This window comes from Paeniglutamicibacter terrestris, from assembly GCF_012271785.1.
Classification (GTDB): Bacteria; Actinomycetota; Actinomycetes; order Actinomycetales; family Micrococcaceae; genus Paeniglutamicibacter; species Paeniglutamicibacter terrestris.
On record NZ_JAAWVT010000015.1, the window covers coordinates 1 to 56,365 of the forward strand.

Genomic DNA, 56,365 nt, shown 5'->3' on the forward strand with positions numbered 1-56,365 from the left:
GCCATTGTCCAAACGGCGAGTACCTGCACCACAGCACCAAAAACCCCCGAAAAACCCCGGATTAGCAGCATTCTGCGTCCGAGTTTTGTAGTATCTGGACAAAAGATCGCCTTTGAGCGCTGCGTCACACCCAGCTCGCGGGCGGGTCATAGACTGTAAATATGCCTGAACTTCCAGAAAAGCTCTCCGCCAGCACACACCGGACTGATTCACTGCAGGATGCGCTCGGTTTCACCGAGCCGATCTTTAACGCTTCCATGGCCGGAGCCGCCGGCGGAGCACTTGCTGCTGCTGTTTCGGCAGCTGGCGGGTTCGGCATGCTCGGCCTCGGCGGCAATGTCACCGCGGAGTGGATCGACCGGGAAGCTTCGCTAGCGGCCTCAGCCGGGCATAAATGGGGGGCTGGGCTGATGGCATGGGTTTTGGAAGACTCCTTGGATCCACTACGCCAGGTGCTAGCCCACAACCCCGCCTTTGTCTGCATCAGTTTTGGGGAGCCTGGCCCGGCCGCGGCACTGGCCCATGACTCCGGTGCACTGGTAGGCATGCAGGTCGGAAATGCGGCTGATCTGTCCCGCGCCTTAGAAGAGGACATCGATGTGGTGATCTGCCGTGGCAATGAGGGTGGCGGACACGGGCGCAACGAGGTCTCCACACTCCCCTTACTCCAGCTCGCTTTGGAGCAGACCAACAAGCCGGTCATAGCTGCCGGCGGACTGGCCACTTCCAGAGGAGTTGCGGCAGTGCTGGGCGCTGGCGCATCTGCCGCTTGGATCGGCACGCGCTTTGCTGCCGCCAACGAATCCATGAGTCAGCACAACATCAAGGAGGCAATCGGAGCGGCAGGAGTGGATGACACGGTATATACGCGGGCCTTTGATATTGCCCAACGCATCGCGTGGCCCTCGGAATTCGGCGGAAGGGCCCTTCGTAACAATTTCAGTGACGCATGGGCCGAGCGCCTCGAGGACCTCAGTGCCGCGGTTGCCGTTGATGAGACACTCACCACCTCCGTTAATGCCGCCCGCGACAAGGCTGACCCAACACTGGCTCCGGTATATGCAGGCCAATCGGCCGGGCTCTCAACGGTAGGGCAGAGCGCCGCGGAGATCATCGCGGACCTTTCGGCCTTCCGCGCGGTACTCCAAGAGGTGGCCCAACGGTGGGATCGCCCCCGCATCGCCTAATGTTCTAGCAGTTCAGTAGCCCAAGGTCATATTGTCGATGAGCCGTACCTCGCCGACCTTCGCCGCCACCAGCAGGAGGCCCTGACCGGTGAACGGGGTGTCTTGGCAATTGAAGGCCAGCTCCTGCAAGGTGCGCGGATCAACCAATTCAAAGTAATCCAGCTCAACCAACGGTTCCATGGCAAATAATCCCGCGACGTCCTCCAGATAGAGCGGTTCGTGCCTATCCGCCCGTTCCCTCACTAAGCTCAGCGCTCGGTGAATGACCAAGGCGGCTTGGGCCTGTTCAGCGGTCAGGAATTGGTTGCGACTGGAAAGGGCCAAACCCTCTGCGCTGCGGATGATCGGAACCGAGCAAATCTCAACGGGGTAGTTCAGATCAGCTACCATGCGTTTGATGAGCACCAGCTGCTGGGCGTCCTTTTGGCCAAAGTATGCGCGGTAGGCGGTGGGGACTCCCAGCGCGGCAGGTGGCATGACATAGTGGAGCAGCTTGGCCACCACCGCCAGCATCCCATCAAAGTGTCCCGGGCGCGCTGCACCCTCAAACTTCAGGCCCAGGTCCCCGGAATTAATCTTGATGAGCGGGCGGCCATCGGGGTAAACCTCCGTCGCCTCCGGAGCAAACACAATGTCGGCACCAGCGCGGGCCAGCAGCTCCACGTCTGCATCAAGGGTGCGTGGGTAGCGGTTGAAATCAGTCTGGTCATTAAACTGCAGCTCGTTGACGAAGATGCTGACCACCAGGACATCATTTTGCGCTCTGGCGGTGGACACCAATGACGCATGGCCCGAGTGCAGTGCGCCCATGGTGGGCACCAGCCCTAGTGTTGCCCGTCCTCCCGCCCGCGGTTCGCTTGCCTCGAGGGCTCGCTGAATGGCGGTGGAAAGTTCTGCTGCGCTCCGGACGATCAGGGGCGTTCGGCGGGCGGAATCTGCTGGTGTGATCACCAAGTCAGTTTATCGCTGGCTTCACAGCTTGCCGCTCACCGTCGAGCGCTTATTGGCCCAAGGCGGCCAGAATGTCATCAAGCCGCTGGCTGGTGATCAGCCCGCGGGCGTGAGCACGCAGGGCGGTGGCACGGCTCATGGCCAGATAGCCCTCGCGAGTGTCGGGAGAAATATCCCCGGACTCCAGCGCCGCGCGGTGGGCAGCCACCGTCCGAACGTCTCCGCGGACCACCGGTCCGGTTAACGCACCCTCCCCTGAGGCCAACGCATTCTCCAATGAGGCGCGCATGAGGGCGGAGAGCATCCGGGCCGGGGCCTCAACCCCGATCCCCTTCAGAATCCCCGCGGACTGTCCCGCTACCGTCACCAGATGATTGGAGGCATGGGCCAAGGCCAGGTGGTACTTGACCCGGTCGTCTTCCGCGATCACCACCGGCTCCCCACCCATTTCGACCACCAGTGCCTGAGCGATGGGCAGCACCATGTTCGCTGCAGTGATGCCAAAGACGCAATCGGTGAGCCTGTCTAGGTCCATGCTCATCCCGGTGAACGTCATGGCGGGGTGGATGGCCAGCCCGATTGCTCCGGCCGCCATGGCCGGTGCCAACACTTCGGTGCCGTAACGTCCGGCGGTATGCACCACCAGCTGCCCCACCTGCCAGTGCCCCGCATCGGCAAGGCCCTGAACCAGTTCGGCCAGCGCGTCGTCGGGCACCGCCAGGATCACCAGCTCGGCACGGCGTAGGATCTCCGGGATCTGTAGCACCGGCACACCGGGAAGCAGTAGTTCTGCGCGATCACGCGAGGTCTCGGAGACCGCATGGACTCCGACGATCTGATGCTCGGCGGCGCGCAGTGCCGCCCCGAGGACCGCACCGACCTTACCTGCACCGATGATGCCTACGCCTAGGCGTCCCGGCTTACCCATGTTCATACTCCTTTTTCCAGCCAATGATTTGAGTCCGAGGTCTTGCGCGCGGCGGCCGCCCGATCCGCTTGTTCGAGGAACAGCTCACGACCGTGCCCAATATCGAGCTGCCGCACCATCGGCGTCACGGGACCCGCAATGGTGGACAGGTATAGATCCGCCACCTCAAACCGACGAGCCAGCGGTCCCTGTTTCAGGCTCAATCCCTGGGTACGAGCGTGCGGGACGATGGCTAGGGTGCGGTGCAGTGCCCCATTGCGTGCCACCAGTGCGGTGGTGGTCAGCGCATAACCCTGTCGGGCGTGAGCCAAGGGAGCTAGGGGGCGAACTCGTGCCGGGGAGGTGATGAAACCAAATTCGGTGCCCGCGCCGTTGACCGCAGCGGCGAAGAATTCACGCGGATTTGTTGTTCCGGGGTCGGGCAGGACCACTGAAAGCACCGCCAAGACGTCTTCGAAGGTCCCCACCGGCAGCAGCACGCTGCGTGATCCTCCGTCGTTGGCATCGTCCCCGCCAATGCCAGCCACGTTCACCGACATCTTGTACCAACCCAGCTTCCGCCACAGTAGCGGAGCACTGATCTTAATGGCGGCCACCCGGCCCGGTGGCACACTCTGGTGACGGGTATCAAGCAATCCGTAGCTCAGGCGCAGGCCCTCGGCGCTGGTGGCAGCGGTGAAGTTGTAGCCGGTGTTCAGGTTGTTCCACAGCGCGGTGCCCATGCCCAGGAAAGCGGGAAGCAAGTAAAAGGGGGTGAACCCATCGATCAGTGACATCAGCACGGCCGCGGCGATGATGCCGAGAACTAGGGTGATGCTCACCGGGCGTAAGACCATGGAGATGATCAGCCGAGCGACGGGCACTCGGAGCACCACTCGCTCTTCGGTTCCGGCGGCGGGTGCCGTCGCGACGCCGGCTTCCGGGTTCGGCTCGGCCACCGGCCGCGCAGCGGAGCCACTCTCGGACTCCTGCACGGCGGGGACCGAGGGACGGCCTGCTGCCCGCGCCAGGATGGTAGTGCGCAAATCGCGGGCCACCGAAAGCTTCACAAAGGATAAGTGCATGGCTGAGGAGCCGGAATCTGCAACATCAAATCGGAGCTCGGCCAAGCCAAGGATCCGGGCCACCAAGGGTTGGGCAATATCGATGGACTGCACTCGATCGATGCGGGCCTGGCGTTGCTGCCTAAAAATCATCCCGGAGTTGACGTTCACGTGGCGATCGGTGATTTGGTACTTGGTGAACCACCAAGTGCCAAAGAATCCCAGCAGCACCAGCAATAAAATGCCTGCTCCAATGAGCAGCGGCACCAAGAGTGGTGTCTGGGAGACGACCTCGGGTGCCGGGTAGGGGTCTTCGCCCTCAACGAGGGAAGAAAGCATGTTTTGTCCGTACACGAAGGCCACGGCAATCACCGCCAGCCAGCCGCGCACCAGCGGAGAGGCCGGGTGAACCCGCTGCCACGGTTCGGTTGGATCCGGCGCCGATTCACTAATAAACCCGGACTCGGGGGTGGGGCCGGAACTCATAGTCCGGCCAATCGTGCTTCGCCGCGCGCTGTCAGTGCCTCGCGCAGACGCGTTCCCTCGGCCAGTGGCAGGCCGGGAATCTCGGCGGTGGCATCAGCGGCAGCGGTATGGAGTTTCACCTTGCACAGCCCCAGCATCCGATCGATCGGACCCACCGCGACGTCGATGAATTGCATCCGGCCGTAGGGAATTACCAGGACCTTTTGAAACATCAAGCCCTGGCGCACCAGCAGATCATCCTCGCGCTCGGCATAACCGATGGCCGCCACCTGGCGTGGGATCAGCATCAGCCGAATAAGATCGATCAGCAGTGTGAGCGCGGGGGCGACGATAGCCAGCCAGAGCGGGAAGCCTGCCCACACCCCGGTGAGGCGCAGCACCAACGGCACACAGAGCACAAGCAGCATCAGCAACGCACCAATACCCCAACCCACCAGGCGCACCTTCGTGTAGCTGGGGGACACTCGAGTCCAGGTCAGACCCTGAGGGTCAATTGGTTCCTGCTGCATATCCTTGATCGTCCTTGCCCTCGGTCTTGGCCTCCGGAGTCGAGGGATCTTCCGGGGGTAGTTTGCAGAACTGTTCCACAACCCATCCCACGATAACCATCACCAGGGCGCCACCGATCATCACCAAGGATGATTTCACGGCCATACTTCCCATCCCGGAGGCGGCGAACAGGCCCAAAAGGATTCCGCCATGCCATCCGGCGATGGTGGTGCCGGCATAAACACTGGCCTGGGCCAGCACCAGGGTGCGGGCGGCGGTGATCGGATTGACCCGTTTCGTGCTCTTCCCACTGGTGAAACGCTTAATACGGATGCCCATGATCAGGGTGAACAGGCTCGCTGCCCCCATGGTTACCAGTGAGGTCAGGTGCAGCAGCGGAACCGGGTAGCCAGCAGCGGTGGCGAGGATCTGGCTGGCGTAACCGGCAACCATCCCCAGAAGAAGCACCGTGAAAACCCACAGTGGCCGCAAGGAATTCATGGCTCTAGGCCCCCGCCCGAGCGCGACGGATCTCCGGAGTATCGGCCGCGGCCGCGGCAAGTTCGCTAACCCGTTGGCCATTAAGCTGTGCATCTGGTTCCATCCAGGCCCAGGGCACCAGCACAAAACCGCGGATTGCTGCGCGCGGGTGCGGCAGCGTGAGCACCGGATCGGTGCTTTGGCTCTGCCCGTAGGTGATCACGTCGATGTCCAGGGTGCGCGGTCCCCAACGCACCTCGCGGGTGCGGTGGTGTTCGGCTTCAATGCTCTGGCACGCGGCAAGAAGGTCCAGCGGCTCCAGGCTGGTATTGATGCGCACCACCAGATTCAGGAAGTCGGGCTGTCCTTCCGGACCGCCCACGGGCTTGGTCACGGCGGTGTCCGAGACGGCTACCAGCTCGATCCCGGTGGTGGCGCCCAGCTCGGCAACTGCCGCGGCCAAGGTACCTGCGCGTTCACCGAGGTTCGAACCGAGGGCCAGCAGGCACGAAACCATCGGACTCACTCCCGTTCGCGATAAATGTGGATGGTGACGTCACTGAACGTCACGGTGATCGGTGCCTTGGGCTTGTGCACGATGACCTCCACCCCCATCACGGTGGGGAAAGAGGCAAGAATCGCCGCGGCGGTCTTTTCCGCCAGGGTCTCAATCAGGTCCCAGGGGCCGTCCTGAATCTGGGTCACCACCAGCTCTCCGAGTTCGCCATAGTGCGCGGTGTCGGCGACGTTATCGCTGGCTGCCGCGCGGCGGATGTCGGTATGCAGCACCACGTCCAGCGTGAAGGGCTGACCGTCACGCTTTTCGTGCTCAAATACGCCGTGGTAGCCCACCGCGGTAATCCCGGAGAGGGTAATGGTATCGCTGCGCATGGTGTTGGAGATGCCCATGGTCTCGGGCCTAGAGCGCCGGGACGCGGGAATTCATCCACGCACCGGCGACCTTGATGGCGGCCAGGGAGGACGGCACATCGTGCACACGAACGCCCCAGGCGCCGTTGGCGGCTGCCAGTGCGCTGGTGGCTGCGGTGGCGGCGTCACGCTCGGCGGGAGCCGCCGGCTTGCCATCCTGGCGGAGCAATTCGCCCAAGAAGCGCTTGCGGCTGGTGCCCACCAAGACGCGGTGACCCAGCGCGGTGAAGCGGTCTAGGGCACGCAGCAAATCCCAGTTGTGTTCGTGATCTTTGGCGAAGCCGAGCCCCGGATCAAGGATGAGGGCTTCTGGCTTCACGCCGGCGGCGATAAAGCGTGAGCGCAGTTCTTCGAGTTCCGCCAAAACCTCGGAGACCACGTCGGTGTAGTTGGCCTCGGTGACCATGTTCCCGGCGTCCCCGCGGCGGTGCATCAGCACGTAGGGGGCACCCGTTTCGGCCATCAGCGCCGGCATATCGGGTTCGTGGGTCAGTCCCGAGACGTCGTTGATGATGTGCGCACCCGCGGCCAGGGCAGCCCGGGCGGTGGAGGTATGCATGGTATCAACCGAGATGATCGCCCCGGCCTTGGCCAGCGCGGTGATCACCGGAAGGATGCGAGCCTGTTCGACCGCCGGGTCCACCGGTACCGCACCGGGGCGGGTGGATTCCCCGCCAATGTCGATGATGTCCGCCCCGCCGTAGTACATGGCCAGACCGTGGGAGATGGCGTCATCAACCAACAGATATTTCCCACCATCGGAGAAGGAATCGTCGTTGATGTTCAGGATGCCCATGACAAGTGTGCGATCGCTTGGCAGATCTGCCATGGTGCGGGCGGTGGATTTGCGGATGATGGGCATCGGGCTGGTGGCCGGGCCGGTTCCGGGGATCGCTCCAAGTGACATGGGGGTGTTTCCTACTTTCCGAGGATGAGGCTCATGGCCTCTGCGCGGGTGGCCGGTTCGCGGAGTTGGCCACGGACGGCGCTGGTAACGGTCTTGGCGCCCGGTTTGCGGACGCCTCGCATGGACATGCACATGTGTTCACATTCGATCACGACGATGGCGCCGCGTGGGTTCAGGTGCTCGACCAAAGCGTTAACGATTTGGGTGGTCAGGCGTTCCTGAACCTGCGGTCGGCGGGCATAAACCTCCACCAAGCGGGCCAACTTGCTCAGCCCGGTCACCTTGCCCTCGGGGCCGGGAATGTATCCGACGTGCGCGCTGCCGTGGAAAGGCACCAGGTGATGCTCGCAGGTCGAATAGAACGAGATGTCCTTAACCAGCACCAACTCGTCATGTTCGATGTCAAAGGTGGTGCCCAGATGGTCGGCCGGGTCCTCGTGCAGGCCGGCAAAAAACTCCGAGTAGGCCTTGGCCACACGTTTAGGTGTGTCCAACAGCCCGTCGCGACTCGGATCCTCGCCGATGGCAAAAAGGATCTCGCGCACGGCGTTTTCAATCCGGACCAGGTCAACGCCACCGGCGCCCTGGATGGTCTCATCTTCAAACTGATCGATCTGAATCACGCTTCCGATCCTAGCCTGTGTGTGCTGTGGGTTACTCGCCGGTGACGTCGCTGGAAGTTCCGGCGACTGCTTCGGCGGCGATCTCCTTGGCGGAGAGCACCGGGCCAGCTGCGTGTACCGGACGGGTGTCCTTGCTCAGCCAGACCTCGCGCTCGGGGCGCTTGATGAGGTCGTGGAAGATCTCGGCGATTTCCTTCTGGTTCAGCGTCTCGTGCTCCAGCAGGGCCAAGGCCAGACGGTCAAGCACGTGCCGGTTTTCCGTCAACGCCGCGTAGGCGTCGTCGTGAGCCGCGTCGATGAGCGTGCGAACTTCCTCGTCAACCACGTTCGCCATGGTTTCGGAGTAGCTGCGGCTTGGCGCCTGTCCGTACATGGCATCCCCGGAGGAGGAGCCCAGCTTCACGGCGCCAATGCGTTCGCTCATGCCGTAGTCGGTGACCATGGCTCGTGCGGTGGCTGTCGCCTTTTCGATGTCGTTTGACGCACCGGTGGAGGGATCGTGGAAGACGATTTCCTCGGCGACGCGACCACCCATGGCGTAGGCCATCTGGTCCAGCAACTCGTTGCGAGTCACCGAGTACTTATCATCGTCGGGAACCACCATGGTGTAACCCAGCGCCCGGCCGCGCGGCAGGATGGTCACCTTGGTGACCGGTGCCGTCTGGCGCATGGCCGCAGCCACCAGGGCGTGTCCGCCCTCGTGGTAGGCGGTGATCTTACGTTCGTGTTCCTTCATCAATCGGCTGCGCTTCTGTGGGCCGGCCATGACGCGGTCAATGGCTTCATCCAGCGCGCGATCATCGATCAGCTGGGCGTTGGAGCGAGCGGTGAGCAGCGCTGCCTCGTTCAGGACGTTGGCCAAATCGGCACCGGTGTAACCCGGGGTCTTCTTGGCCACGGCCTTGAGGTCAACATTGGTAGCCATCGGTTTACCCTGCGCGTGGACCTTAAGGATCTGCTCGCGGCCGATCATATCCGGTGCCTCCACCGGGATCTGGCGGTCAAAGCGTCCCGGGCGCAGCAGTGCCGGGTCAAGCACGTCGGCACGGTTGGTTGCCGCGATCAGGATGACGTTGGTGGTGGCGTCGAAGCCGTCCATCTCCACCAAGAGCTGGTTCAGCGTCTGTTCGCGCTCGTCGTTGCCGCCGCCGATGCCAGCACCGCGGTGACGTCCCACGGCGTCGATCTCATCAACGAAGATGATGGCCGGGGAGTTGGTCTTGGCCTGCTCAAAGAGGTCACGCACGCGCGAGGCGCCCACGCCAACAAACATTTCGACGAAGTCCGAACCGGAAATCGAGTAGAAGGGCACGCCTGCCTCGCCGGCAACTGCCTTGGCGAGCAGGGTCTTACCGGTACCCGGAGGGCCGTAGAGCAAGACGCCCTTGGGGATCTTCGCGCCGACGGCCTGGAACTTACCCGGTTCGCGCAAGAATTCCTTGATTTCGTGGAGTTCTTCCACTGCCTCTTCGGCTCCTGCGACATCGGCAAACGTCACCTGGGGCATGTCTTTCGTGATCAGCTTGGCACGGGACTTGCCGAACTGCATGACCTTGGATCCGCCGCCCTGGGAGCGGGAGAGGATAAACCAGAACAGACCCACAATGAGGATCATCGGGATCAGGAAGCCGAGCATGGAGGTGAACCAGTTGGTCTGCACCGGCTGGTCGGTGTAGCCGGTGAGATTTGCGGCGTTCACCGCGTCTACCACCTGTGTGCCACGGGGCTGGGAGTAGTAGAACTCGACATTTTTGCCCTTGTCGGCACCGTCGATGGTGAGCGGTTCCTTCAGTGTGAGGTCAACTCGCTGCTCACCGTCGAAGATCTTCGCCTCGGCGACTTTGGAGTCCTTAAGCAGCGACATACCCACCGAAGTGTCAATGCGCCCGGAGTTACCGCCCAAAAGAGTCGGCAGGAAAATCAGCAATATCGCGGCACCGAGTAGCACCCAAACGATCCAGCTGTTGAAGATCTTTTTCGCGTTCATTGATATGGGGGTCCCGCCCCATCCCTCCTGCTTTCGGACGTTTATCGTCCGGGCGTCTGGGCGACGCCTGAATCTTGCTGCACGTTAATAAGTAAACGCCCTATCCGGTACCCACGGACAAGCAAGCCGATAAGTTCCCCTTTGGGCGTAAGTAGCGCAATGGCCGTCCCCGGGGTCCGGAAACGGCCATCACAACACCGACGCGCAGCGTCTGTACCAAGCGTTATTGATTACTCGTAGATGTGCGGTGCCAGGGTGCCGATGAAGTCCAGGTTGCGGTACTTTTCATCGAAGTCCAGGCCGTAACCGACAACAAATTCGTTGGGGATTTCCATGCCGACGTACTTAACGTCGATCTCCACCTTCGCGGCTTCCGGCTTGCGCAGCAGGGTGCAGATTTCCACCGATGCCGGGCCGCGGGAATGCAGGTTGGCCAGCAACCAGGACAGCGTCAGACCGGAGTCGATGATGTCCTCAACGATCAGCACATCCTTGCCCAGAAGGTCGGTGTCGAGGTCCTTGAGGATCCGCACGACGCCGGAGGACTGGGTGCCCGAACCGTAGGAGGAGACCGCCATCCAGTCCATGGTGACGTGGGAGTGCAGGGCACGGACCAGATCAGCCATGACCATGACGGCGCCCTTGAGCACACCGACAACCAGGATGTCCCGGCCTACGTAGTCGGCGTCAATCCGCGCGGCCAACTCTTCGATCTTGGCCTGGATTTCTTCCTTGGTGTAGAGGACATGCGCCAAATCTGCGCTGACGTCTTTCGAATCCACGAGGGCTCCTGGTTCTGGGGTCGGCATTAAAACCGGTCGAGGGGAGGGCGTTATACCCACGGTCTAGAGTGCCACAATCTGCGTGCTAGCGGGGAACGAGCCCACGCATTCTTGCCGCGACTTGGCGGTACGACCCGGGTGGGTGTGAGGCAATTCTCAAATATCGCTGCCCGCAGACGGCCTGCAGAGCCTCAGGAATGCGGATTCGCCGGCCGCTAATCGGGGCCCAGCAACGCGGGTGGCCAGCACCTGACCATCAAGCTGGATGGGACCCGCCGACTTCGAATCCCGCACCAAATGATCCAGCGCGCTCAAACGCTCAAAGTCCGGTGTCGGTGCGCCGAGCCCGGAAATTCCTTGACGTAACACTCGGCTGCGCAGCGGGCCGGGCAGTGCTCGTAAAGCGCTCAGATCGAGGCGGCGCTCGTGCTCAGTGCTCAGCCGGGTTGCTTCGAGCAGGGCTAAAGCGGCCTGCTCATCGAGGTAGGCCGCGTCCGCACGAGCCAGTGCCGCGGTCCGGGCCAGCGCCTGGGATACCTGCTCACCGAGCACCTCGCGCAGAACCGGCATCAGCCGATGCCTGATGTCATTGCGCAGGTAGGTGGGATCGGTGTTGGTTGGATCTTCCCAGTAGTGCAGCTGCTCGTGCGCGCAAATTTGTTCCATGGCACTGCGGTCCATTCCCAACAGCGGACGTAAGAAGGGACCGCGGACCGCTGGCATGCCGGCCAGTGACAGGGTCCCGGAACCGCGTGCCAGCCCCAGCATCACCTGTTCTGCCTGGTCATCTAGGGTATGTCCGAGCAAGATGTGGGTTGCCCCGGTTCGCTCAAGGGCAATTTTCAGGGCGCCGTAGCGGGCGATCCGGGCAGCTTGTTCGCTGGAATCGGCAACATCCACCTCCAGCACCAACACCGGGCTTAGCCCTAAGGCTCGACACTGCGCGGCAGCGGCGCTGGCCACCTCGGCACTGCCGGGCTGCATCCGGTGATCAACCACGACGGCACCGGCGCGAATTTCGCCCTTGCGGTTGAGGAATGCCGCGCTCGCGGCCAGGGCCAGCGAATCTGCTCCGCCACTACAGGCAACCAACACCGTGGATCCGGTTTCGACCATGGCCCGGATGGCATTCCGCGCATCGGCCAGCACGCGGGGTAGTTTCCCGCCCATCAGATTCCTTTCCTGCGGATCGTTGCCTCGGCGTGTTGCCTTGTTGTGTCGATTTAGCCTTCTAGGGGGCTGGGATCCGTTGTGCCATTGAGGCGCTGAACCCATAACTCGGGATGGTGCAATTCGTGTTCACTGGGGAGGTTCTCCGCCGAATCCCAGACGCGGTTAAAGCCCTCCATCCCCATCAGCTTCACGGCTCGATTCACAAATCGTTGCCCGTCGGCGTATTGCCGCATTTTGGCGTCAAGGCCCAGTACCTTGCGCAGCCACTTTTCCACCATTCCTCGGTCTTTTCCACGGCCGCCAAAGCGCTGTCGGATGGTGCGTACCGTCGGCACAATGGAGGAATCCACCGCGTCCATCACGACGTTGGCATGGCCTTCCAGTAGCGACATCACCGCGGTGATCTGGGAGAGAATTTCCTTCTGTTCCCGGGTGCGGAGCGCTGAAAGCAACCCGCTGGATTCGGTCCCCTCGTCGTCCTTCGCGGTAGCCACAGATTTTTCTAGCGTCTTCGCACCGCGCATCACATCACTGGCGGCGGCCCGCAGGCGCTCACCCAGTGCCTCCGGTTCTGCCAGCAGCGAGGCCAGCAGCTCGACAATCTTGGACTGCAGATGATCGCGCAGCCATGGTGCTGCGGCGAATTGCACGCGGTGGGTCTGTTCGTGGAGCGTGACCCATAGGCGGAAGTCATCTGCATCAACCTTGAGCTCCCGCTCGATGGCCACGATGTTTGGTGCCACCAGCATCAACCGGCCGCCCGTGGGGAGATCTGCGCGCAGCAGCCCGGCAAATGGGTCATATTGGCCCAGGACCTTCGAGGACATGAAGGCCAAGATGGCGCCCATTTCCACCCCCGTGGCGGTGGCCGAAAGTAGCTGCGTGGCTTCGGAGATCTTTTCGCCACGGGTCTTGGCCAGCGTCTCCATCGCGGGAGCAAGCATGGCCTCAAAGCTTTGGGTGTTGGCCTTTGCCCACGACGCCCGATCAACGATCAGCACCTGCGAATCTCTCAGATCCGCGGCCGCTGCTAAGCCGGTGATGCGGTGCACGTGTTCAACCGAGGCCTCCGCTTTGCGGCGCAGGTCGGCAACTACAGCGGTGATCTCGGCCTCCGTGAGACTCGGCCCGGCGGTGGAGAGTTTGGCTGCGGTGCTGGCGGCAAGGTCCCAGTTGATCAGCCGGAAATCGGTGGTGGTCATGCCCTCCATCCCATCACGGTTTACGCCCGCAAACCGGGATTGCGCGTTGGGCAAAACCTTGGAATTTGATGTGTGCGCCTTGGCTTAGCTGCAACCGCACTGAGTGAGCGCCAGAGCTGCGGCATCAAGAACGCCCTTGTGCGGCGCAATGGCCCGATCTGAGGTGTGGACCAGGAAGGAGAACGCCACTAAGCGTCCGTCCTGGGTCACGCTCAGTCCGGTGAGGCTGGAAACTTCCATCAGCGATCCCGTTTTAGCGCGCAACACTCCGCGCGTCTCCGGTGTTCCCAGGCGCGAGGTCAGGGTCCCGGTTGCACCGGCAATCGGCAGCCAATAACTGATATTACGCAGCGAGACGTGCTCCGAGCTCGCGGCGTAGGCCAGTGCCGAGGCCAGCGTCAGCGGGGACACCAAATCGGCGGCAGCTAACCCGGAGGTATCGAGCAAAACGAGCCCGGTGGTGTTGATGCCCAACTCCCCTACGACCCGTGCCACTGCCGCAGCACCGTGGGCGTAGTCCCCTGGCTCCTTGGCGGCCACGGCCACCAAGCGGCCCATGGTCTCTGCCACGTAGTTATCCGAAACTTCCAGCATGAATTGCAGCTGTTCGCTCAAAGGTGCAGATTTCACCGAGGCCAGCTCGGTGCCCTCGGTTCCGGATTCGGTCCGCGTGACGGTGGCGGAAAGCGTGGGGCCGTTGGCCGCCTTCAATGCACTGCCCAGTGCCGAAGCAAAGGTTTTGGCGGCATACATCCCGGGGTCCCCCACCCGAGCGGTCTTCGCTCCGGCGTCGGCCCTGGCTCCGTACATCGCCAGCGGAGAAATGGGGGCAATGTCGTGGGATGCCAGCAGTGAAACGTCCCAGGCGGGGTTCATTGCTTCACCGCTAAAGAGCGATTCGTCGAGCTGAATCGTGATCGAGTCCCCGACCTGGCCGCTGCTTTGGGCCGCAGCCAGGGCGGTGGCGGTGTGCTTGGCGAGGGTGCCAAGCCCGGCGCGGCCGCTGACGGATGCGGAATTTTCTCCCGCTCCCAGCAGCACGTCACCTCCGCCCACCAACACCACGGTTGTGGGGTCTTTGAGCACCGTCTTGGTACTGAATCGAGTGTTTTCACCCATCGCGTGGGTGGCGGCAACCGCGGTGAGAACCTTCAGGCTGGAGGCGGGGGTGCCCGGGGTGGCTCCGGATCGTGAATACACTTCCTCACCGGTGGCCACATCAATAACGCTGGCGGTGATGGTGGCACCAGTGGCGGAAGCGAAGATCGGATCAAGCGTTTGCGCCAGCACTGTGGTCTCCGGTGCCCCGTGAGCCGGATCGAGGGCCGGCAGCGCCGTAGCGCTGGCGGCAGCCAATACTGCCGGAGCCGCAGGTGCCACTGCTTCGGGCTTTTTCTCCGGTGAGAACACGGGAATCAGGAAGAAGGTGAGCAGCCCCAGCAGGATTCCGGCCACTACTGCCAGAATTCCTGCACGCCAAAATGGGTGCGTTATTTTCATGCTGCATCCTTCGAAATCGTCGTAGTCCCGCCGCGCCATATACCCTTAAGCGCAGCACCCCTAAGACTAGACGGCAATCAGACGCGCCCGCGTCCGCACATGCCGCTGGTCACGAGAGTCGAGGAGACTTTTCATGAGCCACGACGTCACCATCGAGATCCCTGCCGGATCGCGTGTGAAGTACGAGATCGATCACGAGACGCACCGTCTGCGTCTGGACCGCGTGCTGTTCACCTCCATGCAGTACCCGACCCATTACGGTTTCTTTGATGACACCCTGGGCGAAGACGGCGATCCGTTGGACGCCTTGGTCTTCATTCCGGGCGTTGACCTGTTCCCGGGCGTTGTCGTCGAGTCCCGCCCGATCGCCGTGTTCAACATGACTGACGACGGTGGCGGAGACGCCAAGCTCGTCTGCGTACCTGCGGATAAGCGCTTTGACCACATTCAGGAATTCGAGGACCTTGACGGATGGCTCATCAAGGAAATCGAGCACTTCTTCCTGCGCTACAAGGATCTGGAGCCGGGCAAGTGGGTTAAGGCCGAGGGCTGGGAAGGCCGCGCGGCCGCCGAGGCCGAGCTGGAGCGCTCGATCGAGCGGTTCAAGACTCAGGGCTAGGTTGAACTCCGGCTTGGCCGGATCTGAAGGCAACGGGGTAAGATCCTTCGCAGCGATGCGAGAGATCTTGCCCCGTTCTTTTTAACTCATTTGAGGCTCATTTTTCGATTAGCTCTCAGGCCACGGTCTTCCAGGCGGATACCAATAGCGGCACGGCTCTTTCCAATTGCGGGGTATCTAGGGCGTAGGGCACCCGCACCCAGTGTTCTAAACCGTGATCATTTACCGCGAAGGTGGACCCCGGGCTCAGGATCAGACCGCTTTTCTTGGCCTGTGCCACCAAGGCCATGGATCGTGGGGCCGGCAAATTACACCAGAGTGACATGCCTCCACCGGGCTTTTGAATGCGCCACTCGGGTATCTGTGCGCCCAACGCGGCATGGATCCAATCGCGATTTTTGCGCAGCCCGGCGCGCGTGGGTGAGTCCAATCCCGCTCGTTCGGTCATCAAAAGGTTCAGCACCAATTGCTCCAGCACCGGTGCGCCCAAGTCGACGGTGGAGCGCACCTGGTTGATGGCCCCAATAAGTTCCCGTGGCGCCCTGATCCAGCCCAGCCGCAATCCTCCCCAATAGGTTTTGCTAGCACTGCCCACGGTAATTAGGCTCGGGGCAAACGTGGCCATCGGCAGAACGTCGGGTCGATCATCAAGCCACAAGTCGGCATTGGTTTCATCGATGATCCCGCGGACGTCATGGGTCACCAGCGCCCGGGCCCAGCGTTCACGCCCCGCGTTATCCAGCAAGGTCCCAGTCGGATTGTGAAAGTCGGGCAGGCACAACATGGCGCTGATGCCGCCGCGTGCCAGCGCTGCCTCGATGCCCGGGATATCGCTGCCCTCGGGGCCGATCGGCAGGGCCGTCATGCGGGCTCCGTGTTGGCGCAGCGATGTCACCGAGTTGGGGTAGCTGGGGCTTTCGGCCAGCACTCGAGCACCGCGAGCGAGCACCGCGCGGGCCGCGGTGGCCACCGCCGACAGTGCGCCTGCGGTGACGATGATCTGGTCCGGGGTCGTCGGAAGGTTTCGTCGTGTGTACTCATGCGCGATGGTTTCGCGGAGCACGGGCAAACCCATCGGGTAGTAACCCATCCCGCCGATATAGCCGGGTAGTTGGTCTAGGGCGCGTTCGTAGTAGCTGGCCAGACCCACCGGGGCGGTGGGTGCTCCACAGGTGAGGTCGATGCCACCGCTCGGAAGTGTTTCCTGGATACCCACGGCCAGTGGCTCGGAGCCACCTCCGATGTCTCCGCCGGGAATCCGGATCCTGGTGCCAGATCCCTGCTTGGCTTCGGCGAAGCCGCGTTCTCGTAACTCCTGATAGGCCCGGGTGACGGTGGTGCGACTCATGCCCAGTTCGCTCACCAGTTCGCGCTCGCTGGGCAGCATGGTTCCGTGCAGTACTCGTCCGTTGGACACGAGCTGCCGGATTCCCTCGGCCAGCCAGCTATAGGCGGGTTGTTCGCCCACCCTGGTTCCCAGCATGTTGCGCAGGCTGCGTGCGGGCAGATGACGTGTGATGACTGACATAAGTCCAGTGTGCGGCAATTGGCTCTTTTTTTGAAGGCCATTTACGGTAATGATTGATTCATGACAAAGCTCCGCTCCGCCGAACTGGCTCGTTTGACCCCCCTGGCACAATTACGGGCCGGCCGCCTGCCCTACCGCATCATCCAGCTTTTTGTGGGGCTTTCACTCTTCGGAGCGGCCATGGCGGGATTTGTTCGTTCGGGACTTGGTCTGGCTCCGTGGGACGTGCTGCACTACGGCGTCACCCTGCACACCGGACTCAGCTTGGGCACCGTCGTGATCATCTTCGGCTTCTTGGTCCTGCTGCTTTGGATTCCGCTGCGGCAAATGCCCGGTCTGGGCACCATCGCCAACGTCATCTGGATCGGTGTGTCCGCCGATGTCGCGCTGGCCTTTATTCCCGAGGTTCACGGTCTCCCCGCGCAGTTGGCGCTCTTTGGCGGCTCACTGTTGGTCAATGGCCTCGGCGGTGGGCTCTACATTGGCAGCCAGCTGGGCCCGGGTCCGCGTGATGGACTGATGACCGGGTTACATGCGCGCACCGGAATCAGTCTGCGCTTGGCGCGCACCGGCGTTGAGGTCATCGTGTTGGTGATCGGCTGGTTCTTGGGCGGCATTGTCGGATTTGGAACCATCATCTACGCCTTGGCCATCGGCCCGCTCACCCAACTTTTTCTGCGCTTTTGCATCATCGATCTCGGCGTCCAGCCACGTCTTGCGGAAACAATCACCGGCTCCGAGGCACGGTCCACAGCCGCCTTGGTGCCTCCAGAGACACTTGGCTAGTTCGGCGTTTATCCAGACGAACACGGCATTGCGCTGCATAATGGGGATTGTGTATGTCCTAACCCTTAAGCAACGCGATCGACGCGTCGACGGTGACCTTGTTGATGAAATGCTCGCCTCGCTCGAGTCAATTCCCGCACTGACGCCCTTCCAGCGCTCCGGGCCCAGCATGGTTGTTGGGGTCCCGGAACGCGCCGAGGACGCGGTGGACGTAGTCCTGAGGGCGCTGCGCAGCCATCATTGGTGTGTTGGTCTTGGTGTCGGCAGCCTTTACGAACCGGTCCCCCAAACGGCCAAGTACCTCCAGGGAACGGCGCTTGGTTACGCCCACACCGCCCTGGAGCGCTCGGAACACACCGGGGATCGGATTCCGTTAAGCGTTATTGGTGCGCATCCCGACCTAGCCTCCGAGGCCGAGGCAGTTCTGCGTCTCTTGGGACAACTTGTCAGCACCCGTAGTACTGCGGAGTGGGCGGTGCTGGACCTGCTGACTCCCGGGGTCAGAGGTCAGCAGAAAGTCGTTGCGGCCGAACTTGGCATCAGCGCCCAGGCGGTATCCAAGGCCGTGGTTCGTTCGGCGTGGGTGGAGGAATGGGCCGCCCGCCCGGCCGCCGCCCGGTTATTGCGTATCATCGCGTCTCCAGAGCTTTCTTTCGGCCCCTAGGTAGACCATTGGGAATAGCCCAGCCCCTAGTCATCAGCGGGTTGCGCACGTAGGATCGGCATTACCGAGTTAGCCTGGCTGGCTCGGTTTTCATTCCTCGCTCGATGGCCTAAGGAGCAAACGATGGTTCCGGAAATCAATTGGATCGCTGTGGTTGTTGCCACGATTTCGACCATGGTGGTGGGTAGCATTTGGTACACACCCAAGGTGTTCGGCAACTACTGGATGCGACTAGCGAAGGTGACACCCGGCGAAGGCAAAAGTGCCGTCATCCCGATTGTGGTGACGCTGATCGTTAGCTTTGTCAGTGCTTGGGTGCTGGCCGGGGCAACGTACTTGTCGTTCGCCTTCTACGGCGGATCATTCCTGAGTAATGCGCTGCTGACCGCATTGATCCTGTGGGGCGGATTCACCGCCGCGCGTTTCATCACACACGATGCCTTTGAGGGTCGACCCATCGGGCTGACGATACTGAATTGCGTCCATGAATTGGTGACCTTCATGGTCATGGGACTGATCATCGGGCTATTTGCGGTCTAATACCCAACGTTTCGTGCCTCCGAGGACTATGGGGCAGGCGTCTGGGAGGGAATCGGAACTTGCTCAAATTCCAGCCACCCGATGGTGTATTTTCCACCGCGTTCAAACACATCAAAACGGATGCCCTCGGGATGGCTAGGGGTGCTGAGAGTTAATTCCGACCAGTTACCGAGCTCGGAATCGGCCACCGGCTCCACGGTGAAGCCCTCGGCCACATCGAGGGCTTGCAGTTGCTTCGCGAGCCTATTGAATTGCGCGCCGACGGTGTCGGTGCCGCCCGTGGTGGTAACCCTGCATACCTCAATTTGGTCCCGCTCAAGAGTGGAGCTGACCAAATGACTCATGGCGCTTTGAACGGTGGACTCACCGGTATTGCAGATGACATCCGGTGAGGAGCACCCTGTGAGAAAAGCCCCAGCACTGAGCATGGACAGGGCAAGGACTCCGGCGCGTTTCATGGGTTTAAGCATAGTCAATCATGATGCTCTCTTCCCGCTACGTTGTTTCGGTTGAGGTTCAACCTTGGCACAGGAGCCATTCCCCTCCAGCCGCCGAGAAGCTGGGGCTTCTCAGCTATAATCGCGATGCTATGAGTATCGAATTGATAAAATGCTGATGGATTCCACCCCGAGCCCCGCGACATCCACCCCTCTAAGACAGCCCGTCGATCGACGAGTCGTTCCTTGGCGCTTCCCTACCGGGGAGTGGGCGTTCTTGGCAAGCGACTTGCGTGCATTCTACGCCGCGGCCATTGACGCGCTCATCGTCCTGGCAGCGGGTGCGGTGCAGTACGCCGTCGTCGTGAACTCGGTTTTTGGCACCCCGACCCAGGCTGTCGCAAGCGCCATCCTGGTCGCCGTCGCAACCGCTTGGGTCTACGGCTTCATCTGCTTTTCAGGACACACCATCGGCACCCTGTTGTGCGGCACCCGCATCGTGAAGCTGCGCGACGGGTCGGCACCGGGGATGCTGCGCGGGGGCTGGGTCATGTTTGTGCGCACCGTTATTTGGGTGGTGTGCCCAATCGGCCCGCCGCTGGCGGCCCCGAACACCAACGGCAAGAACGTCCCCCAGTGCCGGCGCTTCCACATCAGCATCCTCAGGAAGCATCAGCACGAGGCGTTGCTCGATGACTCGGCTGGCCTAGAGGCCACCCACGGGCGCGAGAACGATGCCCACAAATACGTAGCCCCGCAATCCACCCGCCCAAAGGTGTCCATGGATTCACGCTTCGAGCTGGTCCCGTCGCAATTCCTGGACGGCAGTTGGGGCGTACAACCACAGGTGTGGAGGATCGTATTGGCCTGGGCCGTGGACCTGCTGCTGGTGTTCGGCTTTGCGCTGGCCTGCTCCCCGCCCGGCGGGGCCACCGCAGTGATCATCTTCGCACCAGCCTTCACGCTGCTCTACGGCATGTTCTGCTTCACCGGGAACACGATCGGCACCCTGGTAGTTGGGACCCAGATCGTACGCCTAAAAAACGGCGCGGCCCCAGGTTTTTGGCGTGGTATCTGGGTCATGTTCTTCCGGATCATGCTCGCTTGGACCGCTCCAGTGCTGTTCGTTGCCGGGCTCTTTGACGGCACCACGGGCGAACGTGACATGGCCCGGGCGTTCCATGTCAGTATCGACAAACGACGCACCGCTGCCCTTCGCTCGGCTTAAGCAAAAGCTCGCCACGGCAGGCTGCCATGGCGAGCGTTAACTCGGCGATATGGGCGGCGAAGCCTTAGGCTACTGCGCGCTCCAGAATGCCATCAAGGACCGTTGCCAGTCCGTCGTCATCCACGCCGCCCGTGATCTCATCGGCAACTGCCTTGACCTCATCGGGCGCCTGCCCCATGGCCACGCCACGGTGCGCCCACCCCAGCATCTCGATGTCATTGCGGCCATCACCCACGGCGATGGTCTGCTCGATGTCGAAGCCGCGACGAGCACGTAGCACCTCTAGGCCGCTGGCCTTGGTGACGCCTTCGGCGGCGATGTCCAACCAGGCTGTCCAACCCACCGAGTAGGTGACGCCGGAGAGCCCCATGGATCCGACCGCAGCACCGAAGTCTTCGGCGGTGGCGTCGGTGGAGAAAACCACCAGTCGAACCGCGGTGGCCTCGAGCATTTCATCCAGCGTCACAGGAACCGCGACAACGCCAAAGCTGGCGTCTTGGAAACGTTCGGTGGAAAGGAACTCTCCCCGATCGTTTTCCAGTGCGTATTTGGCCGTCGGCAGCGCCTTGATCAGTGCCCGCAGGGCGGGCGCCGGGTTAAAAGTCTTCCGCTCGATGACTTCGTAGCCATCCTCGAGTGTTGTGTCGATGCGTGCGGTGACCCCGCCATTGCAGCAGACGGCGTAGCCGCTTTCGATGCCAAGCATCTGGATCACTGGGAGCGTCGCGCCGAGCGAACGCCCGGTGGAGATCACTACCTCGTGTCCGGATTCCACGATGGCTCGTGCCGAATCCTTGACGGTTTGGCTCATTTGCCCGTCGTGGTTGACCAAGGTGCCGTCAACATCAAGGCAAATCATGTACGTTTCGGTTGCTTCTGACCGGTCTTCGATGCCGGCTCTTGTCATAACTGTCATTTAACCAGTGAAGCACCTAAATCGAATTTATGTCATGAGCCAAAGCACAATCCGTCGTGAACGCTTCATGAATGTCTTTCAAAAAACACTCTTCAGCCACAATCTTTAGCGATCTTAAACGCTGCTGGCGAGGGAAAACATTCCCTCGCCAGCAGCGTTTATCGTCGTCGATGCGACCTAGAGGACCTGCATGACTTCCATGCCGCCCAAGTACGGTCGCAGCGCCACCGGAACGTTGACCGAACCATCGGGGTTCTGGTGGTGCTCCAAGATCGCCACAATCCAGCGGGTAGTGGCTAGGGTTCCGTTCAGTGTTGCCACCGAGCGAGTCTTGCCCGGCTTGCCATCTGCACCGATCTCACGTTCCCGGATGTTCAGGCGACGAGCCTGGAACGTGGTGCAGTTCGAGGTCGAAGTCAGCTCACGGTAATCACCCTGAGTCGGAACCCACGCTTCGCAGTCAAACTTTCGCGCCGCGCTCATGCCGAGGTCGCCCGCTGCAGTGTCGATGACGCGGTAAGGCAATTCCACCTTGGCCAGCATCTCTTCTTCCCAGGCCAGCAACTTGGCGTGCTGTTCCTCGGATTCCTCCGGGGAGCAGTAAACAAACATTTCCAGCTTGTTGAACTGGTGCACGCGAATGATGCCGCGGGTGTCCTTACCGGCAGAACCTGCCTCACGGCGGTAGCAGGAGGACCAGCCGGCATAACGTGTCGGGCCCTGCGAAAGATCAAGAATCTCATCGGCGTGGTATCCGGCCAGCGCAACTTCGGAGGTGCCGACCAAGTAGAGGTTGTCGCGCTCGAGCTTGTAGATCTCGTCATCATGAGCGACGTCGAATCCGGTGCCCTGCATGGTCTCGGGACGCACCAGGGTCGGAGTGATCATCGGGATGAAGTCGTTTTGTACGGCCTGATCCAAAGCCATGTTCATCAGGGCGATTTCCAAGCGCGCGCCAATGCCCTTGAGGAAGTAGAAGCGGGACCCGGAGACCTTCGCGCCGCGTTCCATGTCGATCGCGCCAAGCAACTCACCGAGCTCAAGGTGGTCGCGGGGTTCGAAGCCTTCTGCAGCGAAGTCACGCGGGGTGCCCACGTGTTTAACAACCGTGAAGTCGTCCTCACCACCGGAGGGAACCCCGTCAAGAATCAGGTTGGGAATGGAGCGCTGCAGGGCCGTGAAGGCAGCTGCGGCTTCATCCGAGGCAGCCGAGGCAGCCTTGACGTTGAGGGAGAGTTCCTTGACCTCGGCGAGCAGGGCCTGCTTTTCTTCACCCTTGGCCTTACCCACCTTTTTGCTGAACACATTCTGTTCGGCCCGAAGAGCCTCAAAGGATGCAATCGACTCACGGCGTACCGTGTCGGCCGCCAAAATTGCATCAATCAAGGACTCATCCGCCCCGCGAGCACGCTGCGAAGCACGGAAGGAATCTGGATTTTCACTGAGTAGTTTTACGTCGATCACGCCCTAAGCCTAGCAATGCCCGATAGTCTGTGGAGACTATGAAACGGAATCGAATAATTGCCCTGATCAGTGCGGGTGCTGCCGGAACCGCTGCGACCTTCAGTTGGCTCTCCGTGCGCCGTCTTGTTGACCGCAATCGACCCGCTTCGATCGCGCCCGTGGTTGGCGTTACCACCTCTGCCCGAAAAGTTGCCCTTGTGCTAAATCCTTCCAAGTCAGGTACGGATGAGGCGATTGCCGCGGTGAAGCATGTCTGCGCCGAAGCGGGGTTGGCCGAACCTCTAGTCTTTGAGACCGAAGTTGATGATCCGGGTCAGGGCGCTGCCCGTAAGGCTCTTGACGCAGGATGCGACGTGGTCATTGCCGCTGGCGGCGATGGAACGGTGCGGGCGGTGGCCGAGATCCTGCGCGACACCGAAGCTTCGCTCGGACTCATTCCCTTGGGCACCGGCAACCTGTTGGCGCGCAATGTGGATGTTCCGCTCGACGACATGGCAACCGCCGCTTTCGGCGCAATCCGCGGACCCGCACGCACCATCGACACCGGCTCGATCACCTTGGACCACGTTGATGGTCACACCAGTGAGCATGCGTTCTTGGTCATTGCCGGCATGGGCACCGATGCGGACATCATGGATGACACCAATGAGGACCTCAAGGCGCGCGTTGGCTGGCTGGCGTATTCCGAGGCTGGCGTTCGGCATATGCCGGGCAAGCGCAAGAAGATTTCCATTTCCTTGGACGGCGGTGCCGAGCAAACTCGTAGTGTGCGCTCGGTGTTGTTCGCCAATTGTGGCAAATTGCAGGGTCTGGATTTGGTTCCCGACGCCAAGATCGACGACGGCGTCTTGGACGTGGTCGTGCTCAGCCCGCGAAGCGCTGCCGGGTGGGGTTGGATCTTCCTTAAGACCGCTTTCCGGTCTCGCGGGGCTATTCCTGTGATGGGTTTCTACCCCAGTGCATCGCTGGCTGTTCGCTGCCATGAACCCATGAATACCCAGATCGACGGTGACGCCACGGGTTTGGTCAACGGACTTAAGGTCTCGGTGAAACCTGCATCATTGAAGATCCGGCTGGGATAAGGCGCACCAACGTTATCGGTGTGCCCCATCCCGCAGTGAGCATCTAGTGTTCTAGATGCTCTTTAAGGCCGGTGACCCACGCGTGCGCCGCGGAGAAGGCCGAATCGGAATTGTGCGCATCCACGCTGGAAGAGAGGCCTTCGGCGGCCGGATATGACCCGAGGAATCGTAGGTCGGGGCACACTCGGTGCAGTCCGGCCAGAGCGTCGGCGACACGTTCCTGGGCCAGATGTCCGTCAACGTCCACGGAGAAGAAGTACTTGCCCAGTCCGGCTCCTGTTGGACGGGACTCAATGCGGCTGAGGTTCACCCCACGCACGGCGAATTGTTCCAAGATCTCCATCAGTGCGCCGGGGCGGTCTTCGGCCAGCGGCAGGATGACGGTGCTCTTGTCTACGCCGGTTGGCGCAGGGATCGCTCCGGGCCGGGAGACCAAGACAAATCGAGTGACTGCTCCCTCATGGTCTTCGATGCCTTCGCGCAGGATTTTCAGGCCGCGCTCCTCCGCCACCAACGGTGAACAAATCGCCGCGTCGTGGTTCGTTTCGGAGTCCAGCAGCGCCAATGCGCCGGCCGCGGTAGACGATGCCGGGATAAATTCCGCATCCGGAATATTCGCTTCGGCCCAGCCGCGGCACTGCGCCCAGGCGTGTCCGTGGGTGGAGATGGATCGAATCTGCTCCAACGAATCTATCTCCTGACGCACCGCCAAAACAAAGGTGATGGAGACCAATGCCTCGGCCCTGATTTGCAGGGCCTCACCGGTGGCGATGGCGTCGAGTGTTGCCGAAACCCCGCCCTCCACCGAATTTTCGATGGGCACCATCGCAGCGTCCGCCTTGCCGGTGCGAACCAATTCAAGGGCGGCATTAACGTTGGCGGCGGGTACCCGCTGCGCGTCTCGAGCTCCGGGGACCTGCAATAGGGCCGCCTCGGTGAAGGTGCCAGCGGGACCCAAATAGGTATAGATCATCGGACGTTGGGCTCCTGCCCGTTTTCACTGGCCAACGCCAACCCGGCTTCCAACCAGGCTCCGGAGCCACCGGCGATGTTCAGAGCCGTATAGCCCTGGCCAACCAGCCATGCTGCAGCCTGGGCCGATCGCCCACCGGTACGACAGATGATGTAGGTGTCCACGTCGGGATCAAGCTCGTCGATGCGCAGTGGCAACTCGGCCAGCGGGATATGGATGGCTCCCACAGCGTGCCCTTCGACCCACTCGTAGTCCTCACGAACGTCCAGGATCAGCGCCCCGGCAGGCACCTGCTCCACCGAAACCGTCTCAAAATCACTCATGGTTCTCCTTTGATCACCGGTTGTTCTTACTTTGTCCCCAGCCTATATCGCGGGGGTGGGCGGCCATGTCTTTGGTGAAGCCGATATGTCACCCCTGGCAGGGGTTGCAGCGCCGATGCTGCGGAGCCCGGAAAACGCGGACCTCTCCGTGCGAATCCGTACTAGTCTCGAAGGTGGCTAGGTGCTCCGTAACGACAAGTGAAAGTGCACCGTGTTGATGGCTGCGCATGACCTGCCCTCCCGATGTCCAAGGAGTCAAAGATGTCCCAAATATCCGCGCTGACGGCGCTTGAGCTGCGTGATGCCCTACATCGCGCAGAAATCAGTGCTCGTGAAGCGTCCGAGCACTATTTGGCTCGGATCCAGGAGCTTAATCCCGGACTCGGATCGTTTGTCACGATCACAGCGGAGCGAGCCTTGGACGCCGCGACGCGCGCCGATGAGCACTTAGCCGCGGGAGGGCCCCTGGGGATGCTCCATGGCATGCCGCTGGCCTATAAGGATCTGCTGGATGTGGCGGGCGTGGTCACCGGTTACGGAACCGCCGCCCTAGAACCCGCCATCGCACCGCGGGATTCGCCGTTGGTGGCCACTTTGACGAGGGCCGGGGCCATTTCTCTGGGCAAAACCCAAGTCCCGGAGTTTGGACTCAGCTCTCACTCGGAAAATGATGTCTCACCACCGGCACGCAACCCGTTGAACCGGGCGCTTTCTGCCGGCGGCTCCAGCGGCGGTGAGGCCGCCGCGGTGGCCGCGGGGATGCTTCCCTTCGGACCGGGGAACGACGGTGGTGGATCGGTACGCATCCCGGCCTCGGCTTGTGGCTTGATTGGGTTGAAGCCAACCCTGGGCACGATTCCCAGCGACGTGTTGGACGGAAGAGTTGATAGCTTTGGCGCGCCCCGACTCACCGTTTCTGGCCCGCTGGCCCGCACCGCACGCGATGCGGCGTTGCTGTTGGACGCCATGATCGACCCGAGCCGCGAAACCACCCTTGAGGCACTTTCCGGCGGGGCAATCGAGTCGCTGCGTGGATTGCGCATCGGCATCAGCACGCTCAGCCCCTTCGCTTCTCTCTACGAGATTCGTTTAGCCCCCGAAGCTCACGCCGCGTTAGCGGCGGGCATCAAGGCCCTGGGAGCCCGCGGTCACTACCTCGAGGAAGCGGAGATCTTCTACGACACCGCATACCCCGAAATCTTCTCCACGGTTTGGACCAGCGGACTGGCCGCCGCCCCCATTCCGGCCGGCCGCGAAGAAAAACTGGGGACACTAGCGCGGTCCTTCAGGGAGCGTGCCAGGGCACGGGAACGCAACACCTCTCTTGCCGCAGCACTTCGCCTCCGCGAGATCGCCGCGGATATGCGTACTCAGTGGGGACACTATGACGTAGTGCTGACCCCGGCCATGGCCCACACACCCCCGGAAATCGGTTTTTATACCGGGCAGGATGCCGACACCGACTACATGCGCCAGTGTCAGTACACGCCCTTTACCTCGATGGTTAATGTCTCCGGCTTGCCAGCCATCACGGTGCCCACCTTCACCACCGCCGAAGGGCTGTCGATGGGTGTGCAAATGATTGGCCGAGCGGGTTCGGAATTGCAGCTCTTGGCCCTCGCCGCACAAATATCCGAAATGTGAGATTGATCTACAAAGTGGGCATGGCGTGCGTCACGAGCGAAAAATTGATTTCATGTCTATATCCACCTCGCTGAAGGATCAGTCCTCGACCGGTTTCTTTGGCCACCCAAAAACGCTTTCGAATCTGTTCAGCATCGAGATGTGGGAACGATTCTCCTTCTACGGGATGCAAGCAATCCTGGCGTACTACATGTACTTCTCGGTCGCCGAAGGTGGTCTGGGGCTCCCCAAGGACCTGGCACTCTCCCTCGTTGGCGCCTACGGCGGCGCCGTTTACTTGAGCACCATCCTTGGTGCCTGGGTGGCGGACCGGCTATTGGGTTCCGAGAAGGTGCTGCTTTGCGCTGCCATCATGATCATGGCCGGACACGTCGCCCTAGCAGTGCTTCCGGGCGCCGCAGGACTCGCCGTGGGCCTGATTCTGGTTGCCGTGGGCTCGGGCGGACTCAAGGCCAACGCCACCGCCCTAGTCGGTTCGCTCTATGCCAAGGATGACCCGCGCCGCGACGCTGGCTTCTCAATCTTCTACATGGGCGTGAACATCGGTGGCCTCATTGGCCCGCTGCTCACCGGTTTCCTGCAACTACGCTGGGGTTTCCACATCGGCTTCGGTGCCGCAGCGGTAGGAATGCTCATTGGCCTGGCGATTTACATCAGCGGTCGCAAAAACCTGCCCAATTCGGTTCAGGTTGTCAGCAATCCCCTGCCGGTGAAGGAACGCAAGGCGTACCTGATTGGTGCCGTGGCCTTCATCGTTGTTGTCATCGCCGCCTTCTCTTTGAAGATCGTGACCCCCGAGTCGCTGGCCCGCACCATCGCCTACGTGGTGATCGTGGCCTCGGTCATCTACTTCACCCTGATGCTGCGCTCCAAGCGAGTCACTGCGGTAGAACGCAAGCATGTGCTGGCCTTCATCCCGCTCTACATCGCTTCTACGGCATTCTGGGCGCTGTTCCAGCAGCAGTTCACCTTCATCGCCGTGTACTCGGAGGAACGCCTGGACCGTTCACTGTTCGGCTGGGAAATGCCGGCCTCCTGGGTTCAGTCCATCAACCCGGTCTTCATCATCGTCTTGGCCGGCGTCTTCGCGGCACTGTGGACCAAACTAGGCAAGCGCCAGCCGGGCACCCTGGTGAAGTTCTCCGTGGCCCTGCTGGTAGTTGGTGTGGCTTTCTTGGTCTTCATTCCGTTGGACTCCTTGGAAAAGACCCCGCTGTTGGCTCTGGTCGGCATCCTGCTGCTGTGCACCGTGGCAGAGCTGCTGCTGAGCCCCATTGGTCAATCGGTGACCACCAAGTTGGCTCCGGCCGCCTTTGGCACCCAGATGATTGCGCTCTTCTTCCTCTCGGTGTCCCTGGGCACCACGCTGGCCGGCATTCTGGCCGGTTTCTACACCGAGGGCAATGAGATCACTTACTTCCTGGCTCTGGGCGGCACGGCAATAGTGCTGGGCATCGCCCTGCTGCTGGCTTCCCCCGCTCTCAAGAAGCTGATGGGCGAGGTTCGCTAAGACCGCTCACAAACTGGCGGCCACCGGATCCGGATTTTTTCCCGGTCTGGTGGCCGCCAGTTTTTAATGATCCGTGTGACTTTCGAACCTGGGCACTTCCTTTCCTGCCCGTGGCCCAAGACCGTCGTGAGCTTGCACAACTCCGAGCTCAAGGATTAGCGCTGACTCCTGCTCAGCTGGCCGACGCACCTTCTGTGCCAGGTAAGCCCGCGGCCATTCCCGCCCACAGAAGGTCGGTTGTTGCTTGAACCAAAGCATCGGTGGAGGTTCCATCAAGGAAGTTGCCCGAGGCCAGTACGGCAGCCCCATGGAGGCTGACAAAACATACCTGCGCCAGCGTCTCGCGCTCACCTGGTGCCACGACGCCGGCGTCTTGGGCTTCGGTTATGAGAGCCCTCGTTATTTTCATGCCATCTTCGCCAATGGAGCGCAGTTCGGCGCTGGCATCGGGATGGTGTTTGGTGGAGTACATGACCGCCAGCAGTACCGGTCGAGTGACGGCAAAGTTCACATAGGCACGAGCGATCTCGACAAAACGTGCGCGATGGTCCCCGGAAGCACGGGCCGCCTCAGTGATTCGGGCATTCATGGCGAGGAAGCCGCGAAGGGCGAGGGCATCAAGAAGTGCCTGCTTGTCACGAAAATGTTTGCCCGGCGCTGCATGGCTCACGCCCGCGTCCCGTGCGAGTTGCCGCAGTGAAAGTCCTTCGACTCCTGCTTCTTCAATAAATTCCGCCGCACGGTCCAGTAATACTTCGCGGAGCTTTCCGTGGTGGTAAGGCTGATCGATCATATGACTAGCATAGCTGTGATGTAGCCATTGACAACTATGGTGCCACTGCCTACTATGTTGCCATCGCCTACTTCGGGTATTCATTCAACGAACGGATCTACCATGACCAAGACCATGACGTACACCCAGACCACGGCGCTGATCACCGGAGCGAGCTCCGGGCTGGGCGCGGAGTTTGCCACTCGATTTGCAGCACGCGGAGCCAACCTTGTTCTAGTTGCGCGCAGAATCGATCGACTTGAGGACCTCGCGAGGGAGTTGCGTACGGCTCATGGAATTTCGGTCACGACGCTGTCAAAGGATTTGAGCCATCCGGGAGCCGGTGCAGAACTCCGCGATGAACTCGCGGGCAGGGGCATCAGCATCGATACATTGATCAACAACGCGGGTTTCGCCACGAGCGGCCCGCTGGTTGAGGAGGATCCCGCGGTGATCGCCTCGGAGATCGCACTGAATGTGGCGACCTTGGTCGACATCACGCGGGCTTTTCTTCCGGAAATGCTCGCCTCGGGACAGGGCGCACTGATCAACGTGGCCAGCACCGCGGGATTCCAGCCAGTACCGGGGATGGCAGTCTACGGAGCAACAAAGGCCTTTGTCCTGAGCTTCACGGAAGCTCTGGCTTATGAGACGAAGGCCGCCGACCTTCGCGTGCTAGCACTCTGCCCGGGAGCAACCCGCACCGAATTCTTTGACGTTCTCGGCAGCGAGGACGCGGCGGTCGGTCGACTGCAGAGCGCCAGCGCCGTCATCACTACCGCACTGCGTGCCCTCGATCGCCGAAAGACACCCGTCAGCGTCGTTTCAGGAGTGGGGAATCGAGTACTTGCCGCAGCGGCTCAGCGCCTCCCCCGGCCCATCTCACTTGCCATGGCCGGAAGCGCCGTTAAGTAAACGTGCGCCGGGCGAGGCGGGGCTCGCCCATCCGCGGATGTCAGCGGGTTACGACATACCAGCGGAGGCAAGGATGGGCACAAAGATCAATAGCAAAAGCACAAACCCGAAGACGAGTGCACCGTGGCAGAGCTGTTGCTGAGCCCCATTGGTCAATCGGTGACCACCAAGTTGGCTCCGGCCGCCTTTGGGACGCAGATGATTGCGCTCTTCTCCCTCTCGGTGTCCCTGGGCACCACGCTGGCCGGCATTCTGGCCGGTTTCTACACCGAGGGCAATGAGATCACCTACTTCTTGGCCCTGGGCGGCACGGCAATCGTGTTGGGCATCGCCCTGCTGCTGGCGTCTCCCGCGTTGAAGAAGCTGATGGGCGAGCTCCGCTAGGACCCTGCAACAAACCGAACATACAACGGCGCTCGTCCACGGAATTGGATTCCGCAGGCGAGCGCCGTTTTGCCTGGTCACCCCGGGGCGGGCCCGTGATGCGCCTGATCAGTAGGATCCGACGGTGGCGAAGAAGCCCCAGACCAGCAGGCCCGCGATCAGCACGACGACCAGCAACCCGAGGTAGCCGGTGACCAGCCCGCCAATCGCGACACCGCGCATGTGCGGCTCACGCTTCAGCGCCAGGTGCCCGCAGATGATCGCCACGATCTCTGGGACCACCAGCAACCCTGCGGTGAAGACGCCAATGATTCCTGCCACGACGGAAACGATGGCCAGCACGCCCGAGGGCTGCCGCTCTTGCAGCGGGTAACCGGGTTGCTGATAACGGCGCGGATCACCAGCGTGGTTCCGCTCCCCCGCTCCACCCCCGTTGCCCGGAGCTGCCATCGGGTAACCGGAGCCGTGCGGAGCACCACCGATTGGCGGTGCATCCAGTGGCATCTCCAGATACGGGTTGCGCGCTGGCGCCACGTGCGGGTTCTGCGACCAGCGCGGGTCCTTCGGATTGTTAAACGACGGGTCCGCTGTGGACTCACCGGCACCGTCTTCGTCCTGGGCCATGATTTCCTTCCGGCGAGGGGGTCAGCGCCGCTCGAGGTTCTGATCCGCGGCGCGATATCGGACTTCCCAGCTTAGCGGCGACTGGTGGCCGAGGGTCGTCCCGCCACCTGCGGGCTTCGACGCGGCACCACCCGAAGCTCGGCTGAGCCTCCGATCCGAGCCACAGCGGGCGCACATTGACTACTCAGGAATCGGTGGGAGAGTTGCGTCTATGGACAAGGAAACCCAACCTCCAGCCGCAAGTTCCCACCCTAGGCACCATGCGGTGCCACCGTATCTTTTGGCCGCGATGGCCGCCTGCGATGGGGCTTGGGAGGCGCCGGAATCAATGCGCGAGATTATCTCGTCACAGCCCACCTTGGACAAGGCTGATGGCCCGGTCTCCGTGACCCGTACGCGCATCGCTACCCGGGCACGCCAGACCATGCTGCTAGATCAGGCCCTGCTGCACGAACGCAGCACAGCCCACCAGAAACTCACCTGGCTTATTGAGCCCACCGGACGGCTGAACCGGATCATTTCCGATGCTCAGGGCGTGGAGATCACCCCCGGGACCTTGATCCGTTCCGAAGGCCAAAAACCCAGTGCGGACATCGACGTCAACCGGGCCTATGACGGGCTGGGGCACGTCTACGGATTCCTCGCGGATTTGTTCAAACGCAACTCATTGGACGGCTCCGGACTGGTGCTGCGTGGCACGGTGCACTACGGCGAGCACTATGACAACGCGTTCTGGGACGGCACACAAATGGTGATGGGCGACGGAGACGGAGAGATCTTCAACTCCTTCACCTCTTCGCTCTCGGTGATCGCCCACGAACTGGGCCACGGCCTGCTGCAATACACCACGAATCTTCAATATCAGGGCCAGTCCGGGGCACTGAACGAATCCATCGCCGACGTCTTTGGCGCGCTGGTGGAGCAATTTGTGGCCGGAGACGATGCCGCGCACGCCAGCTGGCTGATCGGCAAGGGCCTGTTCACCAAGGCGGTCACCGGGGTAGCACTGCGCTCCATGATCGAACCCGGAACGGCCTACAACGATTCGATTCTGGGCAAGGATCCGCAGCCGGCCACCATGGCCGAGTATGTGAAGACTACCGAGGATAACGGCGGAGTTCATCTGAACTCCGGCATTCCCAACCGAGCGTTTGCGCTTTTTGCCAAGGCACTGGGTGGAAACGCTTGGGAAACCGCCGGTTCCCTGTGGTTCAACGTTATTGCTACCCGCACGCTGCCGGAAAACGCAGACTTCGCTACCTTCGCCGAGCAAACCCTGCTGCAGGCACGGCGTGATCATGGGGCAGGTTCGGCGGTCGAAAGCGCACTGAAGCAGGCCTGGGACACGGTCGGTGTGGTGCCACGCCTGAAGGAGAACGACGATGAGTGAGTCACTGCGCATCCGTGTGGTGCGCTCCGGAGGTGTGGCCGGCATATCTCGGCGTGGGATCCTCGAATTACCCGCGCAGGAGCCCTCGGGTCAACAGGATCCGGATTGGTTCACAATGGCTCACCAGGCGCTGAATCAACTGCGATCCATTCAGGAACCGGCGACAGCACCAGCGGTCCGTGATGCCTTCACCTGGTCCCTGAATATCGACGGTGAGGACCACGTGGTGCCCGATCAGCTCCTAGTCGGCCCCGCTCGAACTCTGGCCGAACACGTGATTACGCTCCGCGGGTCACGCTGATAAGTCGGCGTCGATGCCAACGGGAGCACGACGTCATCTGCCTGATCACCCGCGTCAAAGACAAAAAGAATGAGAAACTGGCTCCATGGCCCATCCTCGCGCCGGGACACCGGCATTGCCCCAAGACCTCATCAACCTCTCAGAAGTACGCGATGCGTACTTTGAGATCCACCCGGATCCCTCGAATCCCGACCAGCGCGTAGCCTTCGGCACCTCGGGACACCGCGGCACCTCACTTAATGGCTCATTCAATGAGGACCACATTGCGGCCATCACCCAAGCCATCGTGGAATACCGCCGCGGTGCCGGGATCACCGGTCCGCTTTTTGTCGGTAAGGACACCCACGCACTCTCGGACCCGGCACAAGATACCGTGCTGGAGGTTCTGGCGGGCAACGACGTTCTTATCCTGACCGACGCTCGCACCGGATTCACCCCCACCCCTGCGCTGAGCCATGCGATCCTGAAGCACAACGCCAATAAATCCGCACCACGCGCCGATGGCATCATCATCACTCCCTCGCACAACCCACCGGCCGATGGCGGACTGAAGTACAACCCTCCGCATGGCGGTCCGGCCGATACCGACGCCACCTCATGGATCGCGAACCGCGCCAATGAGCTGTTGGAGGCCAAGCTGGCCGGGGTTAAGCGCATCTCGCTCAGCGCCGCGCGTCTGGGTGGCAAGATCGGCGCCTTCGACTTCATGGACTCCTACGTTAACGACCTGCCCTCGGTCCTGGATCTGGACGCCATCCGCTCCTCGGGGCTGCGCATTGGCGCCGATCCGATGGGCGGGGCCGCGGTGGACTATTGGGGCGCGATAGCCGAGACTCACAAACTGGATTTGACCGTGGTGAATCCGGGGGTGGATCCACGCTTTGCGTTCATGTCCCTGGATACCGACGGCAAGATCCGGATGGATTGCTCCTCGGCCAATGCGATGGCCTCGCTGATCGCCGCCCGCGCCTCCTTTGATATCTCCACGGGCAACGATGCGGACGCCGACCGGCACGGCATCGTTACCCCCGATGCCGGGCTGATGAACCCGAATCATTTCCTGGCCGTAGCGATCGAGTACTTGTACACGCACCGCACCGGCTGGTCGCCCGATGCCAGCATCGGCAAGACACTGGTCTCCTCCTCGATGATCGATCGGGTCGCCACCTCCTTGGGCCGCACCCTGGTGGAGGTCCCGGTGGGCTTCAAATGGTTTGTTCCGGGATTGCTTGATGGCACCGGGGCCTTCGGTGGCGAGGAATCCGCCGGCGCGTCCTTCCTGCGCCATGACGGTGGCACCTGGACCACCGATAAGGATGGCATTTTGCTGGCCCTGCTGGCCAGCGAGATCACCGCGGTCACCGGTTCTAGCCCGTCGGTGCACTATGGCTCATTGGTGGCGCAACATGGCGCCCCGAGTTATGCGCGGATTGACGCCGAGGCCAACCGCGAACAAAAGGCGCGCCTGGGCAACCTCGCCGCCACCGATGTGTCGGCGCGGATGTTGGCCGGCGAAGAGATCACCGCACGGCTCACCGAGGCTCCGGGAAATGGGGCGAAGATCGGCGGTTTGAAGGTCACGACCGAGAACGCCTGGTTCGCCGCACGCCCCTCGGGCACGGAGGACAAGTACAAGATCTACGCCGAATCGTTCCTGGGCGATGAGCATTTGGCACGGGTTCAGGCCGAGGCAAAAACGATCGTTGATTCGGTGCTCGGCTAGTCACGCGGTGGCTTTCCCAGGTAGCTGGGAAGCACCAAAGGCTCCTACCTGCTTCTATTCCACATATGGAATAGAAGCAGGTAGGAGCCTTATTTTAGTCCGCTCGACGACTTAGAGCATTCTGTCGATGAGCTTCGACTTGGCCCAGGTGTATGGCGGGTAGACGGCCCGCATCGTATCCACCACGGTGGTCTTACCCAATACCGCACGCATCTGCGAGAGCCGCTCGAACCCATGCCGCCCGTGGTATGAACCCATTCCGGAGGTGCCCACACCACCAAAGGGCAGCGTTGGAACGGCAAGGTGCACGTTAGGCGCGTTGTGCACGATGGCCCCGGCCCGCACCTGATCCCCATAGGCCGATTGCAGCCGCGGGTTCTCGCTGAAAAGGTAGGCGACCAACGGGTTGGGACGAGCATTAATAAAACGCACCGCAGCATCAAAACTCTCCACCGAGATGATCGGCAGGATCGGTCCGAAGATCTCCTCCCGCAGCAGCGGGGAATCAGGATCGATGTTGATCATGACGGTCGGTTCAATTTTCAAGGTGTCCTCGTCGTAGCCTCCACCGATGAGTACTTCGCCGTCGTCTAGACAGGCGACCAGACGGTCAAAATGGGCTCGGTTGACGATGCGCCCATAGTCCTTACTGAGCAATGGATTTTTGCCGTAGAAGGAGGTGATGACCTTCGCCAAGGATTTCTCCAGCGCTCGCGCCGAGTCTCCAACCGCCAAGACATAATCCGGAGCCACGCAGGTCTGACCCGCATTCATAAACTTCCCGAACACGAGACGACGCGCCACCGCGGCGCTAGCTCCGTCCATCACCACGGCCGGGGACTTACCACCCAGCTCTAGGGTCACCGGGGTGAGCTGCTGGGCCGCGGCGACGGCCACAATCTTGCCCACGCGCTCCCCACCGGTGTAAAAAATGTGGTCAAACTGCTGTTTGAGCAGCACCGTGGTGGTTGAGGCTCCGCCCTGAACCACCGCACAGGCACGCTGATCAAGGAACTGAGGAATCAGTCGACCCAGTAGTGCCGAGGTCGCCGGGGCCAGCTCCGAAGGCTTCAGAACCGTGACGTTGCCAGCGGCAATGGAGGCAACCAGCGGCGCGAGGATCAACTGCAGCGGGTAGTTCCAGGCACCAATGACCAGCACCACGCCCAGCGGTTGTGGCTCGATTTTAGCCGCGGCCGGCTGGAGGGCCAACGGGATTTTCACCGACTTGGATTCCATCCACTCCGAGAGATGCAGCTGCGCATGATCAATCTCCACGCGCACCATGTCGATCTCGGTCATCTTCGCCTCCACCGGACCCTTGCCCAGGTCATCGGCGAGCGCGTCGAGGAAGTCCTGTTCATGGGCCTCCAGCATGCGTTCGAGCGCCTTGAGCTGCGAAGCCCGAAAACGGCGTGGGTGCGCAAGCCGAGTGGACACCACATCGTGCATCGATGCGACGAGCTCAACGATATGCTCCGGCAAGGTGGTGACTACCTGCGGCAGCTCAAGCTGATTCAGCGCCGTCGAGCCACTCGGTGCGACGGGATTCGGGGGTGTAGGAAAAGTGCCCATAGCTCCGAGCCTACGTCGCGTACCCTCCTGCCATAAAGACCGCCACGATTCATCAACTCACCGGCTCGCTGAGCCATGACATCGACTTGTCCCTGCGTGAGGCAAGTCGATAGGCTCAATGGCAGTGACACGGGGTGCCGGCGCATAGAGCCGGCTGAGAAAAGACCCGTTGAACCTGAACTAGTTAGTGCTAGCGGAGGGATGTCGCCAATGCCTGCCATTGCGCCTTCATATTTTCTTGACCCCGGCGTGCTCGCCGAAACCCTGGACTCGATGCGTGCCGGTGCACCGTTGGTCCAATGCTTGACCAATGCCGTGGTCACCAACTTCACCGCCAATGTGCTGCTGGCCGCTGGCGCTTCAGCCGCCATGGTTGATTTCCCCGGTGAATCCGGAGACTTCGCTGCACTGGCCTCTAGCGTGTTGGTGAATTTGGGGACACCCGGGAGCGAACAACGCGCTTCGATGCGCGAGGCGGTGGCCGCGGCTACCGCCGCACACACCCCGTGGGTTTTGGACCCGGTGGCCATCGGTGCGCTGCGCATTCGTACGTCTCTGGCCCATGAATTCGCCGCGGCCTCCCCCACCGTGATTCGCGGCAATCCCTCGGAAATCCTGGTACTGGCCGGGAGTGGAGGTGGCGGCCGCGGAGTTGAATCCACCGACTCGGTAACTGCTGCCGCCCACGCCGCGCGGCAACTGGCCCTACGCACCGGAGCGGTAGTGGCGGTTTCCGGCCCCACGGATCTGATTACCGATGGCAGACGCAGCGTTCACGTTCACGGTGGCAGCCCCATGCTCACCCGGATCACCGGCGGCGGCTGCGCCCTGGGGGCCATCTGTGCAGCGTTTCTTCCGGCCCACCCCGATCCACTGGTGGCCACGGTGAGTGCTCATGCCTTCTACTCGGCCGCCGCAACGCGCGCCGAGGCCATGTCCTTGGGCCCGGGTTCCTTTGCCCCCGCTTTCCTAGATGCCCTGCACCTCCTATCCCCCGAACAGCTTCGTGCCACGGCGGTACTCTCATGAGCCCGAGCATTACCCGTGGTGTGTATCTGGTGGCAGATTCGGCCTCCACCGCCGGGCGGGAACTTCACAACGTAGTGGCCCAGGCCGTGGCCGGCGGTATCAGAACCGTTCAACTGCGTTGTAAGGACACCTCCGCCGCGGAATTCCTGGACATCGTTCTGGCCTGCGCCAAGCACACCGCCGGGCGCGCGGATCTGCTGATCAATGATCGAGTGGACGTGTATCTGGCGGCCCGTGCCGCCGGCGCCTCGGTACAGGGTGTGCACATTGGCCAGTCGGATCTTGGCCCGGCCTTGGTCCGCCAGCTCATCGGACCCGCGGCCATCCTGGGGCTCAGCGCCGCTACGGCGCAGGAAATTCGGGTCGCCAATACTCTCGAGGAGCACCTACCCGGGACCCTTACATATCTGGGTGTTGGCGCGGTTCACGCCACCCCCACCAAAAAGGATCACCCCGAGCCATTGGGCCATGCTGGCCTGGCCCGCGTGGTGCAAACCACCAAGCTGCCGGTGATCGCCATCGGTGGGATTCATGAAGAAGACGTGAGCCCACTGGCCGCCGCCGGGGCCGCGGGAATCGCCGTGGTGCGTGCCATCTGCGCAGCACAAGACCCCCGTGCCGCCACCATCCACCTGCGTACCCTCTGGGAAGAGAGCATCCGATGACCCATTCCGCCACGGCGCACCAAAGGCCCAGCATCAAGAACATCCTCTCCATTGCCGGTTCTGACCCCTCCGGGGGTGCCGGGATTCAGGCGGATCTGAAGTCCATCGCCGCCGCCGGCGGCTACGGAATGGCGGTCATCAGCGCGCTGACAGCACAAAACACTCGTGGGGTCCGGGCGGTGCACGTTCCCCCCGCCTCCTTCCTCACCGAACAACTCACCGCCATCGCCGCTGACTTACACATCGACGCGATCAAAATTGGCATGCTGGCCAATGCCGAGGTCATCACCGCACTGGGTGACTGGCTGAACACGATCCGCACCCCTACCGGACTGGCAGGTGCCATGGTGCCGACGGTCATCCTTGATCCGGTCATGATTGCCACCAGTGGGGACAGCCTGTTGGATCCCGCCGCCGATGCGGCCCTGCGCCAGCTCTTCACCCACGCCGATGTCATCACCCCCAATATTCCGGAGCTCGGCGTGTTGGCCCGCGGAGCGGTGGCCGCAACTTGGGAGCAAGCGGTTGGCCAGGCACGCGCGGTGGCAGCCGAATACCGGCTACTGGTGTTGGCCAAGGGTGGGCATCTGGAAGGGACTAGCTGTAGGGACGCATTAATTGACGCTACCGGTGTGCTCACCGAGGTCAGCTCCCCGCGCCTGGACACGCAGAACACGCACGGTACCGGCTGCTCGCTCTCCGCCGCTCTGGCCACTCACTATGCCCGCGGCGGGCATTGGCCCACGGCGCTGGCACAGACCAAGACCTGGCTGACCGAGGCCATTACTCGCTCAGATGATCTGCGGGTGGGGCACGGCCACGGACCTCTGAATCATCTGGCCACACTCTGGGATCGAGCACCCGAGGGGGCCGGCGAGGACCCCATGCCGCACTGGTGGGAAGAGATCACCCCCATCCTCACCGGGATTAATCAGCTCGCCTTCATCACTGAGCTGTCCGCTGGCACCCTAGCGCTTGAACACTTTGAGGACTACCTCGGCCAGGACGCGCTCTATCTGCGCGGCTACGCCAGCGTCATGTCCAAGGCCTCGGCGCTGGCCCCCGACGAGGCGGCTCGACGCTTCTGGGCGGCAAGTGCCGCCAGCTGTCTGGAGGAGGAGCTAGCGCTGCACCGCGGCCGACTGGGAAACCAGCTCCCGGAACCGAGCACCGCCACCGACGCCTACCTGAATCATCTCTCCTCCAGCGCGCATGACTACCCCGTGCTGGTAGCTGCCCTGCTGCCGTGCTTCTGGATCTATCAGGACGTGGGTCGGCGGTTGGCTGCCGCCAACCATCCAGAGCATCCCTATGCCGATTGGCTGAGCAATTACGCCTCCGAAGAGTTTGACGCTCTTACCCGTGAAGCCATCAACATCACGCGGGACGTGCTGCATCACGCCGAGCCTTCCACGCGGGTGTCCATGTGGCAGGCCTTTGAGGTTTCCTCCCTTCACGAGCTGGGCTTCTTCGCCCAGACCGGCGCGGACACAGAGCAGCAAAGCGACCCGGTATTAACCGCGCAGAAGGCACCGGCGATTTAGCGGACCGCGCTCACTTTTCGCGCCTCACCACCGCGGTGTTCGTGGGGATGGGTAAAATGCACTCGGGGGTTTTGCCTTTCGCCGAACCCCGACGGCATTTTGCACTACACCCAGCGCCCGGAAGGCACACCCATGAGCAATCGATTCGGCATTGGCTGGTCGCTGCACGGCGACGGCAAGTCCATCTCTCCCGGGGATGTGGTTGCCCCCAACGAGCGGTTGCACTGGCCGCAGACCATCTCCATTGGCGTGCAACACGTGATGGCGATGTTCGGTTCCACCGTTTTGGTCCCGGCGCTCACCGGTTTCCCGGCGACCACCACGCTGTTCTTCTCCGGTGTTGGCACACTGCTCTTCTTGATCTTCACCTCCGGCCGGGTGCCCAGCTACCTGGGTTCCTCCTTTGCCTTTATTGCCCCGGTGTCCGCGGCCATGGCCGGCCACGGCATGTCCGGGGCACTGGGCGGCATCGTCGTTTCGGGTGTGGCGCTGTTTATCATCGGTGTGATCGTGCAGAAATCCGGCACCGGGTGGATCCACGCGCTGATGCCCCCGGTGGTGATGGGCACCATCGTCGCGTTGATCGGCCTCAACCTGGCCTCCGCCACCCTCACCCCGATGAAGGAGTTCCCGCTGACCACCTTCGCCACGGTGCTGGCCATCGTGGTTTCCGCCGTGTTGTTTAAGGGTCTGCTGGGACGCCTGTCCATCCTGGTGGGCCTGGTCATCGGCTACCTGGTGGCACTGGCCCAGGGCCAAGTGGACTTCGAACCCATCGAAAAGGCCGGCTGGTTGGGCCTGCCGGCCTTCTCCACCCCGAGCTTCCACCTGGACACCCTGCTGGTCTTCCTACCGGTGGTCTTTGTGCTGCTCGCGGAGAACATCGGACACGTGAAAACCGTGGGTTTGATGACCGGGCGCGATCTTGATGACGTGAATGGCCGGGCGATCATGGCCGACGGCGCCGCCACGATGTTGGCGGGATTCGGCGGCGGATCTGGCACCACCACCTACGCGGAGAACATTGGTGTGATGGCCTCCTCGCGCGTGTACTCCACTGCCGCCTACTGGATCGCCGGTTTTGTCGCGATCTTGGTGGCGTTCTTCCCGAAGTTTGGCGCGGTCATCAACACCATCCCCGCCGGGGTCTCCGGAGGGGCTGGCATCGTGCTCTACGGCATGATCGGGATCATTGGTGCCAGGCTTTGGGTGCAGAACAAGGTCGACTTCTCTAACCCGATCAACTTGATGACCGCCGGCACCGGACTGATCATCGCCATCGCCATTACCTCGGATTTGGCCTTTGGAGACGTGAAGCTCGGCGGTATCGCCATGGGTACCGTGGCCACTCTGGTCATTTACCATCTGATGCGCTCCATCGCGAAGGCGCGGGGCACCGAACCGATCAACAACGATCAAATCGGTGGGGCCACACACTCCAAGATCGGTTAATTGGCACGCGGCGGGTGCAAAAGACCGGGCGGGGAACCTGAAAAGGTTCCCCGCCCGGTCTTTTGCTGCCAGTGCTCAGTTCAGCGCCAGCATGGTTAACCGATGATGGTCAACGGCGGCTCGGTGGCCAGCTCCTCATCGCGCGTGAGCTTCTTGATGCTGGAGGTTAGCGGTGAACCATCTTCACGCTGGGCGGCATACACCGCCTCGATGCTCGGCTCTCCTTGAAGTACCGGTCCCTGATCTTCCAAGGCGATGGAGCACTGTGGGTGTTCTGGGGACAGGGTGTAGGGCACACCGCGTACCCAGAAGGTGATTTCCAGGTCTCCTTGGCGCAATGACGCGGTGAACACGTCCGCCGTGAGCACGAAGTGCACACTGGCGCCCTCACGGCGCAGCGAGAACTCCAATCCGTCCCAACCCACCGGGAGCCGGGGGTCAAAGAGCCATTCGCCGGTGTCATCACGCAGTCCACCGAATCCGTAGACCAGCGCCGCCCAGACCCCGCCGGTGGAGGCAACGTGCACCCCGTCGGCCGAGTTGCCGTGCAGGTTCAGCAGATCCACATTAAGCGCATGCTCAAAGTACGAGAGGGCTAGATCCGCGTACCCGACTTCCGCGGCGAGGATTGATTGCACGGTGGCCGAAAGCGTGGAGTCCCCGGTCGTTATCGGGTCGTAGTAGTCAAAATCCGCCCGTTTCTGCTCCGGAGTGAAGTCGGAGGATCGCAACCACAACGCCATCACGGTATCGGCCTGCTTGAGCACCTGGAACCGGTAGATCACCAGCGGGTGGAAATGCAGCAACAGGGGGTGGTGCTCCGGTGCCGTGCCCTTCATGTCCCACACCTCGCGATCCAGGAACCCCTCGTCCTGCGGGTGAATGCCCACGGTCTCGGAGAAGGGGATGAACATGGCCATCGCCGCATCTTTCCAGTCGCGGATTTCCCGCTCACTGACGGCCAGCTCCTCGATGATGCGCGTGTGATCCTCGGGGAACTCGCGCGCCAAGAAATCCATGACTTGCACGGCGTAGTTCAGGTTAAAGCGCGCCATCACGTTGGTGAAGGTGTTGTTGTTCACCACCGCGGTGTACTCATCTGGGCCGGTCACCCCGTGGATGTGGAAGCTGCGACCGTTGCTGGCCTCGCGCCAGAACCCCAACGAGTTCCACAGCCGGGCGGTTTCCACCACAATTTCAGCGCCACCGCCAAGAAGTAGCCCGGTGTCCCCGCTGGCCCCCACATAACGTGCCAGGGAATATACGACGTCCGCGTTGATATGGTACTGCGCTGTCCCCGCCGGGTAGTAGGCGCTGGCCTCCTCACCATTGATGGTGCGCCAGGGGAAGAGGATGCCATGTTCGTTCAGTGTTGCCGCCCGCCGCCGCGCTGCTGGAATCATCGAGACCCGTGCGCGTAAGGCGTTGCGTGCCCATTGCGGATTGGTATAGGTCAAGAACGGCAGGACGTAGATCTCGGTGTCCCAGAAGTAGTGTCCCGAGTATCCATTGCCCGAGACGCCCTTAGCGGAGATCCCCAACCCATCCGAGCGGGCCGAGGCCTGCGCTAGGGCGTAAATGTTCCAGCGGATGGCGCGTTGGAGCAGCGGGTCGGTATGTACCACTACGTCCGCGTTGTTCCAGAATTCGGTAAGGAACTCGCGTTGGGCCCAGAACAGCTCGTCGGCACCCCGTGGCACCAGGTGCTTGAGCGCGCGCACGGCGCGGTTGGTCATTTCCGTCGTATCGTGGCGCCGTGAGGAGGCGAAGGAGGCAAACTTGTCGATGTGCAGTGCCTCGTCGGCCTGCAAGTAGGCGGAAACCGTGTGCTCCACCCGGTCATCACTAACGCTGGATTGCTCCTCAATTTCGGTGGTGTCCCCGGCGATGCGCACCACGTGGGCGATCGCGGTGGACACTGCCATGTTCGAGCCACGCACGTAGTATCCCAGCGCGCAGATACCGTCCTTGTCCCAGGTCCCGCCCGGGCTCAGTGACTCCTCGTCGCTACGCTGGCTCTTCCGCGGGTCAAATGGCACCTCCCCGGCATCAGATTCGGCGGGAGTGGGTACCGGTGCATTGCGGGTTTGGCCAATCAAAGCGGACTGCACAAAAACATGTGCTGGTGCATCAAGCAGCCGCACGGTGACCCTAAACAGAGCTAGGTGACGTTCGGAGAAGGAAATCATGGACCGGGTACGCACCATCACCCGGTGCCCCTCCGCCGTGCGCCAGAGCGTGTCGGAGATCAGCGTGCCGTCCTTGAAGTCCAGCCGCAGATCGTCCTTGAGGATCTCGGTGCGCCCGATTTCCAGGGCCTCATCGTTGATGTAAACGCGCACTGTGCGCGCATCCGGGGCAGGAACCATGGTCTGTCCGGTCTCGGCGAGTCCAAAGGCCGATTCGGCGTGACGGATCGTCCACGTCTCGTGCAACCCGTTGATGAACATCCCCTCGGTGCTCTCGCCGATGCCCAGCGAATCCCCGCGCATCCCCAGAAAACCGTTGCCCAGAGAGAAGATCGTTTGTTCTTCCGCTGGGTCCACTGGGCGCGGGTGTTCGCGGGTGTAGGACCAGGCGTCGAGGTTGAAGTCGTCGCGAGCGTCCTGGTTCACCAACTCCTGAAGGTCGTTCACGACGAGGTCGGCGCCGGCTTCACGCAGCGCTTCCGCCGGCTGATCCCGTGTCACGCCAACAACTAGGCCAAATTCACCGGCGGCTGCCGCCCGAACACCGGAGATCGCGTCCTCGATGACAACACATTCATTGGCGCTCCAGCCCAGATCTGCGGCTGCGGCCAAGAAGGTGTCGGGGGCTGGCTTGCCTGGCAGGGCGCGCTTTGAGGCTTCGTCTCCACCCACAACCACGGAGAATTCCCCGCGGAGCCCCGCCGCTTCCAGTACGTCATGGGCGTTGCGAGAGGAAGACACCACTGCGACCTCGAGCCCGGCGGCCTGAATATGGCGCAGGTAGGCCACGGACCCTGGATAGGGTTCGATACCCGTTTTGTGCAGGATCTCGCGGAAGACCGAGTTCTTCGCGTTCCCCAGGGCACAGACACTCCCGGATCCCGGCTCATCGGTGCTTTCGCCCCACGGCAACTCGATGCCGCGGTCCGCAAGGACTGCTGCAACACCCTCATACCGTGGGCGTCCGTCGAGCAATCCAAAGTAATCGTTTTCGGTATAGGGCCGCTCGACCCCCGTCTCGGTGAAAAAATTCTCAAAGAGCTGTTGCCAGGCTTTACGGTGCACCTCGGCGGTGGGTGTTAATACCCCGTCCAGGTCAAAGAGCACGGCCTTGAAATCGCGGCGCCGGTAGGCGGCACCAACGGCAAGGGCTTCACGCATCGTGTGGAATTCCCTTCTGTGTCCCGCGACGCGCGCCCGGTGTGTTCGGCGGATCCGCATGGTTCTGCAGAGAAAAGCCGGTTACTTAGGGCACTGCGCCGCCTTAACGGCTTTCCCGTTGCACCTCAAACCGGGGGCATGTGCTCCCGGCTTCCATGCCTACGGGTCCTGCTTACTCCAGCCTAGCCACCTCAACGGCAGCGCGTGAAGGGTGGGCGGTAATTCTTCGTATCTTCGTGTCGAAGTGGCCACGCATCCCAAAGGGTCAAGTCAATTCGTAATTGTTACCAGAAATTTGGACTCTCAACCTTGAAATGTGAGCCGAGTCTCTACATGATGAGCAGGTAGGGGAACCAATATCTATCATTGACCAGTGTTTCCCCGCCTCCATGGGGGACCTTCACCGTGATCCAACGGGCAGCCCGATTCCCAGCAGTAGATCCTTTTGGGAGCAGGCCACCCGCGGCACTCGCAGCCGACGGAGCACGGCTTCCCTGTCCATCTTTAGCAGCGGGCGGCCGTGGCCACCGGATCAAGTAGGAGGAACGATGAGGAAGACACAGCGGGGGAAGGTTTACGCCTCCTTGGCATCACTGGGCGTTGCCGCCCTGGTACTTACCGGTTGCGGCGGAGGTCCCGGAGCACCGGAGACCAGCGCGGCAAGCACCGATACGGGCGCCGCCACAGGCAAGGCGGAAGTGACCGTCTACGGCACCATTGCCGATGCCGAAGCGAAGTTGCTGGAGAAGTCTTGGGCCGACTGGTCCGAGGAAAACGACATTAAGATCAAGTACGAATCCTCCAAGGAATTCGAGACACAGATCGCCGTCCGCGCTCAGGGTGGCAATGCGCCAGATCTGGCCATCTTCCCGCAGCCCGGCTTGCTGGGCGACCTCGCCACCCGTGGTTTCCTGAAGGCCGCGCCGGAAGGCGTTAAGGCGAATGTGGCTTCGGGCTGGTCCGAGGACTGGGCCAAATACGGAACCGTCGACGGGACCCTTTACGGCGCGCCGCTGATGGCCAGTGTGAAGGGTTGGGTCTGGTATTCACCGGCCGAATTCAAAGAAAAGGGCTACGAGGTCCCCACCACGTGGCAGGGGTTGCTTGACCTGACCGCGCAAATGGAAAAGGACAAGGGCAAGGCTCCTTGGTGCGCGGGCTTCGGCTCCGGCGATGCAACTGGCTGGCCGGGGACGGACTGGGTGGAGGACTTGGTACTACGCCAGGCCGGGCCCGAGGTCTATGACCAGTGGGTGGCCAACGAGGTGAAGTTCACCGACCCGAAAATCAAGTCCGCTCTTGATGAGGTCGGCAAGATCCTCAAGAACCCTAAGTACGTCAACGCTGGCTACGGAGATGTGGCATCCATCAACGCTACCGCCTTCGGGGATGTGGCCGACGTCTTGGTATCCGGCGACTGCTCGCTTCACCACCAGGCGTCCTTCTTCAGCGGATTCATCACCGATGCAGGCGGCAAGGTCGGCCCGGACGCAGATGTCTGGGGCTTTGTTACCCCGTCGATGGACGGTGCGGGCAATTCGGTGACCGGCGGTGGCGAGATCGTCGGTGCCTTCAGTGATGACCCCTCGGTGATCAAGGTGCAGGAATACCTTTCCAGCCCCGAATGGGCCAACTCCCGTGTGAAGCTCGGTGGTGTGCTCTCGGCCAACAAGGGCCTTGACCCGGCCAACGCTTCTGACCCGTTGCTGGAGGAAGCGGTGAAGATCCTGCAGGATCCCGCCACCACCTTCCGCTTCGACGCCTCCGACCTGATGCCGGGTTCCGTGGGCTCGGGTTCATTCTGGAAGGGCATGGTCGACTGGATCAACGGGACCGATTCGGAGACCGTTTTGAAGGCCGTTGAGGCTGGCTGGCCCTCCAAGTAGCGCCATCACTTCAACTGGGGCTGGGAGGCGGTAACGCCTCTCAGCCCCAGAATTATCCCCCTCCCGTATAGACTCCTTCGCCCACTTTCCTCGCCGCGATTCTTGCCCCGGCTCACCGGCCAGTGACCAGTTTGCGGCGCGGGCGCTCGCTCAAAGGCAGGCACCGACGCATCATGACATTCTTCCTGAAATGGCTCAGCACCCTGCCGCCACTGGCACAGGTCCCCGTGGTCATCGGGGCCTTCCTCGTGGTGGCGGCCATGCTGCTCTTCCTGATCGAGCTCGCTCCGCGGCGCGGGCGAAAATACACCATCATCCGCGCGGTGGCCTGCGTTGCGATCCCCCTCGTTATGGTCGCATTGCTTGATTCCTACACGTGGGCCATTGCCGGTGCCGGTTTCCTGGGTTTACTGCTCTTCTGGTTGGACTACCGGTCGCGGCAGGGAGCCGGATACCTCTTCGCACTGGTGGGTTTCCTCTCCCCTGCGTTGCTCTTGTTGGTGGTTGGACTCGTCATTCCCACCATCCAGACCACCATCGCCTCCTTCATGAATTCCCGCGGCACCGAATTTGTGGGGATGGAGAACTTCATCTGGATCTTCACCCAGCCCTCGGGGATTCGCACGGTGCTCAATACCGTGCTCTGGGTCCTCATTGCCCCCGCGGTATCCACAATTGCCGGTCTTGCCTACGCGGTGTTCATCGACAAGTCGCGCGGAGAAAAATTCTTCAAGATCCTGGTTTTCATGCCCATGGCGATCTCCTTTGTTGGCGCCTCGATCATTTGGCGTTTCATCTACACCGCGCGCCCGGCCGACGGACAGCAAATTGGTTTGCTCAACCAGGTCATCGTCTGGGCCGGCGGGGAACCGGTGCAGTTCCTGCAAGAATCTCCGCTGAACACCGTGGCGCTGATCGCGGTGTTGATCTGGGTCCAAACAGGATTTGCGATGGTGATCCTCTCCGCCGCCATCAAGGGTGTGCCGATCGAGCAGTTGGAGGCCGCGGAACTGGACGGCGCAAGTGCCTGGCAGCGCTTCGCCAACGTCACGCTGCCCGGGATCCGTTCCTCGTTGGTGGTCGTGTTGACCACCATCTCGATCGCCTCGCTGAAGGTCTTTGACATCGTGCGGACCATGACCGCCGGGGCAAATGACACCTCGGTGATCGCCAACGAAATGTATACCCAATTCCGCAATTTTGAGGGCGGCAGGTCGGCCGCCTTTGCCGTCATCCTCTTCATCATGGTGATGCCGATCGTCATCTACAACGCTAGGCAAATCAAGATGCAAAGGGAGCTGCGCTGATGTCCACCCTCACCACCACCGAGCCTAAGTCCCCCGCCGGAAAGCCACGTCCCGTCGCTTCGCTGGCCAAGACCCGACTGACCAACCGCTGGGCAACACTCGCCGCGCTGGTGATCGCTGCCATGTGGACCATCCCCACCATCGGGCTTTTGGTCTCCTCGTTCCGTCCCGCCCAAGAGGTGCGTACCACCGGCTGGTGGACGATCTTCGCCCATCCGGGCCTCACCACCGATAACTACTCGGCGGTGCTGCAAGCGGGCAACTCACAGTTGACCATGGCCGGTTCCTTCATCAACTCCATCGCCATCACGCTGCCGGCAACGTTGATCCCGCTGGTCTTGGCAACGCTTGCCGCCTATGCCTTCGCCTGGATGCGTTTCCCCGGCAAGGATTTAGTCTTCATCCTGGTCTTCGCCCTGCAGATTGTTCCCATTCAGATGGCGCTGGTACCGCTGCTGCGGCTATTTGCCGTGGGGGAGATTTTTGGTTTCCCCATTATTGGCGCCTTTGGTTCGGCCGGATACGCGCAGGTGTGGATCGCGCACACGATCTTTGCCCTTCCCCTGGCCATCTTCCTTCTACACAACTTCATTGCGGAAATCCCCAATGAGATCATCGAGGCGGCCCGCGTGGATGGGGCAAGCCACGGTCAGATCTTCTTCCGCATCGTGCTTCCGTTAACGGCACCGGCCATTGCCGCATTTTCCATCTTCCAGTTCCTCTGGGTGTGGAATGACCTTTTGGTCGCGCTGATTTTCGCCGACGGCGCTGTCGCCCCGATCACCAAGCTATTGGCCGAGATTACCGGTAGTCGTGGGCAGGATTGGCACCTACTGACAGCCGGAGCCTTTGTGGCGATGATCGTGCCGCTGGCAGTATTCTTCGCCCTGCAGCGCTACTTCGTCCGCGGTCTCATGGCTGGTTCCGCCAAGGGGTAATTGAACCGTTATTCACGCGTACAGGAAAGCCCACGGTTCACTGGCTAGGATAGTGGGCGTGGCGAAGTGGATAAAGACTTGGACGGAAGACGGCTGGCGTGCCGAGGTGCTCGAATGGATAGATATGGCGTGCGAGGCATATTCACTTTCGCGCACCGGAGAACCCGAAAATGCGTCAAATTCCATTCGAGCCAAGCACCTTCGGGTGCCCACCGACGCGGGCAAACTTCACTTTAAGGCAGTGGCGCCTGGGCAGTTTTTTGAGCCCCCACTGACGGCTGCCGCTGCCACGCTTTCGCCCGAGCGACTGGTCATGCCGCTGGCGATCGACCCGCTGCGCGGCTGGATGTTGTCCCCCGACTACGGTTCGACCCTTGACGAGCTGGCCACCACCCCGATCTTATGGGAACGCGCGCTAGGCGCCCTGGGTTCCTTACAGCGTGAGGTTGTCGATTCGGAGGAGGTGCTCTTTGATGCCGGTCTACAGATTCTTGATCCGGCATGGATCCCCGAAGAATTTAACAACGCCCTCACCCTGCATGCGTCCTTGCCCTCCGATCATCCGCTGGGCATTCCGGCTCGCGATGCTGACCATGCTTTTTCTGCCCTCAAGGACATCGAGGAGGCCTGCGAGCAGCTGATCGCAGGTCCCATCCCGCTCAGTTTGGAACACGGCTCCTTTGATCGGCGTCGGGTCTTTGCCCCCACCGAGGAGGACTCGGTACCGCGGATCCTGAATCTAGGGGACGCGCACTGGGCTCATCCCTTTGCCTCCCTGGCACGGCCGATCGAGCGGATGCGTATCGATTTCCGCTGCGGTCCGGAGGATCCACGAATTATGGCCGCGATCGGTACGTATTTGGCCGCTTGGGCAGATTATGGCACTCCCGACCAGCTCTATTCGCTGGTGGCCCCGGCCCTACGGATCTCTCCGCTGCACACCCATGAGACCTGGCTGCAATTGCTGGCCAACGCCGATGAGGCAGCACTACTGCGTTGGGCTCCCATGGTCCTTGAGCCTCTGTCTTCATTGGCCCACGCCACCGCATAACTTGGCCGGTAAGAATTTGATGGCTGGGCTCAGCGAGTCAGGCTGTTTTGTGGCCAATGACCTCGCTCGCTCATGACCGCCGCCAGGGTCGGGGCAGCATCAGTCATGATGCCGTCAACACCCATGTCCAAGAGGCGGTGCATCGCCGGCGCATCATTAACCACCCACACGTGGACCTGTAGTGAGGCATCGTGGGCGCGTTGGATGAAGCGGGGCGTCACCACACGAAGCTTTCCGTGGGTCTCGGGGACCTGTAGGGCCGCAAAGGATCCGTAAACGGCTCGCGGCAACGGTGCCACGGCCCCGATCAGCACTGCCGCGCCCACACCAATGATTCCGGGACTCGTGGCCAGCTGATGGGTCCGGTCATCGGCCGCCAGTAGCCGAGAGGCCATGTGCCGACGACTGCCGTTAAAGGAGCCCAGCAGGACCCGATCCGCGGCACGATGCCGTACCAAGGTCTCGGCCATGAGCTCCGCCGCGGGGCCGGCCTTGATATCAACGTTAAAGCGGGCGCTACGGAAACTTTCCAAGAGCTCCTCGAAGGTGGGAATCGGTTCCCCCGCCACCCTGAGCTCGGCGAGTTCGGCGGCGGTGCAGTCCCGCACACGACGTGGATCCCCGGTGAGCCGCACAAGGTCCTCGTCATGGAAGGCCACCAAAACCCCGTCGCGGGTGGCGTGAACGTCGGTTTCCAGGTAACCGAAGCCCAGCTCGGTGGCAGCGGTGAAGGCCTTCACGGTGTTTTCTTCACCGGCGGGTGCGAATCCGCGGTGCGAAAACGCGAGAGGGAATCCGGCCAATGGCCGATGCGGGGTATTGAGCAAAAACGGTGTTTTTCCTACGCGCGGGCTCTTCATGTGATCCTTTCACCAACGTTGGTGTTGCCGATCCTACTCAGCGTTCGTCCGGTCCCGAGCTCTCCCACGGCCTTGAGGCGTCCCGGTCAAGAATCTGTTCCAGCACCCTAGCGACCCCGTCCTGTTCAACGCCTGGGGCACGATAGCTGGCGGCGGCGATGGCCGCTAAGTGTCCGGACGCCATGGCATAACCGTGCCCGGCCCAGGACAGCATTTCTAGGTCATTGGGCATGTCGCCGAACGCGATGACTTCTGCCGGTCCGATGCCCAACCCTGCCGCGTAGTCGCGCAACGCCACCGATTTGTCCACGGCAACATGGGCCATTTCCAGCAGCGAAATCCCAAACGCTGAATGAGTGACGGACACCAGATGACGCAACGAATCGCCCACCGCATCCAAGAAGTCATCGGCACTGCGGGTGCGGGACTTCGCCAGGAACTTCACCACCCCCTCGTTCTGCAGTTGGGCCGAACCAAGCTCAAGCAATGTGCCCGATTCGGTGCCCACAGCCTGGGAGTGTTCGGCGAATCCTTCACCTAGGTGCAGGCCACGAGTGGTTTCGGCGGCGAAGGTGGCACCGGGTTCGGCGCGCAAGATGATCTGTTGCGCCAGCACCAGGTCCGCTGGCGCGATGGTCTTGGCGCTGAGTAGGCGTTGGGCTTCGAGGTCGTAAAGCACCGCACCGTTGGAGCAGATCACCGTGCCCAGCTGACCGAAGGCATCACGCACCGGATCCAACCAGCGCACCGGCCGTCCGGTGACAAAAACGATGTGCATTCCCGCGGCTCGAGCGCGATTGAAGGCTTCGATGGTGCGCGCGGAGATACTCCCGTCGGCACGGATGATGGTGCCGTCCAGGTCGCTGGCCACCAGCCGCACCTCCGGAGCTACTCGCATACTCGAGGACTTCAGTGAATTTCGCTGCGCGTCGGTGGATTGGCCCCGGGGCGCGAGACGGTGATGGCTGCTGCCTTGGCAGCATAGTCAAGGATCTGGGTGAGCGTGTTTGGGTCCAGTGCGTGCAGCGTCTCGCGCTGTTCGCTGCCCAATAGCCCGCGGACCTCCATGGCAGAGATCATCGCGGCCATAAAGGAATCTCCCGCGCCCACGGTGTCGGCAACGTCAACCACCGGAGCGTTGGTGCGCGCGCTGCCGGCCCTGACCAGGCCCAGTGGACCGCCGGAGCCATAGGTGGCAACGACCATCGCCGGGCCCATCGCCAGCCAGGCAGTGGCCGTGTCGGCGGCACTGCGGTGCGGGTAGAGCCATTCCAGATCGGAATCCGAGGCGCGCACCACGTCGGATAATCTCACGAAGCTTTCGACATTCACGACGGCTGCTGCGTGATCGGTGATCAGTGAGGGCCGGATATTCGGATCATAAGAAATGGTGGCGTGTGGGCGGGCAGCCTCGATGAGCTTGCGCACCTTGTGAGCTCCGGGTTCCAGCAGCGTGGCAAGGGAGCCGGTGTGCACCAGTCGGGCATCTGCCAGCGCCGAGGTATCAGCGGGTAGCTCGGGCAAATCCCAGTGGATGTCAAAGGTGTAGGTGGCGGCACCCACCGGGTCCAGGATGCCCCTAGCCGTGGAAGTTGCCACCTCATCGGCACCGCCCACGTAGCGCACGTCGTGGGTGGCCAGGGCGTGCTCGATCTTGGCCCCGTAGTCATCACGGCCCCAGCGTCCGATCAGCGTCACCGGGTGGTCCAGCTTGGCCAGTCCAACGGCGACGTTTAACGGGCTACCGCCGACGAAGGAGCGCGGAGCGCTGATCCCTCCGGACAGTACATCGACTAGGGCCTCGCCTATGACCGTCAGCACATCGGGCTCCTCATGTTTCTTGGGGTTGTCGACTTCAATATACCGGTCGGTAGCCAAAGGACCCCCAGTTTGTGAGGCTAGTCGCGCAGTGGATTCGCCGTCCCAAGTCCCAGCAGGGCGGCAACACATTCTTCCCACGCCGCATCCCCCGGGGTGATGAGCCCATAATGATCCCCGTCGAATTCGCGATAATCCACCGTCGCCCCGGCCAACCGCGCGGCGGCGGCCACCGATCTGGCCACAGATACCGGCACATCGGCGTCATTGCGTCCATGCAACATCACCAACGGAACACTCGTGACGAGCCGCAGTGCCGGATCTGCAATGGCCCAGGCGCTCGGGTCCGACTCTGGGGTCGATCCCATAAACTCACCCGCGGCATCGGCACTCAGCTCCAGCCGGTGAGCCAGCGCCAAGTCCAGGACGCCGGCCTGTGAGATGACCCCATCAAGTCGTTCGGTCTGTGCGGTACTGGCTCCGGGGGCACCGGCGGGCAGCAGCGATCGGCCAGCGGCCCACAGCGCCAGATGGCCACCGGCCGAATGCCCGACGGCCACGCGCGGGCCCCGGGACAAACCCGCTGCACCAAGTGCCGGGGTTAATGCATCAATGCCTGCCGCCACGTCAAGGAAGGTTTGCGGGTATCCCCCGCCATTGCCGTTGCGGCGATATTCCAGGTTCCACGACACGATGCCGCGCTCGGCCAGATCCGCGGCCAGCGGGCGGCCCAACTCGGCGTCGTAGGCCGAGCGCCAGAACCCACCATGAATGATGATGGCAATGTGCTGATGCACCCGAGTCTCGGGCACCCACAATTCGGCATATTGGTTGACGTCCGTGCCATAGGCGAAGCGCCGCCGCAGCACCGAAGCGGACATTAGTTCCCCGGGAAGTCCGGAACGGACTTGGCCACGAAAGCCGCGCGTCCGATAACGGAGTCCTGAGTTTCGAAGGCCTTCACGAAGGAACGCGCCTCGGCCTCCAGCCCGTCCACCACGTTCAGCCCGGCGATCTCATTCAGGGCATCCTTGACGTTGGCCACTGCCGTTGGTGCCTTGGAAGCGATTTCGTTGATGGTTTCCTCCGCGGCGGCGAGCAGCGCCGCGTTGTCCTCGAGGACGCGGTTCACCAAGCCGATGCGCAGTGCCTCGGCCGACTTGATGCGTCGGCCGGTGAAGATGAGTTCGCGAGCCATGGAGATGCCCACGCGTTGCTGTAGGCGCACCGAACCGCCAAAGCCCGGGACCAGCCCGAGGTTGACCTCGGGCTGCCCAAAGCTGGCGGAGGCGGAGGCGTAAATGAAATCGCAGGCCAAGGCCAGCTCGCAGCCACCACCCAGGGCGAAGCCGTTAACCGCGGCAATCACCGGGATGGGTAGTGCTTCGAGCGCTAGGGTGACCGAGTGCATGCGTTTGCCGTAGGCCAGCGCGGCTGCCGGGTCCATGTCGTTCATTTCCACGATGTTGGCGCCCGCTACAAACGACTTTTCCCCAACGCCGGTGATGATGACCCCGCGCACCGGCCAGTGTGCGTCTACTCCGATGCGAGAAAGCACCTCGGTGAGCGCATGAAGGTCCTCAACCACCGCGGCGGCCAAGGCATTCATCGACTTCGGCTGGTTGATGCTCACCAGTAGCGCGGAGCCGCGCTGCTCGACTAGCAATGTCTCGTAGGTTCCGAACTCCATGTGCGCTCCTTGTGTGATTGGTCTCTCACCACCAGCGTCTCACGTTCGTGTTGAGCACAAAGGCATGGCGCGCGAGCCGCTCACACTTTAGCGTTTGCGGCCCTTGGCTCCTGGCTTCGCGCCGCGCCGGGTGCCGCCGCGGGCACCGGCTTTTTTCTTAGCTTCGGCTTTCTTCAGATTCTTGGCCGCTTCGGATTGGGAGATTTGACGCTTTTTGCGCGCCTCGACTGCCTGCTCCTGTTGGCGTTGAGCCACGGATGCCTGCCGGGAGGAATTTTCCCCTCGGCCGCGCACCACACCAATGAATTCCTCGAAAACGGGGTTGGTGGGGTCATCACCCTCCGGCGCCAACCAGGCGATGCCGATGCTGGTGGAGGGAACCTCGGAGAGTTCCTTGTGCACCACATCCTTGCGGCTATGCAGGCGAGCGACGCTGAGCGGCAGCACCAGTAGTGCGGCGCCCGAGGAGCACACCTCCATGGCCATGGCCGTACCGCCCACAGATTCGGGGTAGTCGGCTAGGTCCAGGAAGTTCTCAGACTCGATCGCGGAGTAGGGCAGCGGCTCATCATAGAGTTCGATGTCACTGTCCTTGGCCCCGCAAACGACCTGAGTCTCGTCGTATAGCGGGATCACATGGATCGTTGGGGTCTTGGGCGAGGTGCCTGTCGCAAAACGAACAAAGACGAGGTCTGAATCCCCTGCGCCAAGGCGCTGGAGGATCCCCTCGCCGTCGTAGCGCAGGGCCTGCAGCGGGTTTTGTGGATAGCGTTCGTTCCACCGGGTCAGCCATTTGCCGGGCGTGACGCCCGGTACATAGGCGATTTTTAGTCCTGTCACTACCCCAGCGTACCGGTACGCTTATGCACATGAGCGAGAAAACCCCACAGAACATGAAGCCGGCGACTGCCGCAAAGAAATTGAGCATCTATTTGCCCGCGTCCCCGGCAGAGTTCCAGGAGGGCCAGGTTTCTCGGGCAACGTTTGATGAACTGGTGGCAAATCCACCGCAGTGGCTGACGGATCTTCGCGCCAATGGCCCGCACCCGCGTCCGGTAGTGGCGCACAAGTTGAATGTTTCGATCGCGGGTTTGGCGCGTGCCGAAATCACCGAGGCATTAACCACCGAGCAGATCGATGCCTTGCTGGCTGACCGTCCTCAGTGGCTCCAGGAGGAGCGTGCCTCGCTGGCGGCCGTGCGTGCCGAAGAAAAGCGTGCACGTGACGCTGCGGCCGCCAAGGGCGACCGCAGCTAATCAGGCAAGGGCCGTGGAGTAGTTACTTCACGGTCTTGACGATGTAAACATCGCAGGATGCTGCGTGGGCCACCGAGGTAGCCACCGAGCCGAGCACGCGGCCCAGACCCTTCATGCCAACGTTGCCAACCACGATCAGCGTGGCCGACAGGCGCTCGGCCTCGGAGACCAGCACTTCCTGTGGCTTGCCGTGGGCGGCCGATGCGGTGATCTTGGCGCTCGGCTCTGCGATGCGCAGGCCAGCTGCACACTGCTCGGCAACCTTGCCGGCCTGCTCTGCGTCGTCCAGAATCCAGGTGTCGGTGCCAATCTTCACAACTTCGGTGTTATCCGAGGTGTGGGCCGTCACGACGACCAATTCTGCATTCATGTTGGCGGCGATACGTGCTGCACGTTCCGCTGCACGCTGTGCGGTTTCGCTGCCGTCAACGCCGACGATGATGGTTTCTGCCATGTTATGACGCTCCTTGTGCTGTGGCCACCGACGGTGACCGGGTTTGAGTGGGTAAAACTGTTGGGGTGACATTCTTCCGCAGGAATTCCACGGCTCGCGCCCAGGCTAGCGCTGCGGCCTCGGGTCGGTAGTTTCCCGACGGGTTTCCATCGTTGTGGAAGGCGTGTGGAGCATCATAGTAGAAAAACTCAACCTCGCGCCCAGATTCTTCTCGAATCTGGATCTCTTGCGCGTGCGCCTGCTCCACGGGATACGAGGTATCACCATTGGCATAATGCCCCTGGACGCATGCCCGCAGGCCCGCATAGCTTGAGGGAATGCCCTGACCGACTCCGTAGAAGGGCACTGCCGCAGAAATCTTTTCTCCCTGCTGTGCAGCCAACGCGAGGACAAAGCCTCCGCCCATGCAGAAACCGACGGTTCCCACGGTGGCACTGGTGACGGCGGGCAAACTTAACAGATAGTCCACGGCACCTGCCAGCAGCTTCGCGCCGACGGCCTCGGGCAGATTCGCCATCATTTCCGCAGCTTCGTCGCCGTCATGAGCCACCGAGCCGCCGAATAGGTCCGGCGCCAGGGCTACGAACCCCTCCCCCGCCAGACGGTCGGCTACGTCACGGATGTGGTCGGTGAGCCCCCACCACTCCTGAATGACAATAACGCCCGGTCCGTGGCCACCCTCCGGCAATGAAAGGTATCCATGGGCATCATTGCCTTCGGAGGGGAAGGAAACATTTTGGTGCGGTGTCTGGGACGCCATAGATCCTATTGCTCCTGCTCTGCATGCATGGTGGGGTGCCGAAGGAAAAGCTTGAACAACTTCCAGTCTATGCACGGGTAAGGGGCGACCGGCCATGAATCGCCGGTAGTTTCCTCACATCGATACCGCTCAACCACAAACCGGACGCATGAAATCACCATTAATTTCTCCTTTCGCATGATGAATTTCCGCGCTTACTAAAGACATCGAAGCCCGCGGGTAATACCTTGTAAGAGTCA

General features: G+C 61.9%; 55 protein-coding genes and 1 riboswitch. Of the genes, 23 read left to right on the top strand and 32 right to left on the bottom strand.

The window, feature by feature from the left end:
• The first annotated feature begins 161 nt into the window (after positions 1 to 161).
• The gene (locus tag HED64_RS18765) at positions 162 to 1,187 is read left to right on the top strand and encodes an NAD(P)H-dependent flavin oxidoreductase (protein ID WP_168153479.1); all 1,026 of its coding nucleotides are present in this window, start codon (positions 162 to 164) and stop codon (positions 1,185 to 1,187) included.
• A gap of 12 nt (positions 1,188 to 1,199) precedes the next feature.
• On the opposite strand, the gene panC is transcribed toward HED64_RS18765, so the two are convergent.
• The 14 genes from panC to dacB all read right to left on the bottom strand — a co-directional run bounded on the left by panC (position 1,200) and on the right by dacB (position 14,668).
• Positions 1,200 to 2,138: a pantoate--beta-alanine ligase gene (gene panC / locus HED64_RS18770; RefSeq protein ID WP_425351816.1), complete on the bottom strand. Its 939-nt coding sequence runs from the start codon at positions 2,136 to 2,138 to the stop codon at positions 1,200 to 1,202.
• A gap of 49 nt (positions 2,139 to 2,187) precedes the next feature.
• Complete coding sequence (locus HED64_RS18775; protein WP_168153480.1) at positions 2,188 to 3,066, bottom strand: Rossmann-like and DUF2520 domain-containing protein; 879 nt, start codon at positions 3,064 to 3,066, stop codon at positions 2,188 to 2,190.
• Positions 3,067 to 3,068: 2 nt separating this feature from the next.
• Positions 3,069 to 4,595: a PH domain-containing protein gene (locus HED64_RS18780; RefSeq protein ID WP_168153481.1), complete on the bottom strand. Its 1,527-nt coding sequence runs from the start codon at positions 4,593 to 4,595 to the stop codon at positions 3,069 to 3,071.
• Entirely contained in the window at positions 4,592 to 5,104 is a 513-nt protein-coding gene (locus HED64_RS18785) for a PH domain-containing protein (protein WP_168153482.1), read from the bottom strand. Before HED64_RS18785 ends, HED64_RS18780 begins: the two co-directional genes overlap by 4 nt.
• Positions 5,085 to 5,585 (bottom strand): DUF3180 domain-containing protein, encoded by a 501-nt coding sequence (locus tag HED64_RS18790; protein ID WP_168153483.1) that lies wholly within the window; start codon positions 5,583 to 5,585, stop codon positions 5,085 to 5,087. The genes HED64_RS18785 and HED64_RS18790 overlap by 20 nt, the downstream gene beginning before the upstream one ends.
• Before the next feature lie 4 nt (positions 5,586 to 5,589).
• A complete protein-coding gene (gene folK / locus HED64_RS18795; RefSeq protein WP_168153534.1) occupies positions 5,590 to 6,081 on the bottom strand; it encodes a 2-amino-4-hydroxy-6-hydroxymethyldihydropteridine diphosphokinase in 492 nt (163 codons plus the stop codon).
• A gap of 5 nt (positions 6,082 to 6,086) precedes the next feature.
• Positions 6,087 to 6,473, bottom strand: a complete 387-nt coding sequence (gene folB / locus HED64_RS18800; RefSeq protein WP_245326101.1) for a dihydroneopterin aldolase — start codon at positions 6,471 to 6,473, stop codon at positions 6,087 to 6,089.
• A 10-nt stretch (positions 6,474 to 6,483) separates the two neighbouring features.
• The gene (gene folP, locus HED64_RS18805; RefSeq protein WP_168153484.1) at positions 6,484 to 7,401 is read right to left on the bottom strand and encodes a dihydropteroate synthase; all 918 of its coding nucleotides are present in this window, start codon (positions 7,399 to 7,401) and stop codon (positions 6,484 to 6,486) included.
• An 11-nt stretch (positions 7,402 to 7,412) separates the two neighbouring features.
• Positions 7,413 to 8,015 (bottom strand): GTP cyclohydrolase I FolE, encoded by a 603-nt coding sequence (folE, locus tag HED64_RS18810; protein WP_425351817.1) that lies wholly within the window; start codon positions 8,013 to 8,015, stop codon positions 7,413 to 7,415.
• 40 nt (positions 8,016 to 8,055) lie between these two features.
• Entirely contained in the window at positions 8,056 to 10,011 is a 1,956-nt protein-coding gene (ftsH, locus tag HED64_RS18815; RefSeq protein WP_168153485.1) for an ATP-dependent zinc metalloprotease FtsH, read from the bottom strand.
• A gap of 230 nt (positions 10,012 to 10,241) precedes the next feature.
• The gene (hpt, locus tag HED64_RS18820; RefSeq protein WP_168153486.1) at positions 10,242 to 10,793 is read right to left on the bottom strand and encodes a hypoxanthine phosphoribosyltransferase; all 552 of its coding nucleotides are present in this window, start codon (positions 10,791 to 10,793) and stop codon (positions 10,242 to 10,244) included.
• A 156-nt stretch (positions 10,794 to 10,949) separates the two neighbouring features.
• Entirely contained in the window at positions 10,950 to 11,963 is a 1,014-nt protein-coding gene (gene tilS / locus HED64_RS18825; RefSeq protein WP_168153487.1) for a tRNA lysidine(34) synthetase TilS, read from the bottom strand.
• A 53-nt stretch (positions 11,964 to 12,016) separates the two neighbouring features.
• A complete protein-coding gene (locus tag HED64_RS18830; protein WP_168153488.1) occupies positions 12,017 to 13,168 on the bottom strand; it encodes a zinc-dependent metalloprotease in 1,152 nt (383 codons plus the stop codon).
• A gap of 84 nt (positions 13,169 to 13,252) precedes the next feature.
• Complete coding sequence (gene dacB, locus HED64_RS18835) at positions 13,253 to 14,668, bottom strand: D-alanyl-D-alanine carboxypeptidase/D-alanyl-D-alanine endopeptidase (RefSeq protein ID WP_168153489.1); 1,416 nt, start codon at positions 14,666 to 14,668, stop codon at positions 13,253 to 13,255.
• Positions 14,669 to 14,801: 133 nt separating this feature from the next.
• On the opposite strand from dacB, the gene HED64_RS18840 reads away from it, so the two are divergent.
• Positions 14,802 to 15,287, top strand: coding sequence for an inorganic diphosphatase (locus tag HED64_RS18840; RefSeq protein WP_132360915.1), 486 nt, complete (start codon positions 14,802 to 14,804; stop codon positions 15,285 to 15,287).
• 115 nt (positions 15,288 to 15,402) lie between these two features.
• Here HED64_RS18840 and yczR read toward each other — a convergent pair whose 3' ends face one another.
• Positions 15,403 to 16,815 carry a MocR-like transcription factor YczR gene (yczR, locus tag HED64_RS18845; RefSeq protein WP_168153490.1) on the bottom strand — a complete coding sequence of 471 codons (1,413 nt, stop codon included), beginning with the start codon at positions 16,813 to 16,815 and terminating at the stop codon, positions 15,403 to 15,405.
• Positions 16,816 to 16,875: 60 nt separating this feature from the next.
• Here yczR and yczE point away from each other — a divergent pair, with 60 nt between their 5' ends.
• The 3 genes from yczE (at position 16,876) to HED64_RS18860 (ending at position 18,805) form a co-directional block, all read left to right on the top strand.
• The gene (gene yczE, locus HED64_RS18850; RefSeq protein WP_210149999.1) at positions 16,876 to 17,601 is read left to right on the top strand and encodes a membrane protein YczE; all 726 of its coding nucleotides are present in this window, start codon (positions 16,876 to 16,878) and stop codon (positions 17,599 to 17,601) included.
• Positions 17,602 to 17,650: 49 nt separating this feature from the next.
• Positions 17,651 to 18,265, top strand: coding sequence for a hypothetical protein (locus HED64_RS18855; protein ID WP_168153491.1), 615 nt, complete (start codon positions 17,651 to 17,653; stop codon positions 18,263 to 18,265).
• A 123-nt stretch (positions 18,266 to 18,388) separates the two neighbouring features.
• Positions 18,389 to 18,805, top strand: coding sequence for a DUF1761 domain-containing protein (locus tag HED64_RS18860; RefSeq protein WP_132360909.1), 417 nt, complete (start codon positions 18,389 to 18,391; stop codon positions 18,803 to 18,805).
• Positions 18,806 to 18,831: 26 nt separating this feature from the next.
• Here the strand turns inward: HED64_RS18860 and HED64_RS18865 are convergent, their stop codons facing one another.
• Positions 18,832 to 19,263 carry a hypothetical protein gene (locus HED64_RS18865; protein WP_168153492.1) on the bottom strand — a complete coding sequence of 144 codons (432 nt, stop codon included), beginning with the start codon at positions 19,261 to 19,263 and terminating at the stop codon, positions 18,832 to 18,834.
• Positions 19,264 to 19,531: 268 nt separating this feature from the next.
• Here HED64_RS18865 and HED64_RS18870 point away from each other — a divergent pair, with 268 nt between their 5' ends.
• Positions 19,532 to 20,470, top strand: coding sequence for an RDD family protein (locus HED64_RS18870; RefSeq protein WP_168153493.1), 939 nt, complete (start codon positions 19,532 to 19,534; stop codon positions 20,468 to 20,470).
• Positions 20,471 to 20,534: 64 nt separating this feature from the next.
• Here the strand turns inward: HED64_RS18870 and HED64_RS18875 are convergent, their stop codons facing one another.
• Positions 20,535 to 21,386 carry an HAD family hydrolase gene (locus HED64_RS18875; RefSeq protein WP_168153494.1) on the bottom strand — a complete coding sequence of 284 codons (852 nt, stop codon included), beginning with the start codon at positions 21,384 to 21,386 and terminating at the stop codon, positions 20,535 to 20,537.
• A 177-nt stretch (positions 21,387 to 21,563) separates the two neighbouring features.
• Positions 21,564 to 22,850: a serine--tRNA ligase gene (gene serS / locus HED64_RS18880; RefSeq protein WP_168153495.1), complete on the bottom strand. Its 1,287-nt coding sequence runs from the start codon at positions 22,848 to 22,850 to the stop codon at positions 21,564 to 21,566.
• A gap of 38 nt (positions 22,851 to 22,888) precedes the next feature.
• On the opposite strand from serS, the gene HED64_RS18885 reads away from it, so the two are divergent.
• Positions 22,889 to 23,932: a diacylglycerol/lipid kinase family protein gene (locus HED64_RS18885; RefSeq protein WP_168153496.1), complete on the top strand. Its 1,044-nt coding sequence runs from the start codon at positions 22,889 to 22,891 to the stop codon at positions 23,930 to 23,932.
• Positions 23,933 to 23,975: 43 nt separating this feature from the next.
• Here HED64_RS18885 and pheA read toward each other — a convergent pair whose 3' ends face one another.
• Positions 23,976 to 24,905 carry a prephenate dehydratase gene (gene pheA, locus HED64_RS18890; RefSeq protein ID WP_168153497.1) on the bottom strand — a complete coding sequence of 310 codons (930 nt, stop codon included), beginning with the start codon at positions 24,903 to 24,905 and terminating at the stop codon, positions 23,976 to 23,978.
• Positions 24,902 to 25,228 carry a rhodanese-like domain-containing protein gene (locus HED64_RS18895; protein ID WP_132360895.1) on the bottom strand — a complete coding sequence of 109 codons (327 nt, stop codon included), beginning with the start codon at positions 25,226 to 25,228 and terminating at the stop codon, positions 24,902 to 24,904. Before HED64_RS18895 ends, pheA begins: the two co-directional genes overlap by 4 nt.
• 261 nt (positions 25,229 to 25,489) lie before the next feature.
• Here HED64_RS18895 and HED64_RS18900 point away from each other — a divergent pair, with 261 nt between their 5' ends.
• Positions 25,490 to 26,872 (top strand): amidase, encoded by a 1,383-nt coding sequence (locus HED64_RS18900; RefSeq protein WP_168153498.1) that lies wholly within the window; start codon positions 25,490 to 25,492, stop codon positions 26,870 to 26,872.
• A gap of 52 nt (positions 26,873 to 26,924) precedes the next feature.
• Complete coding sequence (locus HED64_RS18905) at positions 26,925 to 28,382, top strand: peptide MFS transporter (protein ID WP_168153499.1); 1,458 nt, start codon at positions 26,925 to 26,927, stop codon at positions 28,380 to 28,382.
• 172 nt (positions 28,383 to 28,554) lie between these two features.
• Here HED64_RS18905 and HED64_RS18910 read toward each other — a convergent pair whose 3' ends face one another.
• Complete coding sequence (locus tag HED64_RS18910) at positions 28,555 to 29,175, bottom strand: TetR/AcrR family transcriptional regulator (RefSeq protein WP_168153500.1); 621 nt, start codon at positions 29,173 to 29,175, stop codon at positions 28,555 to 28,557.
• 102 nt (positions 29,176 to 29,277) lie between these two features.
• On the opposite strand from HED64_RS18910, the gene HED64_RS18915 reads away from it, so the two are divergent.
• Together HED64_RS18915 and HED64_RS18920 are read left to right on the top strand one after the other, a co-directional pair.
• A complete protein-coding gene (locus HED64_RS18915; RefSeq protein WP_168153501.1) occupies positions 29,278 to 30,069 on the top strand; it encodes an SDR family NAD(P)-dependent oxidoreductase in 792 nt (263 codons plus the stop codon).
• A 123-nt stretch (positions 30,070 to 30,192) separates the two neighbouring features.
• Positions 30,193 to 30,453 carry a hypothetical protein gene (locus HED64_RS18920; RefSeq protein ID WP_483428613.1) on the top strand — a complete coding sequence of 87 codons (261 nt, stop codon included), beginning with the start codon at positions 30,193 to 30,195 and terminating at the stop codon, positions 30,451 to 30,453.
• Between the two features lie 108 nt (positions 30,454 to 30,561).
• Here the strand turns inward: HED64_RS18920 and HED64_RS18925 are convergent, their stop codons facing one another.
• Positions 30,562 to 31,077, bottom strand: a complete 516-nt coding sequence (locus tag HED64_RS18925) for a DUF4190 domain-containing protein (RefSeq protein ID WP_168153502.1) — start codon at positions 31,075 to 31,077, stop codon at positions 30,562 to 30,564.
• A 328-nt stretch (positions 31,078 to 31,405) separates the two neighbouring features.
• Between HED64_RS18925 and HED64_RS18930 the strand changes: the two genes are divergently transcribed.
• The 3 genes from HED64_RS18930 (at position 31,406) to pgm (ending at position 34,491) form a co-directional block, all read left to right on the top strand.
• A complete protein-coding gene (locus HED64_RS18930; protein WP_245326102.1) occupies positions 31,406 to 32,467 on the top strand; it encodes a M4 family metallopeptidase in 1,062 nt (353 codons plus the stop codon).
• A complete protein-coding gene (locus tag HED64_RS18935; RefSeq protein ID WP_168153504.1) occupies positions 32,460 to 32,768 on the top strand; it encodes a protealysin inhibitor emfourin in 309 nt (102 codons plus the stop codon). The genes HED64_RS18930 and HED64_RS18935 overlap by 8 nt, the downstream gene beginning before the upstream one ends.
• Before the next feature lie 85 nt (positions 32,769 to 32,853).
• Positions 32,854 to 34,491 (top strand): phosphoglucomutase (alpha-D-glucose-1,6-bisphosphate-dependent), encoded by a 1,638-nt coding sequence (gene pgm, locus HED64_RS18940; RefSeq protein WP_168153505.1) that lies wholly within the window; start codon positions 32,854 to 32,856, stop codon positions 34,489 to 34,491.
• A 111-nt stretch (positions 34,492 to 34,602) separates the two neighbouring features.
• On the opposite strand, the gene HED64_RS18945 is transcribed toward pgm, so the two are convergent.
• Complete coding sequence (locus tag HED64_RS18945) at positions 34,603 to 36,066, bottom strand: aldehyde dehydrogenase family protein (protein WP_168153506.1); 1,464 nt, start codon at positions 36,064 to 36,066, stop codon at positions 34,603 to 34,605.
• Between the two features lie 120 nt (positions 36,067 to 36,186).
• Positions 36,187 to 36,285: riboswitch (TPP riboswitch) on the top strand.
• On the opposite strand from HED64_RS18945, the gene thiM reads away from it, so the two are divergent.
• From thiM to HED64_RS18965, 4 genes are all read left to right on the top strand, one after another.
• A complete protein-coding gene (gene thiM / locus HED64_RS18950; RefSeq protein ID WP_168153507.1) occupies positions 36,277 to 37,095 on the top strand; it encodes a hydroxyethylthiazole kinase in 819 nt (272 codons plus the stop codon). (Overlaps the previous riboswitch by 9 nt.)
• Complete coding sequence (gene thiE, locus HED64_RS18955; protein WP_168153508.1) at positions 37,092 to 37,760, top strand: thiamine phosphate synthase; 669 nt, start codon at positions 37,092 to 37,094, stop codon at positions 37,758 to 37,760. Before thiM ends, thiE begins: the two co-directional genes overlap by 4 nt.
• The gene (gene thiD / locus HED64_RS18960; RefSeq protein ID WP_168153509.1) at positions 37,757 to 39,304 is read left to right on the top strand and encodes a bifunctional hydroxymethylpyrimidine kinase/phosphomethylpyrimidine kinase; all 1,548 of its coding nucleotides are present in this window, start codon (positions 37,757 to 37,759) and stop codon (positions 39,302 to 39,304) included. The genes thiE and thiD overlap by 4 nt, the downstream gene beginning before the upstream one ends.
• A gap of 132 nt (positions 39,305 to 39,436) precedes the next feature.
• Positions 39,437 to 40,756, top strand: coding sequence for a uracil-xanthine permease family protein (locus tag HED64_RS18965; protein ID WP_168153510.1), 1,320 nt, complete (start codon positions 39,437 to 39,439; stop codon positions 40,754 to 40,756).
• A gap of 95 nt (positions 40,757 to 40,851) precedes the next feature.
• Here the strand turns inward: HED64_RS18965 and HED64_RS18970 are convergent, their stop codons facing one another.
• Entirely contained in the window at positions 40,852 to 44,106 is a 3,255-nt protein-coding gene (locus tag HED64_RS18970) for a beta-phosphoglucomutase family hydrolase (RefSeq protein WP_168153511.1), read from the bottom strand.
• Between the two features lie 548 nt (positions 44,107 to 44,654).
• Between HED64_RS18970 and HED64_RS18975 the strand changes: the two genes are divergently transcribed.
• From HED64_RS18975 to HED64_RS18990, 4 genes are all read left to right on the top strand, one after another.
• Positions 44,655 to 45,992, top strand: a complete 1,338-nt coding sequence (locus HED64_RS18975) for an ABC transporter substrate-binding protein (protein WP_168153512.1) — start codon at positions 44,655 to 44,657, stop codon at positions 45,990 to 45,992.
• Between the two features lie 173 nt (positions 45,993 to 46,165).
• Positions 46,166 to 47,299, top strand: a complete 1,134-nt coding sequence (locus tag HED64_RS18980; RefSeq protein ID WP_168153513.1) for a carbohydrate ABC transporter permease — start codon at positions 46,166 to 46,168, stop codon at positions 47,297 to 47,299.
• On the top strand, positions 47,299 to 48,237 hold the full coding sequence (locus HED64_RS18985) for a carbohydrate ABC transporter permease (RefSeq protein ID WP_168153514.1): 939 nt from the start codon (positions 47,299 to 47,301) through the stop codon (positions 48,235 to 48,237). The genes HED64_RS18980 and HED64_RS18985 overlap by 1 nt, the downstream gene beginning before the upstream one ends.
• Before the next feature lie 58 nt (positions 48,238 to 48,295).
• Positions 48,296 to 49,288, top strand: a complete 993-nt coding sequence (locus tag HED64_RS18990) for a hypothetical protein (RefSeq protein WP_168153515.1) — start codon at positions 48,296 to 48,298, stop codon at positions 49,286 to 49,288.
• A 29-nt stretch (positions 49,289 to 49,317) separates the two neighbouring features.
• Here HED64_RS18990 and HED64_RS18995 read toward each other — a convergent pair whose 3' ends face one another.
• The 6 genes from HED64_RS18995 to HED64_RS19020 all read right to left on the bottom strand — a co-directional run bounded on the left by HED64_RS18995 (position 49,318) and on the right by HED64_RS19020 (position 54,496).
• Positions 49,318 to 50,148, bottom strand: coding sequence for a glycerophosphodiester phosphodiesterase family protein (locus HED64_RS18995; RefSeq protein WP_168153516.1), 831 nt, complete (start codon positions 50,146 to 50,148; stop codon positions 49,318 to 49,320).
• Positions 50,149 to 50,185: 37 nt separating this feature from the next.
• The gene (locus HED64_RS19000; protein ID WP_210150003.1) at positions 50,186 to 51,046 is read right to left on the bottom strand and encodes an HAD family hydrolase; all 861 of its coding nucleotides are present in this window, start codon (positions 51,044 to 51,046) and stop codon (positions 50,186 to 50,188) included.
• 11 nt (positions 51,047 to 51,057) lie between these two features.
• The gene (locus HED64_RS19005) at positions 51,058 to 51,969 is read right to left on the bottom strand and encodes a PfkB family carbohydrate kinase (RefSeq protein ID WP_168153517.1); all 912 of its coding nucleotides are present in this window, start codon (positions 51,967 to 51,969) and stop codon (positions 51,058 to 51,060) included.
• Between the two features lie 77 nt (positions 51,970 to 52,046).
• Entirely contained in the window at positions 52,047 to 52,847 is an 801-nt protein-coding gene (locus tag HED64_RS19010) for an alpha/beta hydrolase family protein (protein ID WP_168153518.1), read from the bottom strand.
• Positions 52,847 to 53,656, bottom strand: a complete 810-nt coding sequence (locus HED64_RS19015) for an enoyl-CoA hydratase/isomerase family protein (protein WP_168153519.1) — start codon at positions 53,654 to 53,656, stop codon at positions 52,847 to 52,849. Before HED64_RS19015 ends, HED64_RS19010 begins: the two co-directional genes overlap by 1 nt.
• 87 nt (positions 53,657 to 53,743) lie before the next feature.
• Positions 53,744 to 54,496 (bottom strand): LysR substrate-binding domain-containing protein, encoded by a 753-nt coding sequence (locus HED64_RS19020; RefSeq protein ID WP_168153520.1) that lies wholly within the window; start codon positions 54,494 to 54,496, stop codon positions 53,744 to 53,746.
• A gap of 29 nt (positions 54,497 to 54,525) precedes the next feature.
• On the opposite strand from HED64_RS19020, the gene HED64_RS19025 reads away from it, so the two are divergent.
• On the top strand, positions 54,526 to 54,912 hold the full coding sequence (locus HED64_RS19025) for a DUF5997 family protein (protein ID WP_132360849.1): 387 nt from the start codon (positions 54,526 to 54,528) through the stop codon (positions 54,910 to 54,912).
• Positions 54,913 to 54,934: 22 nt separating this feature from the next.
• Here the strand turns inward: HED64_RS19025 and HED64_RS19030 are convergent, their stop codons facing one another.
• Both HED64_RS19030 and HED64_RS19035 read right to left on the bottom strand, forming a co-directional pair.
• Positions 54,935 to 55,366 carry a universal stress protein gene (locus HED64_RS19030; RefSeq protein ID WP_168153521.1) on the bottom strand — a complete coding sequence of 144 codons (432 nt, stop codon included), beginning with the start codon at positions 55,364 to 55,366 and terminating at the stop codon, positions 54,935 to 54,937.
• Position 55,367: 1 nt separating this feature from the next.
• A complete protein-coding gene (locus HED64_RS19035; RefSeq protein ID WP_168153522.1) occupies positions 55,368 to 56,126 on the bottom strand; it encodes a dienelactone hydrolase family protein in 759 nt (252 codons plus the stop codon).
• Positions 56,127 to 56,365: the final 239 nt, after the last annotated feature.

Bases quoted from the DNA above. Each gene is read 5' to 3' on its own strand.
- HED64_RS18765 (WP_168153479.1), top strand. From the start codon at position 162: ATGCCTGAACTTCCAGAAAAGCTCTCCGCCAGCACACACCGGACTGAT.
- HED64_RS18775 (WP_168153480.1), bottom strand. From the start codon at position 3,066: ATGGGTAAGCCGGGACGCCTAGGCGTAGGCATCATCGGTGCAGGTAAG.
- HED64_RS18780 (WP_168153481.1), bottom strand. From the start codon at position 4,595: ATGAGTTCCGGCCCCACCCCCGAGTCCGGGTTTATTAGTGAATCGGCG.
- HED64_RS18785 (WP_168153482.1), bottom strand. From the start codon at position 5,104: ATGCAGCAGGAACCAATTGACCCTCAGGGTCTGACCTGGACTCGAGTG.
- HED64_RS18790 (WP_168153483.1), bottom strand. From the start codon at position 5,585: ATGAATTCCTTGCGGCCACTGTGGGTTTTCACGGTGCTTCTTCTGGGG.
- folK (WP_168153534.1), bottom strand. From the start codon at position 6,081: ATGGTTTCGTGCCTGCTGGCCCTCGGTTCGAACCTCGGTGAACGCGCA.
- folB (WP_245326101.1), bottom strand. From the start codon at position 6,473: ATGGGCATCTCCAACACCATGCGCAGCGATACCATTACCCTCTCCGGG.
- folP (WP_168153484.1), bottom strand. From the start codon at position 7,401: ATGTCACTTGGAGCGATCCCCGGAACCGGCCCGGCCACCAGCCCGATG.
- ftsH (WP_168153485.1), bottom strand. From the start codon at position 10,011: ATGAACGCGAAAAAGATCTTCAACAGCTGGATCGTTTGGGTGCTACTC.
- tilS (WP_168153487.1), bottom strand. From the start codon at position 11,963: ATGGGCGGGAAACTACCCCGCGTGCTGGCCGATGCGCGGAATGCCATC.
- HED64_RS18830 (WP_168153488.1), bottom strand. From the start codon at position 13,168: ATGACCACCACCGATTTCCGGCTGATCAACTGGGACCTTGCCGCCAGC.
- dacB (WP_168153489.1), bottom strand. From the start codon at position 14,668: ATGAAAATAACGCACCCATTTTGGCGTGCAGGAATTCTGGCAGTAGTG.
- HED64_RS18840 (WP_132360915.1), top strand. From the start codon at position 14,802: ATGAGCCACGACGTCACCATCGAGATCCCTGCCGGATCGCGTGTGAAG.
- yczR (WP_168153490.1), bottom strand. From the start codon at position 16,815: ATGTCAGTCATCACACGTCATCTGCCCGCACGCAGCCTGCGCAACATG.
- yczE (WP_210149999.1), top strand. From the start codon at position 16,876: ATGACAAAGCTCCGCTCCGCCGAACTGGCTCGTTTGACCCCCCTGGCA.
- HED64_RS18860 (WP_132360909.1), top strand. From the start codon at position 18,389: ATGGTTCCGGAAATCAATTGGATCGCTGTGGTTGTTGCCACGATTTCG.
- HED64_RS18865 (WP_168153492.1), bottom strand. From the start codon at position 19,263: ATGAAACGCGCCGGAGTCCTTGCCCTGTCCATGCTCAGTGCTGGGGCT.
- HED64_RS18875 (WP_168153494.1), bottom strand. From the start codon at position 21,386: ATGACAGTTATGACAAGAGCCGGCATCGAAGACCGGTCAGAAGCAACC.
- HED64_RS18885 (WP_168153496.1), top strand. From the start codon at position 22,889: ATGAAACGGAATCGAATAATTGCCCTGATCAGTGCGGGTGCTGCCGGA.
- pheA (WP_168153497.1), bottom strand. From the start codon at position 24,905: ATGATCTATACCTATTTGGGTCCCGCTGGCACCTTCACCGAGGCGGCC.
- HED64_RS18895 (WP_132360895.1), bottom strand. From the start codon at position 25,228: ATGAGTGATTTTGAGACGGTTTCGGTGGAGCAGGTGCCTGCCGGGGCG.
- HED64_RS18900 (WP_168153498.1), top strand. From the start codon at position 25,490: ATGTCCCAAATATCCGCGCTGACGGCGCTTGAGCTGCGTGATGCCCTA.
- HED64_RS18905 (WP_168153499.1), top strand. From the start codon at position 26,925: ATGTCTATATCCACCTCGCTGAAGGATCAGTCCTCGACCGGTTTCTTT.
- HED64_RS18910 (WP_168153500.1), bottom strand. From the start codon at position 29,175: ATGATCGATCAGCCTTACCACCACGGAAAGCTCCGCGAAGTATTACTG.
- HED64_RS18915 (WP_168153501.1), top strand. From the start codon at position 29,278: ATGACCAAGACCATGACGTACACCCAGACCACGGCGCTGATCACCGGA.
- HED64_RS18925 (WP_168153502.1), bottom strand. From the start codon at position 31,077: ATGGCCCAGGACGAAGACGGTGCCGGTGAGTCCACAGCGGACCCGTCG.
- HED64_RS18930 (WP_245326102.1), top strand. From the start codon at position 31,406: ATGCGCGAGATTATCTCGTCACAGCCCACCTTGGACAAGGCTGATGGC.
- HED64_RS18935 (WP_168153504.1), top strand. From the start codon at position 32,460: ATGAGTGAGTCACTGCGCATCCGTGTGGTGCGCTCCGGAGGTGTGGCC.
- pgm (WP_168153505.1), top strand. From the start codon at position 32,854: ATGGCCCATCCTCGCGCCGGGACACCGGCATTGCCCCAAGACCTCATC.
- HED64_RS18945 (WP_168153506.1), bottom strand. From the start codon at position 36,066: ATGGGCACTTTTCCTACACCCCCGAATCCCGTCGCACCGAGTGGCTCG.
- thiM (WP_168153507.1), top strand. From the start codon at position 36,277: ATGCCTGCCATTGCGCCTTCATATTTTCTTGACCCCGGCGTGCTCGCC.
- thiE (WP_168153508.1), top strand. From the start codon at position 37,092: ATGAGCCCGAGCATTACCCGTGGTGTGTATCTGGTGGCAGATTCGGCC.
- thiD (WP_168153509.1), top strand. From the start codon at position 37,757: ATGACCCATTCCGCCACGGCGCACCAAAGGCCCAGCATCAAGAACATC.
- HED64_RS18965 (WP_168153510.1), top strand. From the start codon at position 39,437: ATGAGCAATCGATTCGGCATTGGCTGGTCGCTGCACGGCGACGGCAAG.
- HED64_RS18970 (WP_168153511.1), bottom strand. From the start codon at position 44,106: ATGCGTGAAGCCCTTGCCGTTGGTGCCGCCTACCGGCGCCGCGATTTC.
- HED64_RS18975 (WP_168153512.1), top strand. From the start codon at position 44,655: ATGAGGAAGACACAGCGGGGGAAGGTTTACGCCTCCTTGGCATCACTG.
- HED64_RS18980 (WP_168153513.1), top strand. From the start codon at position 46,166: ATGACATTCTTCCTGAAATGGCTCAGCACCCTGCCGCCACTGGCACAG.
- HED64_RS18985 (WP_168153514.1), top strand. From the start codon at position 47,299: ATGTCCACCCTCACCACCACCGAGCCTAAGTCCCCCGCCGGAAAGCCA.
- HED64_RS18995 (WP_168153516.1), bottom strand. From the start codon at position 50,148: ATGAAGAGCCCGCGCGTAGGAAAAACACCGTTTTTGCTCAATACCCCG.
- HED64_RS19000 (WP_210150003.1), bottom strand. From the start codon at position 51,046: ATGCGAGTAGCTCCGGAGGTGCGGCTGGTGGCCAGCGACCTGGACGGC.
- HED64_RS19010 (WP_168153518.1), bottom strand. From the start codon at position 52,847: ATGTCCGCTTCGGTGCTGCGGCGGCGCTTCGCCTATGGCACGGACGTC.
- HED64_RS19015 (WP_168153519.1), bottom strand. From the start codon at position 53,656: ATGGAGTTCGGAACCTACGAGACATTGCTAGTCGAGCAGCGCGGCTCC.
- HED64_RS19025 (WP_132360849.1), top strand. From the start codon at position 54,526: ATGAGCGAGAAAACCCCACAGAACATGAAGCCGGCGACTGCCGCAAAG.
- HED64_RS19030 (WP_168153521.1), bottom strand. From the start codon at position 55,366: ATGGCAGAAACCATCATCGTCGGCGTTGACGGCAGCGAAACCGCACAG.
- HED64_RS19035 (WP_168153522.1), bottom strand. From the start codon at position 56,126: ATGGCGTCCCAGACACCGCACCAAAATGTTTCCTTCCCCTCCGAAGGC.